We start from the raw sequence: 43,522 nt of genomic DNA, 5'->3' as shown, positions 1-43,522 counted from the left end.
ACCCGGCGTATCCGGATCCTGTTTGCCAGCCATCACCCACTGCGTGAGGTGTATCGCCTCGCGGCAGAGGCACTGGCCAGCCCATAGTCAAAACGAGTGCGGCCCCGACACGTTGACGCTTCGGGGGTAGGGGAAGCTGCGCCCGCAATCTGGAAAGCAGGCCAGTGCCCGCGCTGCAGAGCGGCGATCTGCTATCCGGGAGGAGTTTCTGCTGCTTGAGCCCGCTCAGTGAGCAGGTGGTGAAAAATCCGGGCTAGCGCGCCTGCGTGCGGGCCACGGCGGCCTGCAAATCCGGCGGTGGGGTAATGCCCATCGACACATAGATGCTGGTCAGCTTGTCCACCCCGATCTGCGCCGGGCGTATCCAGTCGGTGGGCACGTAGAGCAGGCCGCCGCCGATGGGCACTGGCGCGGTCGGAATCAGGATGGCCTGATAGGTGCGCCCTTCCAGCTCGACCGGCACGGGATTGGGCATCAGCGCCAGCACCGCCACGCCATCACCACCAAAGAAACACCAGACCGGGCTCATGGCGCCAATGTCGGCGTCTTCCTTCTGGTCCAGCAAGCCGACAAAGCGGTCGGCCAGATTGTAGAGATTGCCAAACAGCGGAATCTTGCGCAGCGTGTGATCCACCAGCGTGGCCAGCGGCTGTTTGAGGCGGGATTGCACCAGTATGCCCAGCGGATAGATCGCCAGAATCAGCAGGAAGGTGCCGAGCAGGTATTCCAGCACCGGATTGTTGACGAAATACTGGCCAAGATAGGCAAACAATTGCCCGATCTTGCTACCCGGCCCGAAATACTGGTTGAGAAAGTTCAGCACCCAGGCCAGCAGCGCCAGCGTGAGCAGCAATGGCAACAATGCCAGCAACCCGGCAAACCAGGTTGTCATGATGGCTTTCAGACTACGTTTGATGAGCATGCCTTGTTCCGCAAATAAATCGCCACACCCGCAAAGGATGAGAGCTGCGTACTTTACCTCAGGCAAGCCTGCAACGGCGTAAACGGCAGGGAAAAAGCACACGCGGCCCTGCCAGAGTGCGGAAAGGCGCGAGGAAGAAGGAGCGAGGTGAGGCAGGCAGCCTGACGGAACCGGCCATCCGGCACGCGAAAATGAGAACGGGGTGCTTGAAGCACCCCGTTTGTACCGCCGGATTCCGCTGTCCTGCTACTGCGTTTACTGCCAAACACATGCTGAACTACTGTGGTTGAAGAAAACTAGCGACTCAGGAACTGCTACTGCAAAAGAACGATGCCTGCCCGGTACTGCATTACAACGTGCACACTTTGTGCTCCTGCCACGGATGGCAGCGAAATGGGCGGGCTTGCATGACAAAGCAACAGCTAACGGAACTGCATACTGCGTACAGCAAACAAGCTACTGAACTGCTGGTACTGCATGATGCTCGTACTACTTGGTGTTGCAACTGCGTACGATCTTCAGCGGCATCCGGTTTAGGCAACCCTTGGGCGGGTTAGCTTAGGCGACCACTCGGGTCGCATCACGAAACTGCGAAACTTTGACTTCCAAGCTCTGCTCCTTTCGTGAGTTATCGATGCATTTCCACTGTAGTCCTAAACATGCAAACCTGCAACATATCCGGATGACCAGGCCCACTGAAAATTGTAGCCGCCCAGCCAGCCGGTCACGTCGACCACTTCGCCGATGAAGAACAAACCCGGCACATCGCGCGCCATCATGGTTTTCGACGACAGTGCGGCGGTGTCCACTCCGCCACGCATCACCTCGGCCTTGCGGTAGCCCTGCGTGCCGGACGGGATGAATTCCCAGTGATGCAGCCGGTGCAATAGTGTGGCCAGCTCTTTCGGAGTCAGCTGTTTGAGCGGGCGGCTTTCCTCGCCCAGCACGGCCTGCGCCAGGCGGCGCGGCAGGTGCTCGGCGAGCAGGTTGAGCACCGACTTGTCGCGCTGCGCCTGTGGGAAGATGTCCTCATCGGCAAGCCCGGGCAGCATGTCGATGACGATCGCCTTGCCAGGCTCCCAATAGCTGGAAACCTGCAGGATGGCGGGGCCGGACACGCCCTTGTGCGTGAGCAGCATCGCCTCGCGAAAACTGATGTCGCCGGTGCTCGCCGCGCTGTGCTCGAGCGCGATGCCGGCAAGCTCGCCCCACAGATCCTGCGGCTGAAAGGTCAGCGGCACCAGTGCCGGTGTGGTGGGTATCAGCGGCAAACCAAACTGCTTGGCGAGCTCCAGGCCAATACCTGTCGCACCGACCTGCGGAATCGACAGGCCGCCGGTCGCCACCACCAGCGACTGGCAATGCCAGTTTTCCTTCGACGTGCGAACGATGAAGCCGCCGTCCGGATGGGCTTCCACCTCGAAGAGCTGCGTCGCCATGCGCCAGCAGACGCCGGCATCGTCGACCTCTTGTTTGAGCATGGCGATCACCGCTTCCGAGCCCTGGTCGCAGAACAGCTGGCCCAGGGTTTTCTCGGTCCAGGACAGGCCGTGCTTTTGCATCAGCGCCATGAAGTCATGCTGCGTGTACTGCTTGAGCGCGGACTTCATGAAGTGTGGATTGGCCGACAGGTAACACTCGGGACGCACATACAAATTGGTGAAATTGCAGCGCCCGCCGCCGGAAATGCGGATCTTCTCGGCCAGCTTCTCGGCATGGTCGATCAGCACCACGCGCCGGCCCATCTGGCCGGCCGTCGCGGCGCACATCATGCCCGCCGCGCCCGCCCCCAGCACCACCACATCGGTTTCCAGCATCTTGCTCACCCCGCAGCAGCCGACAAACGGCTGTGTCATTCTTGTTTGTCACACCATGAAAAAACCCCGGCGCAAACCGGGGTTTTCGAGCATCCGCGCCATGCACACCATGGCAGGCGCAGGACAATCAGACAGCCTGTTCCAGACCGAAGGCCTTGTGCAGCACGCGCACGGCCAGTTCCAGATACTTTTCATCCACGACAACCGAAATCTTGATTTCGGAAGTGGAGATCATCTGGATGTTGATGCCTTCTTCGGCCAGCGTGCGGAACATGGTGGAGGCCACGCCCACGTGCGAGCGCATGCCCACGCCGACGATGGAGACCTTGCAGATCTTGTCGTCGCCGCTGACTTCACGGGCACCGACGTGCTTCTTCACTTCTTCCAGCACCTTCAGTGCGCGCGGGTATTCGCCCTTCGGCACGGTGAAGGAGAAATCGGTGGTGCCATCCTGGCCGACGTTCTGGATGATCATGTCGACGTCGATGTTGGCATCGGCCACGGGGCCGAGGATCTGGTAAGCGATGCCCGGCTTGTCCGGCACGCCGATCACGTTGATACGGGCTTCGTCACGGTTGAAGGCGATGCCGGAGATGACTGGTTTTTCCACGGTAGAGTCTTCCTCGAAAGTGATCAGAGTGCCCTCGCCTTCTTCCTGGAAGGAGGACAACACGCGCAGTTTCACATTGTATTTGCCGGCGAATTCGACCGAGCGGATTTGCAGGATCTTGGAACCCAGGCTGGCCAGCTCGAGCATCTCTTCAAAGGTGATGGTCTTGAGCTTGCGGGCTTCCGGCACGACGCGCGGGTCGGTGGTGTACACGCCGTCAACGTCGGTGTAGATCTGGCACTCGTCGGCCTTCAGCGCCGCGGCCAGCGCCACGCCGGAGGTATCCGAACCGCCACGGCCCAGCGTGGTGATGTTGCCCTGCGCATCGACGCCCTGGAAACCGGCCACGATGACGACCTTGCCAGCGGTCAGGTCGGCACGCATGTTGGCGTCGTCGATGTGCTGGATGCGCGCCTTGGTGTGCGCGGAATCGGTCAGGATCTTGACCTGGGCGCCGGTGTAGCTCACCGCATCGACACCCTGCTCTTTCAGCGCCATGGCCAAGAGGCCGATGGTCACCTGTTCGCCGGTGGAGACGATGACGTCCAGCTCGCGCGGATCGGGCTGGGCCTGGATTTCCTTGGCCAGTGCGATCAGGCGGTTGGTTTCACCGGACATCGCGGAGACGACGATCACGAGATCGTGCCCCTGCGCCTTGAATTTGGCCACGCGCCGCGCCACGTTCTTGATGCGGTCCGGGGAGCCGACGGAAGTGCCGCCGTATTTCTGGACAATCAGTGCCATGATTCAACCTGCAGGTTGGAAAGTGTTATTGAAAAATAAGCGCAGTATTGTAATGCAAATATGCCTGCGCCGGGGAAACTATGGAGGACGCCTTCAGTCGATCCGCAGCGGAACACGGGGCGCCAGCGCGCACATCAATTCATACGAAATCGTGCCGGCAGCCCGCGCCACCTCGTCGATCGGCAGGGCTTGCCCCCACAGCTCGACCGCACTTCCGACACCGGCTTGCGGCACAGGTTCCAGATCGACGGCCAGCATGTCCATGGACACGCGCCCGATCAGGCGGGTGCGGACTCCGTCCACCAGAACGGGCGTGCCGGTTGGTGCATGGCGCGGATAACCGTCGGCATAGCCGCAGGCCACCGTACCGACGCGCAGCGGCTGCTCGGCAACAAAGCTTGCACCGTAACCGACCGCATCCCCGGCCTGCAGCTGCTGCACGCTGATGATTGCGGAATTCAGCGACATGGCGGGCAAGAGCCCCAGCTCGCGGGCGCTGCGCCCGGCAAACGGCGAGGCGCCATACAGCACCAGACCCGGACGCACCCAGCGGCCGTGAGTAGCGGGATAATCAAACAGCGCGGCCGAGTTCGCGGCGGTAAACGGAGCGTCCAGGCCAGCTGTCGCGGCCTGGAAACGCGCAAACTGCCAGTCAACTCTCCGCTCGGGCTCATCGGCGGTCGCAAAATGCGTCATCAGGGTAATGCCGGCCACATTGGGCAACGCCGCCAGTTCGGCGTAGCGCTGCCTGGCTTCCGCCAGCGCAAAACCCAGGCGGTTCATGCCGCTATTGAGCTTGAGAAAGACCTGCAACGGCCGCGAGAGGCGCGCGGTGCGCAACCAGGCAATCTGCTGCTCGCTATGCACGGTTGCCGCGAGTTCAAGTTCGGCGCACAGCGGCAACTCGTCCGGGCTGAATGCCCCTTCAAGCAGCAGGATGGGCTGGCGATGCCCCAGCTCGCGCAGCCGAGTGGCGGCAGCCACATCCAGCACGGCCCAGGCATCGGCCCCGGCCAGACTGGCCGCCACCGCAACCAGACCGTGCCCGTAAGCATTGGCCTTGACCACCGCCATCAGCCCGGCCTGGCCGCTGCGCGCTCGCAACACGGCCAGATTGTGCGTGAGGGCGGAAGCATGAATGCGGGCAAGAATGGGCCGGGTCATGGCGAAAAGTGAGCGGCAGGGAAAGCGGATGATTATACGCAAAGCCCCGCTGAACGGGCTGTGAATGCGCCACAGCCGTGCCGGATGCGGCCGCCAGTTCTCCGGGTGAACGGCGCCACGCAGTGAGCCCTGGCATGAAGCTCACAAACCGATATACGCATCAATGTATCGCCATGTAGCCAAACATGAAAAAAGGCTACAGCCACATACCCATATAAAAACTGGCCAGCACATTTCCTCGGCAAGACAAAAGTGGCGAGGTCATTTTGCCAGCGCGGATTTTTCATCAACACGACGCAGGATGATGCAGTGGCTGCGGGTTTCTGCGCCGTTTTAAAACAGCACAAACGGGCAGCGCAAACAAAACGTCAACAGAACCTAGGCTCTGTTGACGTTTGATTAATTTTTACGCGATGGGCTATTTTGCCTCAGTGCAAGGCATTCGTCGCGCCGCAGTACCAGTACTGTCAGCGGCGAATGACGCCGCAATGAGGCAAAAGAGCCCATCGCCCGCAGGGCAGCCCCGCCATTCTTGCCGGAGGCTTTGTCACCAATGCTCGCCAGTACTCGTACTTGCTGTAGCGCTGTTTCGCACCCCGGCAAGCTGGCAGGGCTGCGTAAAAACTAATCAAACCTCAACAGAACCTAGCCACTTTGCAGGCCATAGTCACGCAGCACCTGCTGCCAGGCCGGATCATGGGCGAGCAAGGCCGGAGCTGCGCGAATGAATGCCGCCAGTTCTTCATCCAGCGGGTTGGCGAACAGGCGGCGTTCATAGCGGCTGCGCGGTTCGCGCGAGACATGCAGGCCGGCCAGCATGGCGGGCTGGTGCTGGCGCAGCCACAGATAAGCACTGCGCGTCATGAACATGGCATCGATACGTCCAGCAGCCAGCTTGCGCAGATTGGCCTCCTGGGAGCTGACATCGTCGCGCTGGATGCGTCCGGCCCGCAACAGCGACTCGATTTCCACATAGCGGTGGCCGAGCAGCCCGCCCAGTCGCAAGCCCTCCAGGGTTTGCGGCCCCTGCCACTCCAGCGGCCGCCTGGGGCTGGAGAGCAGCCAGTCCTCGTCATTCAGAATGGCGGCACTCCAGGCATGGCGGCGCATGGGCAGGTCGTCGAACCAGGCGGGATTGACCCAGCCCACCACGCCCTGCCAGTCAGGCTCGCTCAGTTGCGCATCAAGCCGTTTGCGCGGCACGACCTGCACGACAAAGGCAAAGCGCTGACCGGAGAGCCGGCTGAGCGTACTGGCCAGCCGGTAACTCAAGCCCTCCGCCGGACTGATGACAAAGGGCGGATAGTCATAATGACTCCACAGCACCACCGTGCGCGGTGCAGCCTGCGCCGTCCACAGCCAGCACATCAGCATCACGCCACACAGTACACGCCAGCCTTTCACACCCCACACCCTGTCTGCCGGAAACCCCATTCCCTGACTTTAGCAGGCCGTTTTCACGGCGGAGCCGAAACCCAAAAACAAGACGCAGGCCCTGCCAGCCTTTGCGCCGGGCCTTTCCCGGCGCGTGCCGCGCGGCCGAAAATCCGGCGGCCAGGCAGTCAGCGCATCAGCCGATGCGGGTCTGCGTCTCCGGATCAAACAGTACCGCCTTGCGCAGGTCGGGCACGAGGCTGCACAACTCGCCAGCGGCCGGTGCATGACGCGGATGGACTCGCGCGATGATGTCGCGGCCGTTGAGCTGGCTGAGCAGCATGGTGTCCGGGCCGGTCGGTTCGGTAATGCGGATGCGGCACGCCACCCCACCTGCGTCCGCCTGGTCGAACTGCTCCGGCCGCAAGCCCAGAATCACCGCCTGGCCAACACGGCCCTGCACGTTCAAGCGCTCCGGCAAGGCAAAGAACACCGGCTCGCCCTCGCCCTGCAGCGCCACACCCAGCACGCCGCCCTGCTCGGCGATGTGGCAGGGAATGAAATTCATCGACGGCGAACCGATGAAGCCGGCAACGAACAGATTGGCCGGCGAATCATAGATTTCCTGCGGGCTGCCGAATTGCTGGATGACGCCATCCTTCATTACCGCGATGCGGTCACCCAGCGTCATGGCTTCGATCTGGTCGTGCGTGACATACACGATCGTCGTCTTCAGGCGCTGATGCAGCTGCTTGATTTCGGCGCGCATTTCCACGCGCAGCTTGGCGTCCAGATTCGACAGCGGCTCGTCGAACAGGAAGAGCTTGGGATTGCGCGCCAGCGCCCGCCCCATCGCCACGCGCTGGCGCTGCCCGCCCGACAGTTCGCTGGGCTTGCGACCCAGCAGGTGCTCGATCTGCAGCATCTTGGCAACACGGGCGATGATCTCGTCCTGCTCCGCCTTTGGTACCTTGCGGGTTTCCAGCCCGAAGGCGATGTTCTGCCGCACATTCATCGTCGGATACAGCGCATAGCTCTGGAACACCATGGCGATGTCGCGATCCTTCGGCGCCACATTGTTCACCACCCGGTCGCCGATATGCACTTCCCCGCTGGTCGGCCCTTCCAGGCCGGCGATGATGTTCATCAGCGTGGACTTGCCGCAGCCCGAAGGCCCGACCAGGATCAGGAACTGGCCTGCGTCGATGTCGATATTGATGCCCTTGAGGATGTCGGTATCCCCGAAGGACTTGGTCACGTTCTTGATGGCCAAGGCACCCATTTGCAACTCCTTTTAACCCTTGACGGCGCCGGCAGTCAGCCCGCGCACGAAATATTTGCCAGCCAGCACGTAGACAACAATGGTCGGCAGCGCCGCGATCAGCGCGGCAGCCATGTCGACGTTGTATTCCTTTACGCTGGTCGAGGTATTGGCGAGATTGTTCAAGCCCACGGTGATCGGCCGCGAATCGATGCTGGAGAACACCACGCCGAACAGGAAATCGTTCCAGATCTGCGTGAACTGCCAGATCACCGTCACGGTGAGGATCGGCGTGGACATCGGCAGGATGATGCGGAAGAAAATCCGCCAGAAACCAGCACCATCCAGCCGCGCGGCCTTGATCAGTTCGTCCGGAATGCCGACGTAGTAATTGCGGAAAAACAGCGTCGTACTCGCCAGCCCGCACACCACATGCACGAACACCAGACCGGTGATCGAATTGGCCATGCCGAACAGACCCAGCGTCTGCGCCATCGGCAACAGCAGCACCTGAAAGGGAATGAACACGCCAAAGAGAATCATCGCGAACACGACTTCCGAGCCGCGGAACTGCCATTTCGACAGCACATAGCCGTTGACTGCGCCCAGCGCCGTCGAGATCGCCACGGCCGGCACCACCATGGCCACCGAGTTCCAGAAGTAGGGTTGCAGACCCGTGCACTCGACCCCGGTGCATGCCGTTGACCACGCCTTGCTCCAGGCGGCAAAGGTGATGTCCAGCGGCAGCGACAGCAGGTTGCCGGCGCGGATTTCCTCCATGCTCTTCACCGACGTGGTGAGCATCACGTACAGCGGCAGCAGGTAATACACCGCTGCGATCAAGAGCGAGCCGTACACGACGGCACGCCAGAATTTGCCTTGTTCAGCCACGGCGCTTGCTCCTCAGTTCGGAATACAGATAGGGAACGACCAGGGCGGCGACGGTGGCCAGCATCATCATCGAGGATGCGGCACCCAGGCCCATCTGGCCGCGCGTGAACGCCATCTGGTACATGAAGGTGGCCGGCAGGTCGGACGAGAAGCCCGGGCCGCCGCCGGTCAGCGCCATCACCAGGTCAAAGCTCTTGATGGCGATATGCGAAAGGATCATCAGCGTCGAGAAAAACACCGGGCGCAGCGCCGGCAGCACAATGCGCCAGTAGATGCGCGGCAGGCTGGCGCCGTCGATCTGCGCGGCCTTGATGATGCTGTCGTCGATGCCGCGCAAACCCGCAAGGAACAGCGCCATCACAAAACCCGACGATTGCCACATCGCCGCAATCACCACCGTGTAGATCGAATAATCGGGGTTTACCAGCCAGTCGAAGGTGAACGACGTGAACCCCCAGTCGTGCATCAGCTTTTCCAGGCCAAGACCGGGATTGAGCATCCACTTCCAGGCCGTGCCGGTCACGATGAAGGACAGCGCCAGCGGGTAGAGGTAAATCGTGCGCAGCGCCCCTTCGGCGCGGATTTTCTGGTCGAGCAAAATGGCGAGGAAGATGCCGACGCCCATCGCGCCGGCGATGAACAGCACGGCGAAAAGGCCAAGATTCTGCACCGCTACCCACCAGCGCTCGCTGGCGAACAGCGCTTCGTATTGCGCCAGGCCCACCCATTCGTAATTGGGCAGCATGCGCGAGGCCGTGAACGACAGATAGCCGTTCCAGGCGATGAATCCGTAAATGAATACCAGCGACAAGAGGAAGGATGGCGCCAGAACGACGCGCGGCAGCCAGCGTTCCGCGAACCCGTAGTGTGCGGTGCCGTTTGTATTGCTCATGATGATCTCCAGAACCTCCCGCCAGACTGGCGGGAGGTATTCGACTGCAGCCTATGATTCAGCTTGGCTTCATGGATATACCCACAAAGGACACACCCAAAGAGCCAGAGTCATCACATGACCTTGGCTGCGGCGGCAAGCTTGTCGGCCGCCTGCTGGGCGGTCATCTTGTCGTCATTCCAGTACTGCGAGATCACGTCATACATCGCGCCCTGCGTGGCCGAACGCATGGCCATGCCGTGCGCCCAGGACGGCACCAGCGTGTTGCCCTTGGCACTGGCGCTGAAATCGGTCGAGGATTTCTTGCCGCAATCGTCGAACTTGGCCATGTCCAGCCCGGTGCGTGCCGGGATCGAGCCCTTGTTGAGGTTGAAGGTTTGCTGGAAGGCCGGGCTCATCAGCGCGGAAGCCAGATCCTGCTGCCCCTTCTCGGCATCCTTGCTGGGCACCTTGAAGAAGACGAAGGAATCGATGTTGAAGGTGAAGGCCTTCTCGGTGCCTGGCGCAGCCACGCACAGGAAGTCCTTGCCCGGCACCTTGCCGGCGGCGAGGAACTCACCCTTGGCCCAGTCGCCCATGAACTGCATGGCAGCCTTGCCGTTGATCACCATGGCGGTCGCCAGATTCCATTCGCGGCCCGGCGCATTCTTGTCGGTGTAGGGCTTGAGCTTCTTGTAGGTATCGAGCGCCTTGATCATCGTCGGGCTCTTGATCGCGGCCGCGTCGAGCTTGACGAAGGCCTTCTGGTAGAAGTCCGCGCCACCGACGCCAAGCGCAATGCTCTCGAACACGGTGGAGTCCTGCCAGGGCTGGCCGCCGTAGGCGAGCGGCTGGATGCCGGCCTTCTTCAGGGCTTCCATGGTGACGAAAAGCTCGTCAATCGTGGCCGGCACCTTGGCATTGGCCTTCTTCAGCAACTCCGGATTCACCCACAGCCAGTTCACGCGGTGCACGTTCACCGGCGCCGCCACATACTGGCCCTTGTACTTCATCACGTTTGACACCACCGGCGGCAGCAGCTTGTCCCAGCCTTCCTTCTTGGCCACGCTGTCCATGCTGCTGAGCACGCCTTCCTCACCCCATTCCTGGATTGCCGGCCCCTTGATCTGGGCGGCGGCCGGCGGCTGACCGGAAACCACGCGGCTTTTCAGCGCGGTCATGGCGTTCTCACCACCGCCACCAGCCACGGCAAAGTCCTTCCACTTGTGGCCCTTGCCTTCCATGGTTTTTTTCAGCTCGGCGGCAGCCTTGGCTTCACCGCCGGAGGTCCACCAGTGCAGCACTTCCACTTCAGCAGCCTGGGCGGTAAATGCGAGCATCATGCCGGCAGTCAGCGCGGACAGTTTGGGGTAAGACATCGTCAATCTCCTGGTTGTGGTCAAACCGAGCCCTTGTTGGTCAGCTCTGGTGTAGTGCACTTTAGGTTGACTACATCCGTTACAACATCAGGTAATCACCGACTGGGGGAACGCCTTACACACAAGACCGTATCGCCTGTCACTCAAGCATTCGGACACCACGACTCCAGTGGAATGTCCTTCAGCATGGCAGCCAGCTCCATCGCCGAATGCACACGCATCTTGGTGAAAATGCGCGCACGGTGCACCTCAACCGTCTTGATGCTGATGTCCAGCCGGTCGGCGACCTGCTTGTTGAGCTTGCCGGCGAGGATTTCCCGCAGCACCTGGCGCTCGCGCGGCGTCAGCTCTTCAAGCCGACTCATCACCGAATCCTGGTGGGTGCGACTCATCCGCGCTTCGCGGTCGCGCTCCAGGCAAACCTCGACCTTGGCCAGCAGTTGATGGTGATCACAGGGTTTTTCGAGAAAGTCCGCTGCACCATCCTTGACCGCGCTGACCGCCATCGGCACGTCACCATGCCCGGTCAGGAAGATCAAGGGCGGCACATAGGCGTAGTCTTCCTTCAGGCGACCAAAGAGCTCCAGCCCGCTCATGCCAGCCATGCGCACATCGACGATCAGGCAGGCGTAACTGCCCGGATTGCCCTCCTCCAGAAAGGCTTCTGCCGAGGCGAAGGTCTTGACCGGCCAGTTGCGAGTCTCGAACAGCAGATCCAGCGAGTCGCAAACGGCCACGTCATCGTCGATGACGGCGATGGGATGATGGGTGGACTTCATGATGTCTCCTCGAAGGTCAGATTGCGCTGGGCCACCGGCAGCCGAAAGGCAAAGACGGTACCGCCCAAGGGGTTGGCTTCGGCCCACAGGTGGCCGCGATGCTGTTCGATGACCGAACGGCAGATATTGAGGCCCATGCCCATGCCATCGGTCTTGGTACTGAAGAAGGGCTGGAACAGCTGCTCGGGCTGGGCAATGCCGCTACCGCGATCGGCAATGCGCACGATCAGGTAGCCCTCGTCGCGCTCGGCACGGATCGTGATGCTGCGATCCGCCACGGGCGTCTCGGCCATGGCTTCCAGGCCATTCTTGATCAGGTTGAACACCACCTGTTCAAGCATCACCCTGTCACCGCTCAGCACCGGCAAGCGCGCCGGAATATCGACCTGCAGCCTGGCCTTTTGCCGGCGCGCCACGGGCTCGAGCAACTGCAGCGGCATTTCCAGCAATTCGCTGAGCTGGCACGGTTCATTGGTCGGCGTGCGCTTGAGCACGAACTCGCGAATGCCGCGAATGATCTTGCCGGCGCGACGCGCCTGCTCGCCGATTTTGGTCAGGGTATTGCGTATCTTGGGCAGGTTGGGATTGGGCAGCTCCAGCAAGGTTTCGCAGGCGGCGCTGTAGCTGGAAATGGCGGCCAACGGCTGGTTGAGCTCATGGGAAAGGCTGGAAGCCAGCTCGCCCATGTTGACCAGGCGCGCCGTATGCTGCAGTTTTTCATCGCGCGTGCGTTCGGCCTCGGCAGCCTGGCGCTGTGCGGTAATGTCGGTGGCAATATCGAGCCAGACCTGGCGACCATCCACCCACTGAATCGAACGGCGCTGCAGCTGGTACCAGCGCTGCGTCACGGCATCCAGGCAATCGACCACCAGCGTTTCGCCCGGCAAGAGACGATCCTGCTGCAGGGGCAGCAGGCACACCGGCCCCACGCCTTCGGGCAACTGGAAAGTACTGGCATGATGGCCGTTGCGATAGCGCAACTCGCCAGTGTGCATGTCCCAGACCGATACGGCGGCCATCAGGCCATCAAGCACCGTCAGCATTTGCTGGCGCGAGGCGGCCAGCGCCTCGCGTTCGCGGCGCAGTTCGGTGATGTCATAGAGCGAAGCCATCCAGCCGCGATGCTCGCCCCGGCTGTCGATCAGCTGCGAGGAGTAAAGACGCACATCGAAACGTTCACCATTGCGACGCATGAAGCGCAACTCGAAACCATTGACCGGGCAGTCGCCCTGCAGGATGGCCTGGTAAGCCGCCGCACAGCTGGCCAGTTCCTCGGGGGGCCAGAAGGGCATGGGCGGCAGATGACCGATCAGCTCGGCGGCGCTCCAGCCCACCATGTCACAGAAGGCCGGGTTCACGTACATCAGGCGACCATCGCGATCCATGGCGCGCAAACCGGTTACCAGCGAGTTCTCCATGGCGGCACGAAACAGGATTTCGTCGGAGAGCTGGCGCTCGGCCCGCTGGCGCTCAAGCAGACGCTGGTGCATGAGGTGCAGCGCCCAGCCCACCAGCAGCAGAAAGGACAGCACCAGCACCCACACGCCCAGGCGCACCCAGGCGCCATGCCGCTGCTGCACTGCAACGGCCCGCAGGCGCAAGCCCTGGCCCGGAGGATCGAAACTCACCTCCTTGACCACCGCCCCCTGCAGCAGGGGCATGTTGCGCAAGGGCGCCAGCACCCTGCCCTGCACATCAACCAGCTGCAGGTCGTAGCGCTGCACCATCCACCAGGGCACGCGCTGCTGCAGCAGGCCGGACAGCTGGTAAGTGATCAGCACCGAGCCCTTGTGCACCGTCCCGTGAAAAAACGGCACAGCCTGCATGACCGAGGTGGACTCATCATGATGCAGCACATTGGAGTACACCGGATAACCCAGCGTCGCCGCGCCCTCAAGCATCTCGATCACCAGCGCATTTTCGAGAGCAGGCAAGGAGTTGGGGCGGCTGCTGTAAATGGGCAGGCCGCTCTGGCGGACACCGTTGGTATCCACCCATTCAATCGCCAGGATTTCCGGATTGCCGCGCATCAGCCCTTCGGCGCGCACGCGAAAATCATTCGTCGTGATCGCTCCGGCCGCCAGCGCGTAGGCGAGGTTTTCCAGGACATTCTGATTGGTCTGCAAGCGCAGGCGCACTTCCTGCTCCTGCCAGAGCAAATCCTGGGCCATCGTGGCTTCCTGCTGGCGGACTTCCTTGTGCCAGTCATTCCACAGATAAAGCGCCAGCGCCAATGCAACCAGCGCCAGCATGCCGTAGGCGAATGTCCATGGCCAGCGCCCGCGCAGATAGGGGCCCAGACGGCTGCGGTTCCTGCCAGTAAGAGTTGCCGAGAAGCTCAAGCGCCCAACCTTTTTCCAGACAATGCCAATTGCAAACCAGTCTCGCATCTGCCTGCACGGCAGACAAATACACTACAGACAGTATGGCGTCCGGGCCGGATTTTCGATACTTGTCGCGAAGCTGAACCAGAACAATGCTTCCGGGGCTACAGCCCAAACGACAATGGCGCCCACAGGGGCGCCATTGTCGTCAGTCATGAATCCGCTCAGGTTTCCGGATTGCTGTTGCTTTCCACGAAGCTCTTGAGCCGCTCGGAACGCGTCGGGTGGCGCAGCTTTCTGAGCGCCTTGGCTTCGATCTGGCGAATCCGCTCGCGCGTCACGTCAAACTGCTTGCCTACTTCTTCCAGCGTGTGATCGGTATTCATGTCGATGCCGAACCGCATGCGCAATACCTTGGCCTCGCGCGGAGTCAGGGTATCAAGCACTTCCTTGGTGGCTTCACGCAGACCGGCATAGACGGCGGCATCGGCCGGCGCCATATTGTTCTGGTCTTCGATGAAGTCGCCCAGATGCGAATCGTCGTCGTCACCGATCGGCGTTTCCATCGAGATCGGCTCTTTCGCAATCTTGAGGATCTTGCGGATCTTGTCTTCCGGCATTTCCATCTTTTCGGCCAGGATGTCCGGCGTCGGATCGGTGCCGGTTTCCTGCAGGATTTGCCGCTGGATGCGGTTCATCTTGTTGATGGTTTCGATCATGTGCACCGGAATGCGGATGGTGCGGGCCTGATCGGCAATCGAACGGGTAATCGCCTGACGGATCCACCAGGTGGCGTAGGTCGAGAACTTGTAGCCGCGACGGTATTCGAACTTGTCCACCGCCTTCATCAGGCCAATATTGCCTTCCTGGATCAGGTCGAGGAACTGCAAGCCGCGGTTGGTGTACTTCTTGGCAATCGAGATCACCAGACGCAGGTTGGCCTCGATCATTTCGCGCTTGGCGCGACGTGCCTTGGCTTCACCGGTGGACATCTGGCGGTTGATTTCCTTCAGCTCCTTGATCGGCAGCATCGCGCGCTCTTGCAGCTCGCCCAGCTTCTGCTGCTTTTCCATCAGCGCGTGCTGATAGCGGCCGAGGATTTCGGCATAGGGGCGGCCGGAGGAAATTTCCTCAAGCACCCAGTTGGTGTCGCATTCGCGGCCCGGGAAGGTCTTGATGAAATGATCGCGCGGCATGCGGACCTTCTGCAGACAGATGTCCATGATCTCGCGCTCGTGACTGCGGATGTCATCGACCATGCTGCGCAGCTGATCACACAGGTTTTCCACCTGGCGGGCCGAGAAGCGGATTTTCTGGAATTCTTCGGCAATCGCAGCCTGCTGGGCGAGGTAAGTCTTGCCCTGCACGCCTTCCTTGACCAGCGCCTTGACCATCTTGTCGAAAAGCTTGCGGATCACGTCGAAGTGCTCGGCAGCCTGGGTCTTCAGCAGCTCCAGATTAGCGCTGGCGGCAGCGGCGCCACCATCGTCTTCCTCGTCTTCCGTTTCGTCATCTTCCAGCTCTTCATCGGACAACTCGGGGGCCGGCGCTTCTTCCTCTTCGGGTGCATTCGGGTCGATGAAACCGTCGATCACTTCGTCGATGCGGATCTCGTCGGCAAGACCCTTGTCCACCAGATCCAGAATGGTCTGGATGGTGGTCGGACACGCCGAGATGGCCAGGATCATGTGCTTGAGGCCTTCCTCGATCCGCTTGGCAATCTCGATTTCGCCTTCACGGGTCAGGAGCTCGACGGTACCCATTTCACGCATGTACATGCGCACCGGGTCGGTCGTGCGGCCGAATTCGGAATCCACCGAGGACAGTGCGGCTTCGGCTTCCTCGACTGCATCTTCGTCCGCCACGGCAGGCGTGGCGTCGGACATCAGCAGGTCTTCGGCATCGGGCGCCTCGTCATACACCTGGATGCCCATATTGGTGATCATGCTGATCACGCCTTCGATTTGCTCGGCATCGAGCATGTCTTCCGGCAAATGGTCATTGATCTCGGCGTAGGTCAGGTAGCCCCTTTCCTTGCCCTGCACAATCAGCAGTTTGAACTTCGCCTTGCGGACTTCCGGATCGAGGCTCTCGGCCTCTTCCCCTTGGGCGCGAGGATTGATATCTTCTTTTACCAAATCTTTATCAGTCGCCATGTCGGTACAACGCTCAGCGTATCGTGCAAAAACGTGGAATTATATCAGAAAATTCAGGCCTTTTCCGAAAAGCCCGGCACTCCCGACCCGATTAGCCTGCCGCTGCGTCCTGCAGCAACTGCAGATATTCCTGCTTTTCCAGCTCGGTCAGGCCGCCATTGGCGCGGCGCTCGTCCAGCTCGGCGCGGCGCGCCTGGCGGCGCGGCTGGATGATGCGCCGCTCGATCAACAGGCAGGTGTCACGCAATTCCTGCTCGCGCTCCTCGCGCGGAAAGCGCTCGAAGGTCGCCAGACCATCGGCGTGACACTGCTGCAGATAGGAGAATTCGGGGCGATCACGCCAGAATTCAAGCAGCAATGCGCCCGGCTGCTGGGGCTGGCTGCGCGCCAGCCCCAGCAGCTCCAGCACCAGCGCCACCCGGCCCTCATGCGGCCAGCGCGCCTCGACCGGATCCAGCCCGGCCAGCAGCGCCGGGTCGCACAACACCAGCTGCATGAGGCGCAAGAGCGGATCCTGTTGCGTGCGCTGCGCCGGCGGCGGCGCACTGAGCCCCTTGGCCTCGCGCTCTTCGCGCGCCCGGCGCTCGCGCCAGTCGCCGCCATTCCTGCCCGCACCTCTCCAGGCGCCCAACCCCTGCCCTTTGCCCCTGCCGCCCCGGGCACCTGCAGGCTGCCACGCCGCCGGAGCCGCCATCTCCTCGTAGCCAACATCCTCGCGGTGCGCATGCGGATAGGGTGACTCGGCGTCGGCCGCCACCATCGGCCGGGATGGGGGCGGCGCACTCTCCTGCAACTGCGCCATATCGGCCGCAGAAAAATGGCACAGCTCGCCCAGCCGTTTTTGCACCAGCAGGCGCAGGGCCGGGGCCTCGTGCAATTGCTGGAGATAGGGCTTGGCCACATGCCAGAGCTTGGCGCGCCCCTCTTCGGAGCCCAGGTCGATCTGCAGCGCCAGCTCGCGCAGCAGGTATTGCGACAGCGGCAAGGCCTCGTGCGTCAGCAGGTTTTCAAAGGCTTCGCGGCCGAACTCCTGCACATAGGAATCCGGATCGTGCTCCGGCGGCAGGAACAGGAAGCGTACCTCCTTGCCATCGCGCACCTGGGGAAGCGCATTTTCCAGCGCCCGCCAGGCCGCGCGCCGACCGGCCTTGTCGCCATCAAAGCCGAAGATCACCTCATCGGCGAGCTTGAGCAGTTTTTTTATGTGTTCGGGCGTGCAGGCCGTACCGAGACTCGCCACCGCATACTCGACGCCATGCTGGTGCAGCATGACGACATCCATATAACCCTCGGTCACCAGCACGCGATTGTGCTCGCGGATCGCCGCACGCGCCTGTGGCAGGCCATAGAGCTCGCGGCCCTTTTCGAATACCGGCGTTTCCGGCGAATTGAGGTATTTGGGCTCGCCCTGCCCCAGCACGCGCCCGCCAAAGCCGATCACGGCGCCGCGCTGGTTCAGGATGGGAAACATCACGCGATCGCGAAAGCGGTCGTAGCGGCGCTTGGTCTCTTCCTTTTCGATGACCAGCCCGGCCTCAAGCAGCAGCCTGTTCCAGTCATAATCAGGGTATATGGCCTTGAGCGCTTGCCAGTCCTCACCCCCAGGGGCATACCCAAGACCAAATCGTGCAGCAGTCTTGCCCTCTACGCCACGCTTCCGGAAATAGGCAATGGCTTCGGGCGACTTCTTGAGCGCCGCGCGATAGAAGTCAAAGGCGCCCTTCAGGACATCGAATATCCCCGGCGCGGCTTTTTCTGCTGGCGCCGGACCACCCTCTTCGACCGGCACGACCATGCCCAGCCCCTCGGCCAGTTTGCGGATGGCCTCCGGATAATTCAGTCCTTCGTACTCCATGACAAAGCCGATGGCCGTGCCGTGCGCACCGCAACCGAAGCAGTGATAAAACTGCTTGGACGGGCTGACGGTAAAGGAGGGGGATTTTTCCTTGTGGAAGGGGCAGCAGGCCTGGTAATTCTGCCCGGCCTTTTTCAGCGGCAGGTACTTCTCGACCACGTCGACGATGTCAACGCGGTTGAGCACATCCTGGATAAACGATTCGGGAATGCGGGCCAAGGCAGCGTCAGTTCACAAGTTGCAGGGCATGTTGACGACCCGGTCAGAACAGGTCAATGGGTATATAGCCACAGCCCTTTCCAGAAAAAGGCCACGGCGATATACCCCATTAAACAACCTGATTAGGTAGCCTGCTCAGCAACTCGTCATGCCGGCGAAAGCCGGCATCCAGAGCACTGCTCGAACAGGCATTGCAGCTGGATTCCGGCTTTCGCCGGAATGACGAACTGGGTTTTGCTGAGGTAGCTACCTAATCAGGTTAAACAATCAGGAATCAACCCAGCCTGGCCTTGACGAGCCTGTTGACTTCCGTCATGTCGGCGCGACCAGCCAGCGCCGCCTTCAGCTCGCCCATGATCTTTCCCATGGCGGCAGGGGCAGCGCCATGCTTTGCCACAGCGGCATCCACTGCCGCTGCGATTTCTTCACCGCTGAGCTGCTGCGGCATGTAATCCTGCAGCACGACAATCTCGGCCTGTTCCTTGTCGGCCAGATCCTGGCGCTGCGCGGCCTGATACTGGCTGATGCTGTCGCGGCGCTGCTTGACCATTTTCTCGATCACGGCGGCCACGGCAACATCGTCCAGTTCGACGCGCTCGTCGACTTCCTTTTGCTTGATCGCCGCCTGCAAGAGGCGAATGGTAGCGAGACGGTCGGTGTCACGCGCCTTCATGGCGGTTTTCATGTCATCGGTAATGCGGGCTTTGAGCGACATGCTGCATCCTGTAATCAACGGGGAAACGGGGCCACTGCAAGCGGAACCGGCTCACACACGGCGACCTGCGGCACCAGCAAAACAGCCGGCAGACTCAAGGCCGGGTGCGACCAGCGGCGTGGCGAACCTGGAATAGTAATGAAAGAACAAAGCTGGCAAATGAAACAACGGCAAATGCAGCGATAAAAGACCAAACGACAAAAGGCCGCACAAGGCGACCTTTTCGTCATGCTCGACCGAATCAGTACAGCTTCGGCGGCAGTTGCTGGCTGCGCAGGCGCTTGTAGTGGCGCTTTACGGCAGCAGCGAGCTTGCGCTTGCGTTCAGCGGTCGGCTTTTCGTAGAACTCGCGAGCGCGCAGTTCGGTCAGCAGACCAGTCTTTTCTACGGAACGCTTGAAGCGGCGCATCGCTACTTCGAACGGTTCGTTCTCTTTAACGCGTACAGATGGCATGAATCGAATCCTGTTGTCTTGGCAGATGAGCCGCAGGCGGCTGCATTGGAATGAGGAAAGTCCGCGATTATCCATGAAAGCCCAGCCCCTGTCAAAACCCTTCTTGCACTGTTGCGTCTTCCCCTATTCCCGCCAGCTGGTTATCCTTCCCGCTCCATTGGACATCCGATCTGGTCTTTCCATCATGCTGGTACTGGGCATTGAATCTTCCTGCGACGAAACCGGCGTTGCCTTGTATGACACGCAAGCCGGGCTGCTGGCGCACCAACTGCACACGCAAATGGCCATGCACGCCGAGTATGGCGGCGTGGTGCCAGAACTCGCCTCGCGCGACCACATCCGCCGCGTGCTGCCGCTGACCAGCGCCTGCCTCACGGACGCCGGACGCACGCTGGCCGATATCGATGCCATTGCCTACACCGCCGGCCCCGGGCTGTCGGGCGCCCTGCTGGTGGGTGCCAGCGTGGCCAATGCCCTGGCCTTTGCCCTGAACAAGCCGACCGTCGCCGTCCACCACCTCGAAGGGCACCTGCTCTCGCCGCTCTTGGCCGACCCCGCGCCCGAGTTCCCCTTTGTCGCGCTGCTGGTTTCCGGCGGCCATACGCAGCTGATGGCCGTGCACGGCGTCGGTCGCTATGAACTGCTGGGCGAAACGGTCGACGATGCCGCCGGCGAAGCCTTCGACAAGTCAGCCAAGCTGCTGGGGCTCGGCTATCCGGGCGGCCCGGCGCTGTCGAAGCTGGCTGATCTGGGCGATGCGACGCGCTTCACGCTGCCGCGTCCGATGCTGCACTCGGCCGATCTCGACTTCAGCTTCTCGGGACTGAAAACTGCGGTCCTCAATCTCGTGAAGGCGCAGGACAATCTCGACGAGCAAACCCGCGCCGACATCTGCGCGGCCTTTCAGGAGGCCATCGTCGAGGTACTGGCGAAGAAGTGCATCAAGGCGATGAAGCAGACGGGGCTCAAGCGCCTGGTGATCGCCGGCGGTGTCGGCGCCAACCGCCAGCTGCGCGAAGGGCTCAACGAGGCCTGCTCGCGCCGCGGCTGGCAGGTGTTCTACCCGCCGCTGCACCTGTGCACCGACAATGGCGCGATGATCGCCTTCGCCGGCGCGCAACGCCTGCAGCACGCACAAGCGGCCGGCAGCTTTGCCGTGCAGCCGCGCTGGGATCTGTCCACGCTGGCCGCCGCCTGATACCCACCAACATATAAAGCCCCAGCCTTTCATGCAAAATGGCTAGCGACAGATACCCAACAAAAAACCCGCCAAGGCGGGTTTTTTGTTGGGTAAACGGCAAGGTTCAGGCCACGCGGAACTCGGCATGCAGCAGACCCGGCGCATCCAGCACCAGCGCGTCACCGGAAACAATGGGGCCGACGCCTTCGGGCGTACCGGTAAAGATCAGGTCACCTTCCTGCAGTCCAAAACGCGCGGAAATCCACGCGATCAGCGTCGCCACGCCAAAGGCCATGTCCTGCGTGCGGGCGTGCTGCTTCAACTCGCCGTTGCGATGGAGAGTGAATTCCAGCCGCTGCGGGTCAGCCACGGCGCCGACCGGCACAAAGGCCGACAGCGGCGCGGATCCGGCAAAGCCCTTCGCCAGCGTCCACGGATTGCCGGTTTTTTTCGCGACCGCCTGTACGTCGCGCGCGGTCAGATCCAGGCCCAGCGCATAGCCGGCAACATGGCCCAAGGCCTCGGCCACGGCAATATTGCGCCCGCCGCGACCGATGGCGACCACCAGCTCGGCTTCGTGATGCACCTCGCGCGACCAGTCCGGCAGCACGAGCGGCTCGCCCTCCATCACCAGGGCCGACGAAGGCTTGAGGAAGACCATGGGCTCCGGGCCGATGGTCGAGCCCATTTCCTGCGCGTGCGCCAGATAATTGCGTCCGACACAAAACACGTTGGCCACGCGCAGCGCGTCGCTGCCGATACGGATGGTGCTCGACCCGGCACTCATCAGGCCACCCATTGCGCAAAGGAGAACAGCAGCACCACGGCCACCCACAGCAGTACATTGCGCCACACCAGCCCTACCGCGCTGGGCAGATAGTCGGCACTGGCCGGCTCGCCCACGCCGATTTCCGGGCGCAGCTTGATGGTGTGATCCTGATGCAGAGCCTCGCCCAGCTTGACGCCCAGCGCACCACCGGCAGCCGCCAGCAGAATGCCATTGCTGAAATTGCCCCAGGTATGCGCCTGGCTGCGCCAGCACTCCACCGCATCTTCGAAATTGCCCATGATGGCGTAACCGGCTGCGGTGAAACGCACCGGCAGATAATCGAGCAACTCCAGCACGGCATCGGCAAAGCGGCCAAAGGCATCGTCGCGTCCACCCCATTTCTGCTGCAGCAGACAGGCCGCGCGGTAGAGCACGGCGCCAGCGGGGCCAGCCACCCAGGCCAGCGCGACAAACCAGAACAGCGTGGCAAACACGAAACGGAAGGCATCCAGCACGCCCTGCTCGATGGTCAGGCGAGCCACTTCATCCGGTGTCAGCTCGGAGGTGGACTGGCCGGTCCAGTCAGCCAGCAGCGCGCGTGCGCCCGCCAGGTCATCCTCCTGCAGCGCCTTGGAAATGCCGGTAAAGGCATGGCTGAACTGCCGGAAGCCCATGGTCAGATACAGCCACAGCACGCACCAGGCCAGACCCAGAAACACACTGACCATGTTCAGCAGCCAGTAACCCAGCACGGTCACCAGCAGCAGGGGCAGTACGGCAATCAGCCAGGCATACACGCCATTGCGGTATTCGCCGGCATTCAGATTGCGTTCCAGCCGATTGGCGCCGCGCACGAACGCCAGATACAGCGGATTGCGGTTGCTGATCGGGCGCAACTGCTCCAGCGCCAGGGCAAGAATCAGGGCAAGAATACTCATGGGCAAACCATTTTCCAGACTGCGCGCGGCCTTGCGCGCCATAGGCAGACGATACCATAGCCCCCGACGCCAGCCCAACTCCGGGCGCAATGAACAAAGCCGGACTGGTCTGGCAAGCCTTGTTGCCCCGGCAAAAAAACCAATCAAGCACAGAGGCCACAGAGAAAGCAACATCATTGAAAGCCGCATGACATGCTCCAGCCTTTCTGGGCGAACGTTGTACCTCTGCAGTTCAGACAGCGGTTTTGCCGGTTTGCCAAGACGACTGGCACGGATAGCCGGACCAGGCCGGCGCGGGCTCTTGAAAAGCCACCGGACCACCCTTATCTTCTGGGGGCTGTTAATAACCCCTGCACCGGAGACCCCATGGAACACAAGCTGCCCGATCTGCCGTACGCCCAGGACGCACTGGCTCCCTACATGAGCGCCGAAACCCTGTCCTATCACTACGGCAAGCATCACCAGACCTACATCACCAACCTGAACAACCTGATCAAGGGCACCGACAACGAGTCGAAGAGCCTGGAAGAGATCGTCAAGACCGCTCCTGCTGGTGGCCTGTACAACAACGCCGCGCAAACCTGGAACCACACCTTCTTCTGGCTGGGCTTCAAGCCGAACGCAGAAGGTGCCGACCGTGCTCCGGCTGGCAGCCTGGCTGACGCCGTCAACGCCAAGTGGGGCTCCTTCGACGAATTCAAGAAGGCATTCAACACCTCCGCCGCCGGCAACTTCGGCTCTGGCTGGACCTGGCTGGTGAAAAAGGCTGACGGCTCGCTCGACATCGTCAACACCGGCGCCGCCGGCACCCCGCTGACCACCAGCGACGTCGCCCTGCTGACCTGTGACGTCTGGGAACACGCCTACTACATCGACTACCGCAACAGCCGCCCGAACTACCTGGAAGGCTTCTGGAAGCTGGTCGACTGGGATGTGGTTGCCGCACGCTTCGCCGCCTGATCACCTCCTGATCGGCACAAAAGGACGACCCCGGTCGTCCTTTTTTCTTGCCTGCGGCAAAAATCGACCGACGGCCTCAAGAAACGCTTATGCTGGGCCGATACGTTGCACATGCGCCTGCCGTGCCTGCGCCCCAAGCCGCCTTCCGGGATAATCGCCATGACCTCGCTCTCCAGCCTCAACTCCGCCATGAACAATGCCCTGCAGGGCACCGCCTCCGGCAAGCGCGATCTGACCCCCGCCGGCAAGAACAATGTTGCCAGCACGCCGCTGACCGCCCCGCAGGAAACGAACAAGCTCGCGCAACGCGTCAGCCAGCTCGGACGCGCCACGGTGGACATGGCGCAACAGTTTCTGGGCGACTTCGCACAATCGCTGTTTGGCGAGGCGGCCAAGGGCATGAAGGTCAGCTTTGACAGCTTCGAGTTGTCGGCGCAATCCACCGCCGCTGCGGCGGCCTACCAGGCCAGCGGCCCGGAGGGCAGCACCTCGGCGGCGGCCTTCCGCCTGGAAGATGCCAGCAGCTTTACCGGGCGCGGCACGCTGACCACGGCGGACGGCCGCAGCTTTGAATTCGAGATCGAAGTGCGCTACCAGCGCGTGCAGGAAGCGGCCTACGCCAGCAGCAGCCAGCAACTGCCGGCCGCGCAATCACAAGCCGCGCCGGGCGCCGCGCCGGCCAATACGCCACTGACGGCAGGCGACTTGCGCAGCCAGTTCGCCGGCATCGCCAGCGACTTGCTGGACGCGCTGAGCGCCGAGCCGGTGCGCCAGCCTTTCAGCCTGCAACTGCCGCAGGAAGAGAACGGCAAGCCGCCGCTGACCCTGCTGGGCGATCTGGCGCTGCAGCTGCTGAACCTGAAGGGCGGCCCGCGCCATGTCGATCTGGCCAAGGTCGGCCAGGACAGTGCCAAACCCCGGCTCGCCGCGCAAGCCTGACATATACCTAACATCCCATTCAGCCATAGCCATTGACACCGCTAGCAAGCAAAGCAATACCCACCATAAAACTGCGATTCTGGTTGGAGCAGCTCGGCCCGCCGGCGCTACTGCTCCTGCTGCCGCTGAACGAAGCCTTCAACACCTCGGGCAATAACGGCCCCGGCGCCACCTTTCTCTGGCTGGGCCTGCTCGGCATCCTGCTCATCCCCTGCCTCTTTCTGCTGATGCTGCGGCTTTTTCGCTGGCGCAGCCAGCCACTGCGCTGGGTGCGCCCGCTGGCGACACTGCTGTTGCTGGTTGCCGGGCTTGCTAGCCTGCAATACAGCTGGCGGCAGGCCACGGACGAAACCGGTCTGCTGGCGCAACGAGTCACGCGGCTATGCAAACTGCAAGGCCAATGCCCGGCATGGCTTCCGGGCAGCGACGACGGCAAGCGCGGCCAGGTCGGCGGCTACCTGCGCTACCCCTTGCGCTATGAAACGACGGGCAGCGAGTTCCGGCTGACCCTGCTTCTCAGCGTCGACATGGCCGAGGTCTTCCAGGGCGGTCGGGACGTGCCGCTGCGGCGCGAAGGCAGCCCTCAGCCCTGATCCGGCAAGCGGTAAGCGACTCCCGGCTGACTGGCCGAGCGCGAGCCCGACAGCGGCAGGTTGTCGCTGGCGTGATAGCTGAACACCAGTGAATACTTGGTCTGCGTCGTGCGGTTGCGACTGGCGGCGTGAAAGGTGCGCGCATCGAACAACACCACATCGCCAGGATTGAGCGCAGGAAACTCGGCACGCGCCACCAGTGGCGCAGCGAGCGGATGATCGGGAATCAGGAACTCCAGCGCATCGAAGGCCTCGTCCGGCAGCTCGGTCTGGTGCGAGCCGGGAATGAAGCCCAGCGCACCGTTGTCCGGGTATTCCTCGCCCAGCGCCAGCCAGGCCGACACCAGCTCGGGACGGCTGAAGCGCCAGTAGCGCAGGTCGCGATGCCAGCGCGTATCGCTGGAAAAGCTCGGCTGCTTGGTCATCAGACTGTTGTGATGCGCCTGGGTCAGCGTGATGTCGCGCGCGCCAAGCAGGCGGCCGACCAGCATCAGCAGGCGCGCATCACCCGCCCAATCGGCGAATACCGGATCACGTGCAGCCATATTGCGCAAACGCCGGATCGTCGCGGCGCCCTCGCCGGCCTGCTGCGGCGCCCCGGGATAGCCCAGCTCGGCTTCCAGCTCAAAGGGCGGCACGCGTCGCGCCAGCTCGGCCATCGCGGCGGCACGAATGGCGGCCAGCCGCTGCGCATCGGCAAAGCCGCGCAGGATCAGCGCACCATCACGCAGAAAAGCGGTGCGGATGGCGGAAAAATCGGAATGGGGGGGGAGGAATTCGGCAAGCATGCACGATTGTAACCGATACGGCAGCAATCCGACCGGCCAAGCGCCGCCCTGCTCAGGACTGGAAAGTATTGCACTGCGCCGGGTCACCGGACTCGAAGCCGCGCTTGAACCAGCGCTTGCGCTCTGCCGAGCTGCCGTGGGTGAACGAATCCGGCACCACCGCCCCGCCGGCCTTCGTTTGCAGCGTGTCGTCGCCGATGGCGTGTGCGGCGTTCAGCGCCTCGTCCAGATCGCCGGCCTCGAGCAGACCGCGCTGCTGCGCGCTGTGCCCCCAGACGCCGGCATAACAATCGGCCTGCAGTTCCAGCTGCACCGACAGCGCATTCGCCTGCGCCTTGGACACGCGCTGCTGGCGCTCGTGAACCTTGGCCGACGTTCCCAGCAGGTTCTGCACATGGTGGCCGACCTCGTGTGCAATCACATAGGCCTGGGCAAAATCACCGGACGCGCCAAAGCGCTTGTGCAACTCGTCAAAGAAGCCGAGGTCGAGATAGACCTTGCTGTCGGCCGGACAATAGAACGGCCCCACCGCCGAACTGGCGCCGCCGCAGCCCGAGCGCACCTGATCGCGGAACAGTACCAGCGATGGCTGGGCATATGTCTTGCCGTTCTGCTGGAAAATCCGCCCCCAGCTGTCTTCGGTATCACCAAGGATGCGCGCAACCATTTCCCTGTGCTGCTCGTTGTCGGCCGCGCCGCGCGGGCCTTGCTCATAGGCGGCCGGACGCTGCCCCGCCGGCCCAACCAGACCCAGCATGCGCAGCATGTCAACCGGGCTCTTGCCCAGCAAGAGCCCCACGCCGATGACGGCGACGACAATCAGCGCCACGCGCTTGAAGCCCAGCATATTGAGCAGCAGCGCGAACAAACCGCCGGACGCCGGGCCGCCGCCGCCAATTTCGTTGCGGCGGTCCTCGACGTTGCCGCTCTCCCGCATGTCATTCCAGCGCATCGTCCTTCCCCTTCAATATACCCTACCACACCATCAAGCCATAGCCATTACCAGGAAAGGGCTACAAGCACATACCCGTCAATCATATCGACGCTCGACCAAAAACAAGGCTATGTAACAAACCGTGCTGTGGTCTTGAACTCGTCATTCCGGCGCAGGCCGGAATCCAGTGGTTCCAGTTAAAAATGCCGTCTGGATACCGGCTTTCGCCGGTATGACGAAGGGGTTTCTCATGTTTCTGTGACACACCATGGTTCTGGGACATAACCAAAAACAAACCCCGCCGCAGCGGGGTTTGTCCGGCTCGTCAGGCGCCCAGTGCCTTGAGCACCTCGTCGCGCACGACATCCACCGCGCGGGTGCCGTCGATCTTGATGTATTTCGGTGCCTTGGCGTCGCCGCTGGCCGCCATCTTGCCGTAGAAGCCGACCAGCACTTCGGTCTGCTCGTGGTAGACAGCCAGACGCTTGAGCACGGTTTCTTCCTTGTCATCGTCGCGCTGGATCAGCGCTTCGCCGGTCTCGTCGTCAATGCCTTCGGTTTTCGGCGGGTTGAACTTGACGTGGTAGGTGCGGCCCGAAGCCACGTGCACGCGGCGGCCGGCCATGCGCTCGACGATGCTGGCATCCGGCACATCGATCTCGACCACGTAGTCGATGTCCACGCCGGCGGCGATCATCGCCTCGGCCTGCGGAATGGTGCGCGGGAAACCGTCGAACAGGAAGCCGTTGGCGGCATCCGGCTGGGCGATGCGTTCCTTCACCAGGCCGATGATGATGTCGTCACGCACCAGGCCGCCGGCATCCATGATGGCCTTGGCTTCCAGACCCAGCGGCGTGCCGGCCTTCACCGCAGCGCGCAGCATGTCGCCGGTGGAAATCTGCGGAATATTGAATTTCTCGCGGATGAAGTTGGCTTGGGTACCCTTGCCGGCGCCCGGAGCGCCCAGAAGAATCAATCGCATCGTCTCTTTCCTGTGGGGTTGAATGGTTGGATCTGTCCCTGGCCGTGCTGGCGGATCATCAATCCGGACGCAGGGCAAAGGCGGCACGGGCCTTTTCCAGGTCTTCCGGCGTATCGACGCCGGGTGCCGGTGCTTGTGCGGTTTGTACCACGCCGATGGCGTGGCCATGCCAGAGCACGCGCAATTGCTCCAGCGCCTCGAAGCCTTCCAGCGGCGAAGCCGCCAGCTGGCCATAGGTGCGCAGAAAGCCGGCGCGGTAGGCGTAAATGCCGATATGACGCTGGGCATTCAGGCCGGCGGGCAGGCGCTCCCGGTCGGCGGCAAACTGGTCGCGCGGCCAGGGAATCGGCGCGCGGCTGAAATACAGCGCGCGCCCGTCGGCGGCACTCACGACCTTGACGCAGTTCGGGTTGAAGAAGTCAGCGCAATCCGCGATGGCATGGCTGGCAGTTGCCATGTCCCAGGCCGGATTGGCGGCCAGCGCGGCGGCCACGGCATTGATCAGTTGCGGGTCGATCAGCGGCTCGTCACCCTGCACATTGACCACGATGGTGGCATCGGGCAGCGCCAGCCGGTCGACGGCTTCGGCCAGCCGGTCGGTGCCGGAAGCATGGTCGCTGCGGGTGAGGATGCAGGCGTAACCGGCTTGCGCCAGGGCATCCTGAATTGCCATGTCGTCGCAAGCGACGGTGACCAGCCCGGCATCGGACTGGAGCGCCTGCTCGACCACACGCACCACCATGGGCTTGCCGCCGATATCGGCCAGCGGCTTGTCCGGCAGGCGGGTCGATTTCAGCCGCGCCGGGATGATGACGACGAAATCCTTAGCCTCAGCCAGCAACATCTTCGTCCGCCGCCAGTTCGCGCGCATCGCTTTCCAGCATCACGGCAATCCCGTCCTTGATCGGGAAAGCCAGACGGTCAGCCTTGCAGATCAGCTCCTGCGCGGCCTTGTCATACACCAGCGGGCCCTTGCAGACCGGGCAGACCAGAATTTCCAGCAGTTTGGCGTCCATGCAATTCCTCGTTTAACCATGCGGCCAGATCCGGCGCGAGCGCGGCGCGGACCGGCAAAACCCAGATTCTAGCACCGGCCGTCCCCAAACCGGGCATGGCGGCCAGCTTCACTGCATCCTTTTCGGTCACGACCAGCGTCCCCGCCGGCAGATCGCCCGGAACAAAGTCATGATGATCCGCCAGCGCCCGCTCGGCAAACTGCGCGCCCTCAGCGCGCAGCGTGGCGAAAAAACGCTGCGGATTGCCGATGCCGCACAGCGCCGTCAGCGGCTGCGGCAAGTCGGCGCTGCGGCAGCGCAGGTCCGGCGCATCCAGCCGGTAGCAGTCGCCCGGCTGCAGCGTCATCAGATGCTGCCGCGCGTGCCAGTGCGTGTCACTGGCGCCGTTGATCACCACGGCCTGGCAGCCGCCCAGCCTGGAGGGCGGCTCGCGCAAGGGGCCGGCCGGCAGCAGCAAGCCGTTGCCCAGCCCGCGCGCGCCGTCGATGACGGCGATCTCGACATCGCGCGCCAGCCGGTAATGCTGCAGCCCGTCATCACAGAGAATGACATTCACTGCGGGATGCGCGGCCAGCAGGGCCTGCCCCGCCGCCGCGCGATCATGGCAGACAAACACCGGCACGCCACTGGCACGCGCCAGCAATACCGGCTCGTCACCAACATACCCGGGATCACTATCAGCCCGCACCCTAACAGGTACCTTGGCTGTACCGCCATACCCCCTGGAAACAATGCCCGGCCGCCAGCCCTGCGCACTCAGCGCCTGCGCCAGATGGATGGTCAGCGGCGTCTTGCCGGTACCGCCGACGCTGATGTTGCCGACGACGACAACGGGAACGGGCAAGCGCACGGCGCACTGCAACTGGCCTCGCCTGCGCCGCGCGGCCAGCACGCCAAACAGCTGTGCCAGCGGCGCCAGCAACAGGGCAAACAGCCCTCGCCGTCCATACCAGCGCGATTCAACCCAGCTTTGCAAACTCACTGAATTCGCCCAATTCGAAAAGAAATAGCAAGCCACAGACTGCTTGAACTTTGTTACCACCAGACCGGGCGAAACCAGGCTTTGCGCCAGCCTATCATCAGCGCAGGCAACAAAATCAGCACCACAGTCAGAACAATCGTCAGCCAATAGACCCAGCCCGGCGGACCAAATCCGAGCAGGCGTTCAAGTAGTGGCCCACCCGCAGTCACATCGTCATTCAAGGGCAGCAGCAAAGCGAACGCTGTCAGGGCGAAATACAGACTGATGCAGGAAAACAGAAAGCGCCCCCAGGCCACGCGGCGCAGCAAGCCGATCACGGTAAGCAGGCATAGTGATGGCATCCAGAGCCCACCCAGGCCCTGGTGCGCGGCAACAATCTGCCACAAGCCAGACAGCGCCAGCCAGAGCAAGACCAGGGCAAGCAGGTAATTCAAACCACGGACGGGAAGCGGCATTGATCGCACCCTGCGGATGTTCTGCAAATGTTTTGCAAAAGAAACGGGGCTTGCGCCCCGTGTTCCCTGATCAGCCTTACTTCGCCTGCGTCTGCGTGGCGAAGGTCAGCTTGCCGTAGTTGGCGATGCGCGCCGCCTCCATCACATTGACCACGCTCTGGTGCGTGGCCTGGGCGTCGGCGTTCACGACGATCATCGGATCGACGTCGTCGCTGCCGGCGGCATTGCGCAGCTCGACCGCGAAGGCCTCGGCGCTGATGAAGGCCGCCGTCTTGCCATTGATCACATACTGGCCATTGGCCGTCACCGCGATCTGGATGGTTTTCGGCTGCTCCTCGCTGACTTCGGCATCGGCGCTGGGCAGGTTGATCTTCAGCTCGGCAAATTTGGAATAGGTGGTCGTGGCCATCACGAAAATCAGGATGACCAGAATCACGTCGATCAGCGGGATGAAATTGATTTCCGGTTCTTCCCGCTCGCGGCCCTTGCGAAAGTTCATCGCGCCCCCGCTCAGTGATGACGGTCGCCGTGGACGACCTCGACCAGCTTGACGGCCTGCTGTTCCATTTCGACGATGAAGCCGTCGACCTTGCCGCGGAAGTAGCGATAGAACAGCAGCGCCGGTGCGGCCACGACAATGCCGCCGGCGGTGTTGTACAGCGCCACCGAGATGCCGTGCGCCAGTTGCGCCGGATTGTGGCCGGTGGTCGGATTTTGCGCGCCGAAGATTTCGATCATGCCGATCACGGTACCCAGCAGGCCCAGCAAGGGGGTGATCGCGGCAATCGTGCCCAGCGTGTTCAGGTAGCGGTTCAGCTCGTGCGCCACCACCCCACCGACCTCTTCGATCGACTCTTTCATGATTTCACGCGAGCTCTTGACGTTCTTCAGGCCGGCGGCCAGCACGCGCCCCAGCGGGCTGCTGGCAGCGAGTTTTTGCAGCATTTCGGCGCTGACACCGTGGTTGCGGTATTCCTGCACCGCCTGCGCCAGCAGTCCGTGCGGCAGCACCAGCTTTTTGCGCAGGCTGAGCAGGCGCTCGATGATGATGGTCACGGCGGCGATCGACGAAAAAATGATCAGCCAGATGGGCCAGCCAGCGGCCTCGATGATGTCGAGCAACAACATGTGCGTTTCCTGAATAGATATGGGCGGGACAGCAGGCCCCAGCCGGGCTTGGGCGGTCCCGCGGATGCCCTGATAGAATCGCGCTACTTTAAACGGATTGGGCAAACGGTGGAAGGGATCAGCGCGTCGCGATCGCAAATCCGTGTTGCAAAAGAACATTTTCGGCTTGCTCACAAATGCTGTGGATAACTTTGTGGAGAAGCTGCAGAAACGACCGCCCAAGCCGCATCCTGCCTGCATTTTCCGGCTTTGCCGCAAAAAATGGCGCAAGATCAAAAACCTTTAAATTCAAAAACTTGAGCAACATTTATCAACTACAGCTTGCGAATCTGCCGCAATGCCGCAACAAAGCTGGCGCGTGTGGATTAAATCGAGGAAAAATCCCTTGTTCACGCATTTGTCAAGCCCGTCACAGGGTGTAGTTTCGGTTTCCGAACTGAACCGCAGCGTGCGCCAGCTGCTCGAAGGCAGCCTGCCGGTGCTGTGGGTGGCGGGCGAGATTTCCAACTTCAAGCGCTACGATTCCGGCCACTGCTACTTCTCGCTGAAAGACAGCGCCGCCCAGGTGCGCTGCGTGATGTTCCGCAACCGCGCCGCGCTGCTCGACTTTCGCCCGCTCGATGGTCTGCAGGTGGAAATCCGCGCCGTCGTCAGCCTGTACGAGGCGCGCGGCGATTACCAGCTCACGGTGGAAGCGATGCGCCCGGCCGGCAGCGGCGCGCTGTTTGCCGCCTTCGAGGCGCTGAAGAAAAAGCTCGACGCCGAGGGCCTGTTCGCCGCCAGCCGCAAGCGCGCGCTGCCGGCCTTCCCTGCCCGCATCGGCATCGTCTCGTCGCCATCGGGCGCTGCACTGCGCGACATGCTCAGCACCTTGCGCCGGCGCTGGCCGGGCATCGCCATCATTCTGTATCCCAGCGCCGTGCAGGGCGCGCAGGCGCCCGCCGAGCTGCTGGCCGCGCTGAAAACGGCCAGCGCGCGTAATGAAGTTGACGTGCTGATCGTCGGCCGCGGCGGCGGCAGCCTGGAAGACCTGTGGGCATTCAACGACGAGGCGCTGGCGCGCGCCATTGCCGCCGCACCGATGCCGGTCATCAGCGCGGTCGGCCACGAAACCGATTTCACCATCGCCGACTTTGTCGCCGACGTGCGCGCGCCGACGCCGACTGCCGCGGCCGAGCTCGCCAGCCCCGACCGCGCGCACTGGCAGCAGCGCCTCAACATGCTCGACGCGCAACTGGCGCGCGCCATGGCGCGCACGCTGGGCAACCGCGCCCAGCAGCTCGACCAGCTGGGCCGGCGCCTGCGCCATCCCGGCGAAACGCTTCGATTGCAAGGTATGGCGCTACAGGCCATCGCCAACAAAGCCCGCAACGCCATACACCAGCAAGTATCTCGGTCACGCCTGCAGCTGGCACAGCTGGAGCGCCGACTGCAGCGCCAGCAACCCGACCTCGCGCCGCTGACGCACCGGCTGGAGCGGCTGCAGCAGAGCCTGCACACGGCCGCACACCGCCAGCTGGGCGAGCAGCAGCAGCGCCTCGCCTACGCGCGCATCCGCCTGGACACGCTCAACCCCCGCGCCGTGCTGGCGCGCGGCTACGGCTATGTGACGCTGGACAACGGCCGGCTTGCCGCCAGCGTCGCGCAACTGCCACCACGCACGCACGCCACGCTGCACCTGGCCGACGGCGAAGTAGGCATCAGCGTGGATGCGCCGTCCCCCAGCCAGGGAGATCTATTTTGAGTCAGCATAACGCTGCAAAACCGCGGACCCAGTAGAGTGCCAGCATGACCCGCAACGATCAGACCGCTATCCTCACCTGGCTGCGCCGCGGCCACGGCCGCGCACGCCGCTGCTTGCAGCAGCACGGCACGGCCGGCCTTGAGACCCAGATCGTCGATGCCTGCCTGCGTGACACGCGCCACGACCGGCAATGCGAAGCCAGCCGCGCCCCCTGGCTGGCCGAACTGCTGGCGGAGCACCCCGAACTGATCTCTGCCGTACGCCCGCAGCTGCTGGCGCAACTGGCAAACTGGCCCGCAGCAGAACCGGATGACGATGACGTGGCTCCCGCCCCCGTTCAGTGCGTCGAGCTGGCCGGCGAACTGGCACGCGCCGGTGACGCGGTGCTGGCAGACCGGCTGCGCGCCGCTGCGATGGCCTGTACCCTGGACTGGGACTGGCTGACGCTGCATGAGGAATGGGTGAAACTCGACGGCCTGCCCGCGCTGATCGAGACCGTTCGCCGTGCCGGCGCCCGGCTCATCGCCCACCCCGAAGACCAGGCCGAAGCTTGGCCGTTTCTGGACTCTCTGCAAGAAGACGCCGGCCTGGATGAAACGGCAGGCAGCGCGCTGCGGCAAGCTGCCAAGCACGATGCCGCCCTGGCCGCCTGGCTGGCCTTTTGCAAATCCCAAGACACGCCCGCCGCCGATACCGCCGGAGACGCCGAGGACTACAAGACGCGCTTTCTGCGCAAGTGGCCGGTCGAGCGCATCATTGCGCAAGCCCGGCAACATGCAGAAAACTATCCGAGTTTCTACGCCCGCTTTGGCCGCCATGCCAGTGCCGACGGTCTGCGCCAGGTGCTGCAAGCCTTGCTGGACAGTGATGACGACGAGGCCTGCCTGCGTCTGCTCTGGGTGTTCCGCCGTACGCCATTACCCGAATTGCCCGAAAAACTGCTGGGCTGGCTGGACAAGGAGCATCAGGAAATACGTGCAGCCACTCGGGTGGCATTGGGACAGCTGCAGCATCCGGAAGTCGCACGGCAAGCGCTGAGCCGCCTGCAAGCCACACCCCAGGACTACACACTGCTGCCGCTCTTTGCCCGCAACGCCGCACAGCTCGACTCAGCGCTGCTGCAGCTTGTTCTGGCCGCTTTGCCGATCGACGATGACGATGTCGCGCATGACATAGCCTCGGACCTGCTGGAGCTGGACGCTGATACCCATAACGCAGGGGTCGATCACTCCGCCAGCCTGCACTGGATCTACGAGCACTCCCCCTGCAGCATCTGTCGCGGCACGGCAGTCGAGCGCCTGCATGAGCGGCAGCAACTGAGCCACGAGCAGCAAGCGGAGTGCCGTCTGGATGCGGACGATGGCATCCAGAAATTATTCCCGCCAGAACCAACCATCAACAGAACCTAGCCGGGCAAAGGGGCGCGCGCGCAGTAATAAAAAAGCCTGGCAAATCAGACCAGCAATCTTCCTGCCTCGTCAAACACCCAGCCATCCTCGTAGCACACCTCGAACAGATGCCCGTCCGGGTCGCGGAAATAGCCGGCCACCCCCCAGGCGGTGGTCGTGGCCGGCTTGACCAGCTTGCCGCCATGCTGCACAGCCAGCGCCAGCGCAGCAGCCACCTCGTCTGGCTGGCGTGCCAGATACACCAGCGCACTGTGTGCAGCTTGAACGGGCTGTGAATCGGGCTGACCGGCATCGGCCGCCAGATCGCGCCGGGAAATCAGCCCCAGCACCACCCCGCCCAGATCAATCTTGACGAAGCCCGCATGCGAGCTGGGTGCGGCCGGCCAGCCCAGCGCGGCGTAGAAGGCCGCACTGCGGGGAATGTCATCGACGCCGAGCAAAATCAGATTCAGGCGTTGCTGCATGGCAAGTCCTTACAAAGTGAACGAATGTTCTATTTTGCCACAGGTGCCACGATCTGGCGCGGGATATCAAAACAACACTCACGAGGCTGACAACTGGCATTCATCGTTTTTACTTGAGCTTGGAGACGGCCGACATTTACGATTCTGGCCATCACGCAACCCGCTACCGGATCCCTCCACTCATGGCCATGAATCTCTACCTGCAGCAGTTTCGCAATGGACAGCTGCACTCGGTCTGCAAGCGCACCCTGCTCGACACCCTGGGGCCATTCGGTCAGTGGCACGATGGCGGAGAAATCGGCGAATTCCGCTTCGCCGGCAACGACATCGCCAGCTCGGCGCTGATTGCCAGCTCGGCGGAGGGCGACTGCCACTGCCTCTCCTTCCTGCATCCGCAGTTTGGCGACCCGCTGCGCAAGCTGGTCTTCGAGCTGCTGGACAAGCTGAACTGCTTTGTATTCGACGACGAGCTGGGTACGCTCTACCACGTCCATGGCGAACTCGGCGACCTGCCCGCGCGCATGCGCGGCAAGCTGTGCGGCCAGCAGCAACGCATCCGCTCGCCGCAACAGCTGTGGCCCGAAGGCACCTTTCTGCCACCGGCCAGCCGCCCCAAGGTCAAGCTCGCCTTTCAGCACCCGGAGCGCAAGACGCGCAGTGAGTTGCTGCTCGATGCCCAGAACAGCAACGGCGCCTACACGCTGCCGATTGCGCTCTGCCACGCGGCCGGCAATCCAGGCACGCTGAGCATCCAGCAGGAGCTGGTGAATGCCGTCAACTGCGTCACCGTGCAACATGAGCTGAAGACCGCCATCGATTTCGACTCGATGGCCGCACTCATGGATACGATCATGACCGTGAAGGCCCCGGCGGACAGCGAAGACCCGGCCCCGGCCGCCTTTGTCGCCAACGCCGAGACACACCGCACGGCGCGCCGCCTGAGTGAGCAATTCCGCCAGCAGGTGCTGCAGAAATTCAATCTGCAGCTGGAACTGAGTGCCGGCAGCCTGCCGCAGCTGGAGCAGCTGCTGGAGAAAATCCACCAGCTCTACCTGCAGGAGCGCACCGCCCGGCCAAGCGAATGGCACAGCAAGGCGGCGGCCAACTGGGCGCGGCTGGCCGGCGCCTGGCTGGGCGAAGTGCTGCGCGCCGAGCTGGGCGCGCAATGGGGCACGCTGCAGCGCGGCGGAATCGGCTGGAATGTGCTGATGCTGAACAGCCAGCAGGGGCATTGCTGGCCGGAACAGCAGGTACTCAACCGCATCATCGGCGGCAAGCAATTTGACCTGCAGCACAGCTTCCAGCAGCACTGGCTGCCGCAAAAGGCACGCTCCGCCGGCGCACGCGACCTGGCCGGGCGCATCAGCGATTACGCCGACCAGCTGGTCGCCGGCCTGGGGGAAATCCAGGGCATCGAACGCCTGGCGCGCGCGAAACTCGATTTCACGCCGGAATCGCTGCGCGAACTGGATCGCTTCCTGTGCACCTTCGCCGGGCACGATCTGGACGACCTGATGACCCGGGGCGAGCTGCTGCGCAGCACCGGCGCCTATGTTGGCGAGGTATTGCGCCGCAATAGCGCGCAGCACTGGCTGTGGATGAACTACGACGAATACATGGCGCTGCGTGCGCCGCAGGACACGCCGGCCGACGAGCGACTGCCCGACAATCCGGCCTTCGCCGCCATGCTGGTGCGCGAAGACGATCTGCTCGCGCTGCCGTTCAATTATGTGCTCGGTGTCCTGCTGGAGCCGTCCGACACGATCCATTCGACCATCAGCCGAAAATTGCAAGCGCCGCTGTACAGGGAAAGCAAGACCAAGCCCTACGCCGAGAAAATCACGGTCACACCGCAGTACACGCCGCCCGCAGGCAAGCAGGAGCTGGCGCTGGAGCCGCAGGCCACCCCGGCGGCCCGCGAACTCGCACTGGAGCCGGAAAGTGGCAGCAGCACGGCAGCGCAATCCGCAGCAGATCATCGCTCCGAATCGGCGCAGCAACTGCTGGTGACCGCGCCGGGCCTGGTGCTCGTCTACATCGGTCTCGCCGATGGCAAGGCCGATGCGAAGGAAACGCAGGCCTTCCTCAGCGAAGTGCAGGGGCTGGCCAAGCTCGACAATTTCTTCGGTCGCCTGATCGCGCTGAATCTGGAAACGATGGCGTCCAACCAGGCCGCCTATTTCGGCATGATCCTCGGCATTCTGGAAAAGATCGACGCCAGCTTCGAAGCGGCCAGCCTCACCCTGCTGAGCGCGGCCGCCGATGTGCTCGATGCCGAGCTGGGCGACGAAATGCAGTCGCGCTATGTGCGCCGCCGCCTGTACAACCTCGGCGCCACCGTAGCCGCTGCCTCGGGCGGCGGCTTCCTGCGCAGCGCCGTCAGCCGCGAAGAGCAAGCGCGGCTGGACCGGCTCAAGCAGGCGCTGCGCTGCTGATACCCGGCAATCTATTGCCCTGTAGCCATTTCCATAAAATGGCTACAGATGGATACCCCTGGCCGCCACTTCACCACTATTCTTCCATCACGCCATGAGCCACTTCCTGTTTTTCCAGCCCTTCCTGCAGGGCCGGCCAGCCACGTACTCCCGCGCCGAGCTGCTGGCCCTGCTCGGCCCGCATGGCGAGGCCGATCTCGATGAAAACGATGGCGACCCGTCGTTCCGCTTTCACGATCTGGAAATCGCCGCCTCAGCGTATCTGGTTGCCGACGCTCAGGGCGAGACCCGCTGCCTGACACTGACCCGGCCCGGCTGCACCGAGAAATTGCGCCAGCTGGCCTTTGCCGTGCTCGATCGCCTGGGCGGCTTTGTTTTCGATGGCGAACTGGCCTGCATCTATCACGTGCACGGCAGCGCCGCCGACTTGCCGGCCAGCATGCGAGAAGGCTGCAGCGGCATGCTGTGCCGCGTGGTCGCACCGCAGCAGCTGTGGCCGGAAATGCACGTGCCGGACAGCGCCAGCCAATGGCCGGTACTGCACCACGGCGATCAGGATGGAGCGCGATTTTTCGTCATTGACCGACAGGATGGCAAGACGCTGCAACTGGATCTGCCACTCAGCGCCGCCGCCTGCAATCCGGCGACGCTGCGCGGCATTTACAACCACCTGCTGCGCCTGCGCAGCGCACTCAACCGCAATCCCGGCTACGCGCTGCGGCTTTGTTTCACATCGAACGAAGCCAGCCTGCAACTGCTGGAAAGCCAGAATATGCCGCAAGGCTTGAGCGGCACCATCGTCAATTCGGGCGAGCAATTGTTCGGCGCCGGTGAAAGCCGGCCACGCTTCGTGGCCGATCATGCGCTGTATCGCCAACGCGCCATCAAAACCCAGGCCTTTCTGGCCGAAGCCAGGCAGCGCTTTGGCGCAGCCCCGGCGCTCAATGCCGGCGGCGCCGCCCGGTTTGACGCCATCCTCGAACAGATTCACCAGCTCTATCTGCGCGAGCAGCAGGGCAAGCCGCAAAAAACCTACAGCAAGGCCGCTGCCAACTGGGCCGAACTGACCGGCTTCGCCCTGGGCGAGGCCATGCGGCTGGAAAACGGCGGGCAATGGGGATTGGTCGAGCGCGGCTGCGGGCTGCGCTGGCCGGCGGTGCAATTCGGCGACGGCACGCTGTGCTTCCCGCTCAACCACAGCCTGAACCGCATCATCGGCGGCAGCGAATACGCGATTCCAGCGTGGTTTGCCGCCCATGCCGCACACAAACACCACGGCGATGACGTGGCCGGCGGCATGCTGATGTATGTCGACGTGTTGCTGGGCGGCACCGTGCTCGAAGGCAAGCCCTTGCCGCTGGCAGACCGCGTGCCGCGTGACAGACTCGATTTCAGCCTGGCAAGCCTCAAGGCACTGGATGACTATGCCGCAAGCGCCGGAGCGGCATACCAGGGCATGCCGAATGAGGATGTGGCCACCCTGGTGCTGGCGCTGGGCGGCTATCTGGGTGAAGTCATCCGCCGCAATGCCAGCCAGCACTGGCAATGGCGCAATTACGCCGATTACTTTGCCGGACGCCAGCCCACCTTTGCACAGACGGCCTTTTCGTCCGTGCTGCTGGAAAGTGACGATCGTGGCGTGCAGGTGCTGCAGGCCGTGAAGTTTGCCCTGGCCGGGACGGATACGCTTTACCGCTGCGCGCTGGAGTTTGCGCCGGAACTGGCTGGCGAAGAGGCCGACGCCGCCACGCAGGACACACAGTCTGCGGCCGGTCAGCCGGATTCACGGGCAGCCAGCTTCATGCAGGCAGCGCCGGTGCTGGTCTATGCCTTCGTGCTGGGCGGCGAGCAAAGCTAGGACAGCAAGGAGCAGGACGCCCTTTTCGACGAGCTGGGCAAGCTCGCCCAGATGGACAACACCTTCGGCCAGCTGATGAAGCGCGCCCTGCCGGACATCCTGCCCCAGTTCAGCCGCTACCTGAACGAACCATGGCGGCTGATCGACAGCGACCCGGAAACACAGGCGCTGATGGTGCTGGACGCCCTGCTGCGCGAAGCCCGCCGCTGCATCGACGCCCACCATGACGACATGCAGGCCAGATATGTCCGCCGCAAGCTCTACCAGCTGGGGCACAGCATCGCCTCGGCCTCCGGCGGGGGCTTCCTGCGCAGTGCGGTCAGCACACAGGAAAAGCAGCGGCTGGAATTCCTCAAGGAAATTCTGGCGTGCTGAGCGCTATTGATCCGGCCCTCAGAAGCATGAATTTCTGTAGGAGCGAGCTTGCTCGCGAAGCGTTGCTTATCGCGAGCAAGCTCGCTCCTACAATATGAAAACATCAGCGGGCCGGATCAATAGACTCCCGGGCGAGTGATCGGGCCATCCGCGATTTGCCAGCAGTCATTGCCCCTATCGATCCAGGCCTGACTTGAACACACAGGAATCCCATTCCGGCTGGCTCGATCATTTGGCGCGGAACATCTCGGCTTAACGACCCGTTGTTCCAAGTGATGCAAGCGCCGCCTGTGCGCAGGCCAGCCGCTGCGCCCCGCTGCCGCTCACCTCGGCAAAGGGCACGCCGGCGATCTGCAGCCCTTGCCGGTACAGCTCGAACAGTTGTTCGCGGTCGAGCGGGTTTTCGCGCAGCGGATCGGGCTGCCAGGGCAAGTCCGGGCTGAGCAGCAGGTGCAAGGCATAGTCCTGCGGTCGCCACAGCATCGCCAGTTCGGGCGGGCATTGCCCGAAGCGCACCTCGGCCCAGATCACGCAGACCAGCACATTGGTATCGCACACCAGCCAGCCCGGACTGGCCAGCTCGTCTTCCAGCGCCAGCTGGCCACGCGCGATCGCCACGATGTCATCCAGCGTGTAGTCGCTGCTGCCGCGCGCGGCAAACCAGCTGCGTGCGAACTCCGGCACCCAGGGTGCGGCAAGTTCGGCCGCCAGCTCGCGCGCCAGCGTGGTCTTGCCGCACGATTCGGGGCCGACCAGCGCGATGCGCCGGCTCATGCCGCCAGCTCGCGTTGCCAGCGGCGCCAGCCCCAGGCCGCCAGAATGGCCAGCAGCACATACAGGACCGCCGTGAGGTAGAGCGCCTTGTGCACATAGATGCCGGCGGCCAGCAGATCAAGCACGATCCAGCAGGCCCAGTTTTCCAGGCGCTTTTGCGCCTGCAGCCATTGCGCCAGCAGACCAAAGCAGAAAATCGCCGAATCCAGTACCGGCACGTCGGTGGGCAGGAAATGGATCTGGAACTGCGCCAGCGCCAGCGTGGCCAGTGCCGCCGCAGTACCAAGCAGCAGCATCTCGCGCCGGCTCATGCAGCTGACCGGCAAGGCGTGTTGCGCCGTGCCGTGCCACCAGTGCCACCAGCCGTAGATGGCCAGCACGGCGTAAATCCCCTGCAGGGCGGCCTCGCCAAACAGGTGGTACTCGAGGAAAAGTGCGACATACAGCGCGCTGGCCACCAGCTGCAGCGGCCAGGTCAGCACATGGCCGCGCGCGGCCAGCGTGATGGCCAGCAGGGTAAGGATGAAACCGGCGATTTCGGGCAAGGACATGACAACTCCCAGGAAGGCGCCCATTAAATCACGTCTGCCCGCTCACCGGCATCCGACCGGCCGCCGCGCTATACCTCGCCCCAGCGGCGCAGCAGGTTGTGGTACACGCCGGTGAGCTGCACGGCAACCGGCGTGTCGCCGTGTTCGCTGCGCAGCTGGCGAATCGCGCAATCCAGCTCGAAGAGCTGCAGGCGCTCGCCCACGTCGCGCACCATGCTCTGCAGCCACATGAAGGACGCCACGCGCGTGCCGCGCGTGACCGGCTCGACGCGGTGCAGGCTGGACGAGGGGTAGAGGATCAGGTCGCCGGCCGGCAGCTTCACTTCGTGCAGGCCATAGGTGTCTTCGATCACCAGCTCGCCGCCGTCGTATTCGTCGGGCTCCGCGAAGAACAGCGTGGCCGACAGGTCGCTGCGCACCCATGCGCCGGTGGCGGTCACGCGGCGAAAGGCGTTGTCGACATGATTGCCGAAGGTTTGCCCCGGCCCGTAGCGGTTGAACAGCGGCGGGAAGATCGTTTTGGGCAGCGCGGCCGAGAAGAACAGTTCGTTCTTCTCCAGCGCCGCGAGAATGACGGCACGTACCGCCTCGGCGGCCGGGTCGTCGTTGGGCAGCTGTTCGTTGTGCTTGGCCTTGGCGGACTGGCTGCCGGCGGTGATGCGGCCATCGAGCCAGTTGGCGGCGTCGAGTCGCTGCCGACAGGCCGCGACGGTGGCGGCGTCGAGCACGCCGGGAATGTGCAAGAGCATGGCAACTCCAGAAAAAGGGCTGGCATGGGGTCATTGACCACATGCCAGCCCGGGTATTGCCCTGCAGGGCAAGAACTACATGGGCTTAGAACGCATACTTGGCAGTCAGGCGGAAGGTGCGCCCGGTGCCCGGTACGGCGAAGCCGCGATACAGGCCTTCGTAGTGGTCCTTGTCAAACAGGTTGTACACGTTCATCTGTACCGAATAATCGCGGTAAGTCCACTCGGCCATCAAGTCAGTGCGGATATAGGCCGGCAGATAGGTGGTATTGGCATTGCTGGTGTAGCGCTTGCCGACGGCGTTGAAACCGCCACCAATCTTCCATTCCGGGGTGAGCTGATAGGTGGTCCACAGATTGCCGGTGTACTTGGGCGCGTTTTCCGGCATGTTGCCGACTTCGTTCGGGTTGGCGGTCGGGCCGACGGCGTCGATCACCGGATCCATCCACACCCAGCCGCCAAACACCTGCCACTTGTCGGAGAGCTTGCCGGCGGCTTCCAGCTCCAGGCCGTCGGTATGGCGGCGGCCGGTGAGCAGGTAGGCCTGCGGCGCGCCGCCCGGCTCGATGTCGGTCACGCGCTCGTTGGTTTTTTCGCTGCGGAAGATCGCGGTGCGCAGGGCCAGCCTGCCGTCATACAGATCCCACTTGGCGCCGATTTCCATATTGCGGTTCTTTTCCGGCGGGGTATCGGTGCCGCGCGCATCCAGCGAATACGATTCGGCGGACGGGTTGAACGAGGTGCCGTAGGAGGCGTAATACGATTGCACGGCGTCGGGCTGGTAGAGCACGCCGGTGCGGTAGCTCCACACGCGATCGGTGCGGTCACGGCCGGTGGCTTGCGGCTGCTGGTCGAACTTCACCGCGAAATGATCCCAGCGCGCGCCGGCGATCAGCTTCCATTGCGGGGAGAGTTCGATGGTGTCCTGCGCGTAGAAGGCATAGGTATCCGCGCGCGAATCGGAATAGCCGGTGGTGTTCAGCGCGCCGCAGCTGTAATCGCGGAACGGGTCCGGATTGCCGTAGGTGGTCGACGGCAGCGTGCACGGCGAAGAACGCGCGGTGGTCAGCAGGTTTTCGCGGGTCAGCTCCATGCCGCCCAGCAGCGTGTGGCGCACGGCGCCGGTATCGACCTTGCCGGTGACTTCGGTGATGTTGGAGAAGATGTCCTGATCGCGCATGCGCAGCTTGCGGCTGCGGCGGATTTCGGTGTTGTCGGTCAGCACGCCGCCGGTGCTGTTGAGGTTCAGGCCGGGCGCGGTGGCCGACATGTCGAGCTCGTACTCGCCATAGCGGGTCATGTTGCGCAGCTGCACGCCGGGCGCCAGCTCGTGGGTGATGTCGGCGGTGAACACGTCGGACTTGGTCTTTTCATAGTCGAACTTGTTCAGGCCGTAGAAACGGTCGGCCGGGCCGAGCGGCTTGCCTTCGAAATACGGCACGCCATAGTCGGGGACGTTGTCTTCCTGATAATGCAGATAGGACAGCACGATCTTGGTCTTGTCGCCGGCATCGATGGCCAGGCTGGGTGCAAAGCCCCAGCGGTTCATTTCCGCGCCGTCACGGAAGCTGCCGGCTTCCTGCACCATCAGGTTCAGGCGGGCGGCGACATTCTCGGCCAGCAGGCGGTTCACATCGGCTTCGGCGCGATAGTAATCGTAGGTGCCCACCGTGGCGCTGATTTCATCCCAGATTATCCATTAGCCATTTCCCAAGCATTTGAGGCAAGCTTGCGGCAAGGCAGTGGGTCTTCGCTACGGCATCAAGCCGGGGCATTTCTAATGGATTCCATTAGCAATAACCTTCATGAATCAGCCACATAAGAGGTAGACATGGCCGGGCTGCCGCTGCAGGGAGATGGGTTTTCGATCAGTTTCAGCAACCGCGAGGTCACCGCCTGGGGCGGATTGGTGCTCTTCAAGCAGATGCTCGACAGCATGGGCTTTCGGGACGCCGCCGGGAGCT

At 62.9% G+C, this 43,522-nt stretch carries 41 protein-coding genes; 9 read left to right on the top strand and 32 right to left on the bottom strand.

Annotation, left to right across the window (positions count from 1 at the left end; all coding sequences use genetic code 11):
• Positions 1-253 precede the first annotated feature (253 nt).
• The 15 genes from C515_RS0113360 to rpsU form a co-directional block, all read right to left on the bottom strand.
• Positions 254-922 (bottom strand): DUF502 domain-containing protein, encoded by a 669-nt coding sequence (locus C515_RS0113360; protein WP_028455953.1) that lies wholly within the window; start codon positions 920-922, stop codon positions 254-256.
• Between the two features lie 653 nt (positions 923-1,575).
• Positions 1,576-2,778 (bottom strand): BaiN/RdsA family NAD(P)/FAD-dependent oxidoreductase, encoded by a 1,203-nt coding sequence (locus C515_RS0113355; RefSeq protein ID WP_245575036.1) that lies wholly within the window; start codon positions 2,776-2,778, stop codon positions 1,576-1,578.
• A gap of 88 nt (positions 2,779-2,866) precedes the next feature.
• Positions 2,867-4,093 carry an aspartate kinase gene (locus C515_RS0113350; RefSeq protein WP_028455951.1) on the bottom strand — a complete coding sequence of 409 codons (1,227 nt, stop codon included), beginning with the start codon at positions 4,091-4,093 and terminating at the stop codon, positions 2,867-2,869.
• Positions 4,094-4,186: 93 nt separating this feature from the next.
• On the bottom strand, positions 4,187-5,257 hold the full coding sequence (alr, locus tag C515_RS0113345) for an alanine racemase (protein ID WP_028455950.1): 1,071 nt from the start codon (positions 5,255-5,257) through the stop codon (positions 4,187-4,189).
• 645 nt (positions 5,258-5,902) lie between these two features.
• Positions 5,903-6,661 carry a transporter substrate-binding domain-containing protein gene (locus C515_RS0113340; RefSeq protein ID WP_158380824.1) on the bottom strand — a complete coding sequence of 253 codons (759 nt, stop codon included), beginning with the start codon at positions 6,659-6,661 and terminating at the stop codon, positions 5,903-5,905.
• A gap of 166 nt (positions 6,662-6,827) precedes the next feature.
• Complete coding sequence (locus C515_RS0113335) at positions 6,828-7,913, bottom strand: ABC transporter ATP-binding protein (protein ID WP_028455948.1); 1,086 nt, start codon at positions 7,911-7,913, stop codon at positions 6,828-6,830.
• Positions 7,914-7,925: 12 nt separating this feature from the next.
• Entirely contained in the window at positions 7,926-8,783 is an 858-nt protein-coding gene (locus tag C515_RS0113330) for a carbohydrate ABC transporter permease (RefSeq protein WP_028455947.1), read from the bottom strand.
• Complete coding sequence (locus C515_RS0113325) at positions 8,776-9,675, bottom strand: carbohydrate ABC transporter permease (protein ID WP_028455946.1); 900 nt, start codon at positions 9,673-9,675, stop codon at positions 8,776-8,778. Before C515_RS0113325 ends, C515_RS0113330 begins: the two co-directional genes overlap by 8 nt.
• 113 nt (positions 9,676-9,788) lie before the next feature.
• Positions 9,789-11,033 (bottom strand): ABC transporter substrate-binding protein, encoded by a 1,245-nt coding sequence (locus C515_RS0113320; protein WP_028455945.1) that lies wholly within the window; start codon positions 11,031-11,033, stop codon positions 9,789-9,791.
• Positions 11,034-11,176: 143 nt separating this feature from the next.
• Complete coding sequence (locus tag C515_RS0113315; protein WP_028455944.1) at positions 11,177-11,812, bottom strand: response regulator transcription factor; 636 nt, start codon at positions 11,810-11,812, stop codon at positions 11,177-11,179.
• Complete coding sequence (locus C515_RS0113310) at positions 11,809-14,154, bottom strand: PAS domain-containing sensor histidine kinase (RefSeq protein ID WP_158380822.1); 2,346 nt, start codon at positions 14,152-14,154, stop codon at positions 11,809-11,811. Before C515_RS0113310 ends, C515_RS0113315 begins: the two co-directional genes overlap by 4 nt.
• 206 nt (positions 14,155-14,360) lie before the next feature.
• Positions 14,361-16,292 (bottom strand): RNA polymerase sigma factor RpoD, encoded by a 1,932-nt coding sequence (gene rpoD / locus C515_RS0113305; protein WP_028455942.1) that lies wholly within the window; start codon positions 16,290-16,292, stop codon positions 14,361-14,363.
• 91 nt (positions 16,293-16,383) lie between these two features.
• Positions 16,384-18,366, bottom strand: coding sequence for a DNA primase (gene dnaG, locus C515_RS22650; protein ID WP_051304930.1), 1,983 nt, complete (start codon positions 18,364-18,366; stop codon positions 16,384-16,386).
• Positions 18,367-18,640: 274 nt separating this feature from the next.
• Entirely contained in the window at positions 18,641-19,081 is a 441-nt protein-coding gene (locus C515_RS0113295; RefSeq protein ID WP_028455941.1) for a GatB/YqeY domain-containing protein, read from the bottom strand.
• A gap of 241 nt (positions 19,082-19,322) precedes the next feature.
• Positions 19,323-19,535 carry a 30S ribosomal protein S21 gene (rpsU, locus tag C515_RS0113290; RefSeq protein WP_028453256.1) on the bottom strand — a complete coding sequence of 71 codons (213 nt, stop codon included), beginning with the start codon at positions 19,533-19,535 and terminating at the stop codon, positions 19,323-19,325.
• Positions 19,536-19,719: 184 nt separating this feature from the next.
• Here rpsU and tsaD point away from each other — a divergent pair, with 184 nt between their 5' ends.
• On the top strand, positions 19,720-20,733 hold the full coding sequence (tsaD, locus tag C515_RS0113285; RefSeq protein ID WP_028455940.1) for a tRNA (adenosine(37)-N6)-threonylcarbamoyltransferase complex transferase subunit TsaD: 1,014 nt from the start codon (positions 19,720-19,722) through the stop codon (positions 20,731-20,733).
• A 106-nt stretch (positions 20,734-20,839) separates the two neighbouring features.
• Here the strand turns inward: tsaD and C515_RS0113280 are convergent, their stop codons facing one another.
• Together C515_RS0113280 and C515_RS0113275 are read right to left on the bottom strand one after the other, a co-directional pair.
• Positions 20,840-21,502: a fumarylacetoacetate hydrolase family protein gene (locus C515_RS0113280; protein ID WP_043649540.1), complete on the bottom strand. Its 663-nt coding sequence runs from the start codon at positions 21,500-21,502 to the stop codon at positions 20,840-20,842.
• The gene (locus tag C515_RS0113275) at positions 21,502-22,422 is read right to left on the bottom strand and encodes a CobD/CbiB family protein (protein WP_028455938.1); all 921 of its coding nucleotides are present in this window, start codon (positions 22,420-22,422) and stop codon (positions 21,502-21,504) included. The genes C515_RS0113280 and C515_RS0113275 overlap by 1 nt, the downstream gene beginning before the upstream one ends.
• Positions 22,423-22,788: 366 nt before the next feature.
• Between C515_RS0113275 and C515_RS0113270 the strand changes: the two genes are divergently transcribed.
• From C515_RS0113270 to C515_RS0113260, 3 genes are all read left to right on the top strand, one after another.
• A complete protein-coding gene (locus C515_RS0113270; protein WP_028455937.1) occupies positions 22,789-23,382 on the top strand; it encodes a superoxide dismutase in 594 nt (197 codons plus the stop codon).
• 159 nt (positions 23,383-23,541) lie between these two features.
• A complete protein-coding gene (locus C515_RS22645) occupies positions 23,542-24,321 on the top strand; it encodes a hypothetical protein (protein ID WP_051304929.1) in 780 nt (259 codons plus the stop codon).
• Positions 24,322-24,404: 83 nt separating this feature from the next.
• Entirely contained in the window at positions 24,405-24,914 is a 510-nt protein-coding gene (locus tag C515_RS0113260) for a hypothetical protein (RefSeq protein WP_028455936.1), read from the top strand.
• Here C515_RS0113260 and C515_RS0113255 read toward each other — a convergent pair.
• The 10 genes from C515_RS0113255 to C515_RS23605 form a co-directional block, all read right to left on the bottom strand.
• On the bottom strand, positions 24,905-25,702 hold the full coding sequence (locus tag C515_RS0113255; RefSeq protein ID WP_028455935.1) for a phytanoyl-CoA dioxygenase family protein: 798 nt from the start codon (positions 25,700-25,702) through the stop codon (positions 24,905-24,907). The genes C515_RS0113260 and C515_RS0113255 overlap by 10 nt on opposite strands.
• Positions 25,703-25,754: 52 nt before the next feature.
• Positions 25,755-26,654, bottom strand: a complete 900-nt coding sequence (ypfJ, locus tag C515_RS0113250; protein WP_028455934.1) for a KPN_02809 family neutral zinc metallopeptidase — start codon at positions 26,652-26,654, stop codon at positions 25,755-25,757.
• Positions 26,655-26,961: 307 nt separating this feature from the next.
• On the bottom strand, positions 26,962-27,618 hold the full coding sequence (adk, locus tag C515_RS0113245) for an adenylate kinase (protein WP_028455933.1): 657 nt from the start codon (positions 27,616-27,618) through the stop codon (positions 26,962-26,964).
• A 58-nt stretch (positions 27,619-27,676) separates the two neighbouring features.
• Complete coding sequence (gene kdsB / locus C515_RS0113240; RefSeq protein ID WP_028455932.1) at positions 27,677-28,462, bottom strand: 3-deoxy-manno-octulosonate cytidylyltransferase; 786 nt, start codon at positions 28,460-28,462, stop codon at positions 27,677-27,679.
• Positions 28,449-28,634, bottom strand: coding sequence for a Trm112 family protein (locus C515_RS0113235; protein ID WP_028455931.1), 186 nt, complete (start codon positions 28,632-28,634; stop codon positions 28,449-28,451). Before C515_RS0113235 ends, kdsB begins: the two co-directional genes overlap by 14 nt.
• Positions 28,573-29,616 carry a tetraacyldisaccharide 4'-kinase gene (gene lpxK, locus C515_RS21005; protein WP_081686944.1) on the bottom strand — a complete coding sequence of 348 codons (1,044 nt, stop codon included), beginning with the start codon at positions 29,614-29,616 and terminating at the stop codon, positions 28,573-28,575. The genes C515_RS0113235 and lpxK overlap by 62 nt, the downstream gene beginning before the upstream one ends.
• Before the next feature lie 53 nt (positions 29,617-29,669).
• The gene (locus tag C515_RS0113225; RefSeq protein ID WP_144290461.1) at positions 29,670-30,098 is read right to left on the bottom strand and encodes a hypothetical protein; all 429 of its coding nucleotides are present in this window, start codon (positions 30,096-30,098) and stop codon (positions 29,670-29,672) included.
• A gap of 49 nt (positions 30,099-30,147) precedes the next feature.
• On the bottom strand, positions 30,148-30,570 hold the full coding sequence (locus C515_RS0113220; RefSeq protein ID WP_028455929.1) for an ExbD/TolR family protein: 423 nt from the start codon (positions 30,568-30,570) through the stop codon (positions 30,148-30,150).
• A gap of 11 nt (positions 30,571-30,581) precedes the next feature.
• Positions 30,582-31,199, bottom strand: coding sequence for a MotA/TolQ/ExbB proton channel family protein (locus C515_RS0113215; protein WP_043649522.1), 618 nt, complete (start codon positions 31,197-31,199; stop codon positions 30,582-30,584).
• Positions 31,200-31,317: 118 nt separating this feature from the next.
• Entirely contained in the window at positions 31,318-31,506 is a 189-nt protein-coding gene (locus C515_RS23605) for a hypothetical protein (protein WP_144290460.1), read from the bottom strand.
• Positions 31,507-31,584: 78 nt separating this feature from the next.
• Here C515_RS23605 and xseA point away from each other — a divergent pair, with 78 nt between their 5' ends.
• Entirely contained in the window at positions 31,585-32,943 is a 1,359-nt protein-coding gene (gene xseA, locus C515_RS0113205) for an exodeoxyribonuclease VII large subunit (protein ID WP_028455927.1), read from the top strand.
• A 44-nt stretch (positions 32,944-32,987) separates the two neighbouring features.
• Positions 32,988-34,352 (top strand): hypothetical protein, encoded by a 1,365-nt coding sequence (locus tag C515_RS0113200; RefSeq protein WP_028455926.1) that lies wholly within the window; start codon positions 32,988-32,990, stop codon positions 34,350-34,352.
• Positions 34,353-34,396: 44 nt separating this feature from the next.
• On the opposite strand, the gene C515_RS0113195 is transcribed toward C515_RS0113200, so the two are convergent.
• Positions 34,397-34,816 (bottom strand): VOC family protein, encoded by a 420-nt coding sequence (locus tag C515_RS0113195; protein ID WP_028455925.1) that lies wholly within the window; start codon positions 34,814-34,816, stop codon positions 34,397-34,399.
• Positions 34,817-34,998: 182 nt separating this feature from the next.
• Between C515_RS0113195 and C515_RS0113190 the strand changes: the two genes are divergently transcribed.
• From C515_RS0113190 to C515_RS0113180, 3 genes are all read left to right on the top strand, one after another.
• Positions 34,999-37,251 carry a tellurite resistance TerB family protein gene (locus C515_RS0113190; protein ID WP_028455924.1) on the top strand — a complete coding sequence of 751 codons (2,253 nt, stop codon included), beginning with the start codon at positions 34,999-35,001 and terminating at the stop codon, positions 37,249-37,251.
• 94 nt (positions 37,252-37,345) lie between these two features.
• Positions 37,346-39,109: a hypothetical protein gene (locus C515_RS0113185; protein WP_028455923.1), complete on the top strand. Its 1,764-nt coding sequence runs from the start codon at positions 37,346-37,348 to the stop codon at positions 39,107-39,109.
• A gap of 51 nt (positions 39,110-39,160) precedes the next feature.
• Positions 39,161-39,484 (top strand): hypothetical protein, encoded by a 324-nt coding sequence (locus C515_RS0113180; protein ID WP_028455922.1) that lies wholly within the window; start codon positions 39,161-39,163, stop codon positions 39,482-39,484.
• A 252-nt stretch (positions 39,485-39,736) separates the two neighbouring features.
• On the opposite strand, the gene C515_RS0113175 is transcribed toward C515_RS0113180, so the two are convergent.
• The 4 genes from C515_RS0113175 to C515_RS21000 form a co-directional block, all read right to left on the bottom strand.
• Entirely contained in the window at positions 39,737-40,258 is a 522-nt protein-coding gene (locus C515_RS0113175) for an AAA family ATPase (protein ID WP_028455921.1), read from the bottom strand.
• Positions 40,255-40,809: a nicotinamide riboside transporter PnuC gene (pnuC, locus tag C515_RS0113170; RefSeq protein ID WP_028455920.1), complete on the bottom strand. Its 555-nt coding sequence runs from the start codon at positions 40,807-40,809 to the stop codon at positions 40,255-40,257. The genes C515_RS0113175 and pnuC overlap by 4 nt, the downstream gene beginning before the upstream one ends.
• Before the next feature lie 68 nt (positions 40,810-40,877).
• Positions 40,878-41,558 carry a Fe2+-dependent dioxygenase gene (locus C515_RS0113165; RefSeq protein WP_028455919.1) on the bottom strand — a complete coding sequence of 227 codons (681 nt, stop codon included), beginning with the start codon at positions 41,556-41,558 and terminating at the stop codon, positions 40,878-40,880.
• An 85-nt stretch (positions 41,559-41,643) separates the two neighbouring features.
• Complete coding sequence (locus C515_RS21000) at positions 41,644-43,227, bottom strand: TonB-dependent receptor (protein ID WP_051304926.1); 1,584 nt, start codon at positions 43,225-43,227, stop codon at positions 41,644-41,646.
• Between the last annotated feature and the right edge of the window lie 295 nt (positions 43,228-43,522).

This window comes from Chitinilyticum litopenaei DSM 21440, assembly GCF_000428145.1.
Classification (GTDB): Bacteria; Pseudomonadota; Gammaproteobacteria; order Burkholderiales; family Chitinibacteraceae; genus Chitinilyticum; species Chitinilyticum litopenaei.
This window is presented reverse-complemented; position numbering and strand designations above follow the sequence as displayed.

Coding starts and splice junctions, on each gene's coding strand:
- C515_RS0113360 (WP_028455953.1), bottom strand. CDS start 922: ATGCTCATCAAACGTAGTCTGAAAGCCATCATGACAACCTGGTTTGCC.
- C515_RS0113355 (WP_245575036.1), bottom strand. CDS start 2,778: ATGACACAGCCGTTTGTCGGCTGCTGCGGGGTGAGCAAGATGCTGGAA.
- C515_RS0113350 (WP_028455951.1), bottom strand. CDS start 4,093: ATGGCACTGATTGTCCAGAAATACGGCGGCACTTCCGTCGGCTCCCCG.
- alr (WP_028455950.1), bottom strand. CDS start 5,257: ATGACCCGGCCCATTCTTGCCCGCATTCATGCTTCCGCCCTCACGCAC.
- C515_RS0113335 (WP_028455948.1), bottom strand. CDS start 7,913: ATGGGTGCCTTGGCCATCAAGAACGTGACCAAGTCCTTCGGGGATACC.
- C515_RS0113325 (WP_028455946.1), bottom strand. CDS start 9,675: ATGAGCAATACAAACGGCACCGCACACTACGGGTTCGCGGAACGCTGG.
- C515_RS0113320 (WP_028455945.1), bottom strand. CDS start 11,033: ATGTCTTACCCCAAACTGTCCGCGCTGACTGCCGGCATGATGCTCGCA.
- C515_RS0113315 (WP_028455944.1), bottom strand. CDS start 11,812: ATGAAGTCCACCCATCATCCCATCGCCGTCATCGACGATGACGTGGCC.
- rpoD (WP_028455942.1), bottom strand. CDS start 16,292: ATGGCGACTGATAAAGATTTGGTAAAAGAAGATATCAATCCTCGCGCC.
- C515_RS0113295 (WP_028455941.1), bottom strand. CDS start 19,081: ATGTCGCTCAAAGCCCGCATTACCGATGACATGAAAACCGCCATGAAG.
- rpsU (WP_028453256.1), bottom strand. CDS start 19,535: ATGCCATCTGTACGCGTTAAAGAGAACGAACCGTTCGAAGTAGCGATG.
- tsaD (WP_028455940.1), top strand. CDS start 19,720: ATGCTGGTACTGGGCATTGAATCTTCCTGCGACGAAACCGGCGTTGCC.
- C515_RS0113280 (WP_043649540.1), bottom strand. CDS start 21,502: ATGAGTGCCGGGTCGAGCACCATCCGTATCGGCAGCGACGCGCTGCGC.
- C515_RS0113275 (WP_028455938.1), bottom strand. CDS start 22,422: ATGAGTATTCTTGCCCTGATTCTTGCCCTGGCGCTGGAGCAGTTGCGC.
- C515_RS0113270 (WP_028455937.1), top strand. CDS start 22,789: ATGGAACACAAGCTGCCCGATCTGCCGTACGCCCAGGACGCACTGGCT.
- C515_RS22645 (WP_051304929.1), top strand. CDS start 23,542: ATGACCTCGCTCTCCAGCCTCAACTCCGCCATGAACAATGCCCTGCAG.
- C515_RS0113255 (WP_028455935.1), bottom strand. CDS start 25,702: ATGCTTGCCGAATTCCTCCCCCCCCATTCCGATTTTTCCGCCATCCGC.
- ypfJ (WP_028455934.1), bottom strand. CDS start 26,654: ATGCGCTGGAATGACATGCGGGAGAGCGGCAACGTCGAGGACCGCCGC.
- adk (WP_028455933.1), bottom strand. CDS start 27,618: ATGCGATTGATTCTTCTGGGCGCTCCGGGCGCCGGCAAGGGTACCCAA.
- kdsB (WP_028455932.1), bottom strand. CDS start 28,462: ATGTTGCTGGCTGAGGCTAAGGATTTCGTCGTCATCATCCCGGCGCGG.
- C515_RS0113235 (WP_028455931.1), bottom strand. CDS start 28,634: ATGGACGCCAAACTGCTGGAAATTCTGGTCTGCCCGGTCTGCAAGGGC.
- C515_RS0113220 (WP_028455929.1), bottom strand. CDS start 30,570: ATGAACTTTCGCAAGGGCCGCGAGCGGGAAGAACCGGAAATCAATTTC.
- C515_RS0113215 (WP_043649522.1), bottom strand. CDS start 31,199: ATGTTGTTGCTCGACATCATCGAGGCCGCTGGCTGGCCCATCTGGCTG.
- C515_RS23605 (WP_144290460.1), bottom strand. CDS start 31,506: ATGTTGCTCAAGTTTTTGAATTTAAAGGTTTTTGATCTTGCGCCATTT.
- C515_RS0113200 (WP_028455926.1), top strand. CDS start 32,988: ATGACCCGCAACGATCAGACCGCTATCCTCACCTGGCTGCGCCGCGGC.
- C515_RS0113195 (WP_028455925.1), bottom strand. CDS start 34,816: ATGCAGCAACGCCTGAATCTGATTTTGCTCGGCGTCGATGACATTCCC.
- C515_RS0113190 (WP_028455924.1), top strand. CDS start 34,999: ATGGCCATGAATCTCTACCTGCAGCAGTTTCGCAATGGACAGCTGCAC.
- C515_RS0113185 (WP_028455923.1), top strand. CDS start 37,346: ATGAGCCACTTCCTGTTTTTCCAGCCCTTCCTGCAGGGCCGGCCAGCC.
- C515_RS0113180 (WP_028455922.1), top strand. CDS start 39,161: ATGGACAACACCTTCGGCCAGCTGATGAAGCGCGCCCTGCCGGACATC.
- C515_RS0113175 (WP_028455921.1), bottom strand. CDS start 40,258: ATGAGCCGGCGCATCGCGCTGGTCGGCCCCGAATCGTGCGGCAAGACC.
- pnuC (WP_028455920.1), bottom strand. CDS start 40,809: ATGTCCTTGCCCGAAATCGCCGGTTTCATCCTTACCCTGCTGGCCATC.
- C515_RS0113165 (WP_028455919.1), bottom strand. CDS start 41,558: ATGCTCTTGCACATTCCCGGCGTGCTCGACGCCGCCACCGTCGCGGCC.